We start from the raw sequence: 57,671 nt of genomic DNA, 5'->3' as shown, positions 1-57,671 counted from the left end.
GCCGAATCCGTGGCTATGCCAGACCACAGGCTCGCCGTGCTCATGGCCGCGCAGATGGTCGTGAGAATGGTGGTGATTGTGATCCCGCGCGCGGCTAGTGCCATCGCCCGGCTCGCCGGCTTCGCCCATGGCGAGCGCCACAAGATCGCGCTGCGCCCACAGCATCCATAGGCCGAGCACGATCACCAAGATACCGACCGCAACCGCCAAGTAGGCTTCGATGCGCTGCGGCCGCAGCCAGGTCGAGCCGAGCGAAGCGAGCACGCCGACCAGCACGATCCCGCTGGTGTGGGACAGAGTGACGAAAATTCCAAGGATCACCGCGTCGATCGGTTTGCCGCGCGCGCCAACGATGTAAGCGGCCGCGATGGTTTTGCCGTGCCCCGGCGTCGCCGCATGCGCAGCGCCCGCCCAGAAGCTCGATGCGACGAAGAACGGGAATTCCCGCATTCAGGCAACCTTCACGGGCGGCCAAGGCGTTGCTAGGCGTGGATAAGTAGCATATCGGCTCTGGTTTTGCCGCTCATTGTCTCCGAACCGGGTCTCCGAACCGGCCCGAGATGCGCGTGATCCCATTGCCGTGAATATCGATGTCGCGACCTCCTCGTCACGGCCAAGCTCGGTTGCGAGGGTGGAAATGGTCAGAAGCGTGTCTCGATTTTCCGCACACCCATGGCAAGCGCCGCATCTATCCGCATCGGTGGAGCTTTCGTGTGAGGATCAGGCAGCTCTGGACACGGCGAGCTGATGTCCGCTGTTCGGCAGAATGCAAAGTGCCGACCGACTCTGAAATGGTCTGCTTATTGGGTAGTCCGGAAACGATCGGTGCACAGTCAGAATGACGCACAAGCGCGAACTACCACGGCATCTAGCCGTCGTTTCGACTTCTAGAGCGACCTTCGCGTAGACCAGAGGATAGCATTCGTGAGGATTTGCTGGTAGCGGGCGTCCTGCCAGACTGATGCCTCGTGGCCTAGCGCCGTATAGAATACTCGCCCCTCGCCGTAAGATCTTTTCCAGGCGAGAGGCCAACCATAGAATCGATGATGCACACCGGTCTTGCTAAGGTCGACCGAGCTTTGGTCGAGGCGCAGGAGCACGCGTGATCCACGATAGTCGAAGTCGCTGATTTGATAGATTTCGTCGTCGACTTGCAACGAATTCCCGAGAAACGCCACCAGTGGATCGCCAGGACCAACCACCTCGATCGTCACGCCCTGATGCCAGGGATGACCATTGAAGTAGCCGCCGACCAGATCAAGATAGTCCGGCCAAGTGTAGAATGTGTCCGTGGCCGAATGAACGCCGAGGAACCCACGGCCCGATCGCACAAAGTTGAGAAGAGCTGCCTTCTGATCGCCGCTCATCGGAAGTTCTCCGGATGTGTAGAACATCACCGCGGCGTAGCGCTGGAGGTTTTCGGTCGAGAATTCAGACGTGTCTTCGGTTGCAGTGACCTCAAAGACACCGGAATTGCTTCCAAGCTGCGTCAGGATTGCCCTGGAAAGCGGTATGACGTCATGCCGGTAGCCGGCCGAGTAAGTGAAGTAGAGGATGCGCTCTCGCGGGCGCTCCGCGCGCGCGCCGAGTGGTGGGATTGCCGCCGCGCTGCCGAGGAGCGCGATGAACTCGCGTCGCCTCACAATCCTCTCCCTGAAACCTGACCAACCATTTTGACGAAGCTTACCACATATCGGCCCAGCGCTGGCCCCGCGGCCTCGCCCTCTGCAACGCCCCGGTTCAATTCATTGGCTCGCTGGCTTAAAGACGCTGCATTCTGCTCAGCGGGCAGCCGGCGGCTGGAGGATCACTTGTCCTGGAAAGGCGGTCCAATTCTGTGAGTTCAACGGAGCCAGGTTCTTGCGTATATCTGCGGCAATTGCTGGCCGGTGGAACGATGCTGTTGTCGGCCCGCTGGTTCATTCGGACATCACAGCCTACGATGAGCGAAGGCATTTTGTCAGTGCTACTCGATACACGCGGGGCCAGAAGGAAAGGTCTGGCCGCAATCGCGCAGCGGCAGCGCGACCGTCTTAGCGAGATGGTGGCTTTCGCCCGCGCCAACTCGTCCTTCTATCACAGGCTCTACGAGCGCCTTCCGCAGCGGGTCCAAGATCCGGCAATGCTGCCAATCGTCGGCAAGCAGACGCTAATGTTGCATTTCGACGACTGGGTCACAGACCGTGAAGTGACCATCGAGACGGTGCGAGCGTTCGTCAATAGTCCGGACCTGGTCGGGGAACGCTTTCTCAGAAAGTACTCTGTGGCCACCACATCGGGAACCACGGGTACCCCCGGCATATTTCTGTTGGATCAACGCAATTGGGCCGTGACCCTCGCCATCTCTCTCCGGATGATGATGGGGTGGCTGAACGTTGCCGACATCCTCGGCATCCTCGCCAGTGGCGGGCGCATGGCCTTGGTGCAGGCGACTGGCGGTCACTTTGTCGGCGCGACCGGCATTGCCGCGATCCGCAAGAGACGCTTGGCGCGGTCAATTCGGGCGTTTCCCGTACAGATGCCCTTGCCGGATATGATTGCCGAACTTAACCAATTCCGCCCGGTTCTCCTCGCTGGCTACGCAAGCATGATGGTCCTCCTTGCCGAGGAACAGGAAGCCGGCCGCCTGCAGATTCACCCCCTGCTGGTCCTCCCCACTTCCGAAGGACTTTCTGAAGACGGATACGACCGGATCGCGCGAGCATTCCATGCCAAGGTCCGAACCGCTTACGTGGCCACAGAGTGTCTTTTCATGGCGATCGGCTGCGAGCACGGCTGGCATCACGTCAACAGTGACTGGGTTGTGCTCGAGCCAGTTGATGCCGACTACCGCCCGGTTCGGCCGGGTGAAGAATCACATTCGGTCCTTGTCAGCAACCTCGCCAATCGGATACAGCCGATTCTCCGTTATGAGCTGGGCGACCGCATCTTACTGCGCTCCAGTCCCTGTCTCTGCGGCAACCCGCTGCCGGCGATCCGCGTGCGGGGCCGCAGCGCCGACGTGCTCACTTTCTCAACGGAGCGCGGCAAGCGAGTTTCTATTCCGCCGCTGGCATTCGAGGTGGATCACATTCCGGGCGTAGGGTTGTCGCAAGTGGTGCGAATTACTCCGACGAGTCTGCTCGTGCGATTGCGTCCCGCAGCAGGCGCCGATCCTGAGCGCGTATGGCAAGCCGTGCATGGTGAGCTGGCCCGTTTGCTCGCCGGGCATGGGCTCGGCCATGTCTCAATCGAGCGCGCCGCGGAACCCCCGCAGCCGTCTTTTGGCGGCAAGTACCGCACGGTTATCCCGCTGACCTGACGCGGTTTCGCACAGAATTAGGTTAACGGTGACTGCCGGATCAGCGCAGGGTTGCTGCCTGATCGGCGCCGATCCGTGGCAGGACGTCTGTGGGTTGGCTGCCGGTCACGGCAGAGTTCGCCGAAACGCACGCATGCCTTGCGCAGCGCTAGGCCATTGTCACCAAGATCGATCGCATCGGGAACAACGCCGCGATCTTCGACTTTGAGCTTTCATCGGAAGAGATGGCAACAATCGGCGCGCTCACGCGACCGGGAATCCGAATTATCAGCCCTTCCGGTCTGGTACCGAACTGGAGCATGTAGGGAGCAACAGGCATGAACATCTTCCTGACCGGCGCCAGCGGCTTTATCGGCGGCACCGTCGCCCTCCGGTTGAAGGCATCGGGTCATCGGATCCGCGGCTTGGTGCGGTCGCCAGAGAAGGCGGCGCGGCTGCAGGCGCTCGGCATCGAGCCGGTGCTGGGCGATCTCTTGGACACTGCGCTGCTGGCGCAGGAGGCGAAGGCGGCGGACGCGGTGGTCAATGCCGCCAGCTCCGACGATCGATCCGCGGTCGACGCCTTCCTTGACGCCCTAGCCGGCAGCGGCAAGCCGTTCCTGCACACGAGCGGCACCAGCGTGGTGGCCGACGATGCCCGCGGCGACCTGGCCTCGGACCGGATCTATGACGAGGACACGCCGATTGAGCCGGTGCCGGCCAAGGCAGCGCGCGTCGCCATCGACCGGCTGATCATCGACGCCGCCGGCGGCGGTTTACGGTCCGTCGTGCTGTGCAACAGCCTGATCTACGGCACCGGTCGCGGGCTGTACGCCGACAGCGTGCAGATCCCGGCCCTGGTCGCACAAGCGCGGCAGACCGGCATCGTCCACCATATCGGGCGCGGCCGGAACATCTGGTCGAACGTGCATGTCGAGGACATGGCCGAGCTCTACGCCCTGGCGCTGGACCGCGCCCCGGCCGGCGCCTTCTACTATGTCGAGAACGGCGAGGCCTCCTTCGCCGAGGCCGCAGCGGCGATCGCCCGGCGCCTCGGTCTCGGAGCGCCGCAGCCCTGGCCGATCGACGACGCCATCGCCGCGGTGGGCTTCGGCCACGCCGTCTATTCGCTGGGCTCGAACAGCCGGGTGCGCGGCAGGCGCGCGCGGGCGGAGTTGGATTGGTCGCCCAAGCACGCTTCGTTGACCGGCTGGATCGAGAACGAGATGCCGGTGCGCTGATGCGCCCCTGCGTCGCGTCGCCGTCTTCGCCGACAAGATTTTCAGGGTGCGAGGCCTGCCGACCTGCCGGTCGAGCGGCCGACCAAGTTCGAGTTGACATCAACTCGAAGACCGCAAAGGTGCTTGGTCTCTCCGTGCCACGACGCTGGCCTCCCGCGCCGACGAGCTGATCGAATAGAGCTGCTTGCTGCGGTGTATGGGTCCGGAAATGGCACTTTTGCGAAGTGCCAACCGGCTCTGACCTTGCGTGCTAAGCGCAGTACAAAAATGGCCGATTATTTGACCGCGCCCCCCGTGATGCCGCTGATGAAGCGGTCCAAAAAAAGATTATAGGCGATCGCTATCGGGACGCTGGAAATAAGCGCCGCCCCCATCAATTCGCCCCAATAAAAAATGTCTCCGCGGATCAAATCTGTCGCGACTCCCAAAGTAACGGGCTTCTCGCTGGAAGAGGAGATGAAGGTCAGCGCGTACACGAACTCCTGCACAGTTAGCGTGAACGCAAAGATCACCACGGTCAGAATGGCAGGCATCGAAAGAGGAAGGACCGTTTTCACGAAGGCCCCCACAACAGTGCAGCCGTCGACGATTGCGGCCTCCTCGATCTCCCGCGGCAGCGACTTGAAGAAGCCCATAAGCAGCCAGGTGCAGAACGGAATGGTGAAAGTGGGATAGACAACGACAAGAGCCCACATGCTGTCCTGCAGTCCGAGCAGCGTCACCACTCGCGCGAGAGGCAGGAACAGAAGCGTCGGCGGCACCAGATAGGTCAGGAAGATGCCGATGCTCAGATTTTCGCCGGTACGGCCCGGCATGCGCGCTAACCCATAGCCGGCCGGCAGGGCCACGAGAAGAGTGATAGCCACGACACAAACCCCGATAAGGGCGGAATTGGACAGCCACTGCACGAACAGCGTGTCTTCAAACAAATACTTGAGATGCTCGAGCGTAGGCCGCGCGTTGAACCAATAAGGGATGGACTTGAGATTGTAGAGGTCGCCGTCCGTCTTGAAGGTCGTGATCAGCATCCAGTAGAAGGGAAACGCGGCGAATACAACCAGGGTAACCACCGCGCCATAAAACGAACTCTGGCCAACTACTTTTCCGGCAAGGCGCGGCATGTCAAATCTCCCGCCGCCGCAGCGACCGCAAGAGCAGGATCACTGCGACCAAGAGGAAGGGGAACAGGAACAGACAAATGGCCGCTCCGTGAGCGACATCGCCCGAGAGGATGCCCACCTGAAACGCCAGCGTGCCGAGCACCTGCGTGCTGTTGATCGGTCCGCCTTTCGTCAGCAAATAGACGACGCTGAGATCCGTAAAGGTGAACACCGTGCCAAAGATCACAGCGATCATGATGATCGGGGCGATGATTGGCAGGATGATTTGATAGTTGCGCCGCCAGAAGCCCGCACCGTCGATCGTGGCGGCATCGAGCACATCCTGCGGCACCGACGTGAATCCGGCAAGGAAGATCACGACGCCGAAAGGAAACAATCGCCAGGCATGCACGGTCGCCACGGCAATCATCGCCAAATCCTCTTGCCCCAGCCATTGCGGCCGGTGTGCCGGATCGATCAATCCTGCCGCGAGCAGCGTCCAGTTGATGACGCTATAGAGCGAGTCGAACATCCACACCCAGGCCAGCGTCGCCAGTGACACCGGTACTGCCCATGGCAGAACGATAAGCGCGCGGGCCAGCCGGCGCCCCGGGAACTCCTGCATGAGGAGCATGGCGCCGATCTTGCCGAGCAGCAGGCCGATGATTTGGGCACTGATCGTGAAGATGAGGGTGTTGGCGAGCGTCCGCCGGAAGATCTCGCTGTCGATGACCTCGCGGAAGTTCTTCAACCCGACAAACGTCCAGCTCGGATTGAAGATGCTGTAGGCGCTGACGCTGTAATACAGGGCAAGCAGGAATGGCAACCCGACGAGCACGACGACATAGAGGATTGCAGGGATGATGAACAGCGGCCCGAGCACCTCGAGCCGATCGAAAGTAGTAAACCGCGATCGTGGCGGTCGACGGGGCGCGGCTGCCTCGGCGATCGCGCTCATCGAGCTTGCTCCTTGGGGCCGACGATACGCCGACCGTCCCGGTCGAAATAGCGCAGCTCCGCTTCGCGAACCGCAAATTTGTGCCATTCACCGGCGCGGATGCCAGACAGCGGAACGTGGGCCGGCAGCTTCGCCGTGACTTCGCGCTTCGCCTGCAAGCCATCCAACGCGCCGTACAAGATACGCTCCGATCCGAGATATTCCATGCGATCGACGCGGAAGGGCAGCTCGGAGAGCGCGGCTCCGTCGAGCATCTCCCGCGGCAGGAAATGCTCCGGCCGAAAACCCAAAAGTCCAACGCCATGCTCGATCAGGTTCATGGGCGGGGTTCCGAGGAAACTCGCTACAAAATCGTCGGCGGGGTGGTCGTAAATCTCGCTTGGAGTTCCAACTTGCCGGAGCCTGCCATGGTCGACAACCGCGATGCGATCGCCCATGCCCATGGCCTCGACCTGGTCGTGCGTGACGTAAATGGTGGTCGTTGCCACCTTCTGCTGGAACTGCTTCAGCTCACTGCGTGCGCTTGCCCGCAGCTTCGCGTCCAGATTGGACAGCGGCTCATCCAGCAGGAACACCGTCGGATTGCGTACGAGCGCGCGGGCCAGCGCCACACGCTGGCGCTCGCCTCCCGAAAGCTGGCGGGGACGCCGGTGAAGCAGGTGGTCGATCCCGAGCAGGCCGGCGGCCCAATCGACCTTGCGCCCGATCTCGGGCCGTGGCGTGCCCTGCGTCCTCAGCGGAAATGCAATGTTGTTGGCGACAGTCAGGTGCGGATAGAGGCCATAGCTCTGAAACACCATGGCCACGCCACGCGCACGTGGCGTGATGTCATTGACGATTTCGTCGTTGATCAGGACGTCGCCGGACGTTTGCCGCTCGAGACCGGCGATGATCCTCAGGAAGGTCGTCTTGCCGCAGCCCGAGGGACCGAGCAGCACCAGAAACTCGCCGTCGCGGACCGATAGACTGACACCATCGAGGGCAGCGACGTCACCGAAAACCTTTCTGAGGTCTTTGACAACAACCGCGGCCATCTGCACTTCCTCCATGCCTTGAACAGGGAACGCCTAAAGCTGCCCTCCACGGCTTGCCAGTTCGCTATGAACGTTCCGCGAGGCGAGCGGCTCTATCCGCTCGTCTCGGTGTTCGCATCGGTTCATGCCGCCGACCACTTCTTGTAGATCAGCTCGATCTCTTTCTGCGCCCAGGCGACCGCTTCCTCCGGCGTCGCTTTGTCGTTCGCGGCCTTGGCCATCATGTCGACGACGACGAAATTGTCCGCGACCTCGTCCGAGGCAGGTCCGGCCGGTCCCGGATAGCCATAAGTGGCGTGCCACTCGTCGGCGGTCTCCAGCACCTGCAGCTTGTCGGCCGGGTGCGAGGTAGGGTCGTTCGACAAGATCGGCATGGGCTTGGGCACGAGGTTCTCGAACAGCGGATGATTGTAGCCCGTGCTCGCCTCGAAGGCTGCGACCCAATTGTCTGTCCAGTAGCGCAGGAACTCGATTGCCGTGTCCTTGTTGCGCGCGAAACGCCAGACGACGTAGGAGTTGGGCGATCCACACGCGAGCCTACTCACAGGGCCGGCCGGCGTCTTCCAGACGTAGATCTTGTCGGCCAATTCAGGGGTGGCCTTCTGTATCGACCGGTATGCAGAGATCGGGTTGTGAATCCACGATCCTCGACCGGAAGCCAGATACCGGTTGTTGCTGGCATCGTCCCAGGACAGGACCTCCGGTTCCATGGTATCTTTATAAATGGCGCGAACGAGCTTCACGACCTCGAGCGTCTCCTTGGAGTTGATGGTGACGCGTTTGCCCGTCTGGTCGCATTCAGACGCGCCATAGCTCCACAGCATGCTGCGGTACGAGAGGTTCGGGTCGACGGAGTGCCCAAGCGAGATCCCAATCGGGGTGCCCTTCGCTTTCAGCTTGGCGCCACCGACACGGAGATCTTCCCAGCTATCTGGTTTCATCCCGATCTCGTCCCACAGGTCCTTCCGGTAGAGGCCGGGGAACGAGATGTAGTAGGCCGGAAGGGCGCTCCAGACATTCGTATCCTCGTTGTATCCGATCTGGCGACCGATCTGGTGGACCTTGCCGTGCTTCTTCTCCACCTCGCTGACGAGACTGCCGAGATCAGCGACATGTTTTTCGTACAGGTGCGGGCCGCCCGATCCATTGAAGGCAAAAATGTCATGTCCCGCTCCCGCAGAAATCTCGGCCGCGGCGCGGGCCGGTAGCTCCAGATGCGGGATGTGATCAACGGTTACGGTGACGCCGTTCTTCTTGCCCCACTCCGTTGCAAAACCATCGAACCATTTGTCGTACTGCGGGACAAAATGGCTCCACTGCAGGATCTTTAGCGTCTTGGTCTGTGCAAGAGCGGTAGACACAAACGGCAACGAAACCGCCGGCGCCAGGCCCGCGGCTCCAGCCGCGGCGCCCACCTGTTTCAAGAACCCGCGTCGTGTGACGGCGGATGTGGAACTTTCTCGTTCTGACCGCATGTTTGTCTCCTCCTGACAAGTCGTCCTGGCAGCCACATTGCAACGTGGTGGCCGCCTTTGCAGGCTGGCGCCAACAATGCCTTAGCCTGCTTGCTCGACTGCGGTGGGCGCCAATGCATGTAAAAGCCTCACCTCCCAGGTCGGCAGGCGCGCTCCAAAACTGGCATCCTGGTTGGTCAGGTCCCCAGCTTGTCCAAAGACGGTTATTCGAGCTGCGATAGAATACGTCGGTACCCGGGGCACACCCGTCATGGCAGCCAGTTCTGACCATATCCCAACCGCGCCTGTGTCAGTCGGCGCGCTCCACCAACCTTGGGCGCGAGCCAAGCCGAGGCTAGGGATAGGTAACTAGCGATGGGAGCTACAGCACCTGCGTAACCCATCGTTTGCCCCTAACAGCGGCAGGACGATGTCACCCGGCAGTGCAAGTTGAAGTTATGGTACTCCTTCTTCCGCACGGCCACAAATATTCCTCGCTCAGCACGGCCATGGAAGAGAACGGCGGACCTGGAGGGACACCCGCCGGACGAGATTGCTGCATCGCAGACAATCCGTACGTGGTATTGAAGCGACCGAGGCAGGAACGCCGAGGCCCGTGATCTCCTCGCTCCGATCTGCAGCTGGTTCACCGAGGGCTTCGGCATGCCCGACTTGAGGGGGACCAAAATCTTGCTCGACGCGCTGGCGCCACAAGGACACTTGTGGTCGCGAGGCGTGGTAAGGAACGTCGGCTCCTGGCACTTCGGACATGTCGGAGTGCTCGGAAAATGTCCGTTGGAGGAGACGGGAAATTATCGACCCCGTCCTAGTCGGTGTCATTTGACCTTACCAAATATCTGGCCCGATTAGCACTTGAGGCAGGATGTGAGCCATTTCTCACGCGTCTGGCAGTCGAAAAGTGCTAGTCTTGGAAGACAGCGCAAGGCCGGTTCTTACGGGACACATGCGACGACTGAAATTCGTCAGGCTGTTGGAAGGAGCGGTGACTGTTTGGCCGCTCGCTGCATGCAGTCGGAGGAATAACAATGCAATTGCGGGCCTTTGGCCGTACGGGAATGCAGCTCTCGGTGCTGGGCTTCGGCTGCGGCGCGGTGGGTGGACTTATGGTACGCGGCGATCCTGCCGAGCAGGAGCGTACCATCGCGCGGGCGATCGCCGCTGGCGTGAACTACTTCGACACCGCGGTGCTGTACGGCAATGGAGAATCAGAAAAGAACCTTGGCCGCGTCTTGCAAAAGCTGAAACCAGCTAACGTGGCCGTCGGCACCAAGGTCCGGTTGCCGCCCAGCGAATTCGGTCGCATTCCCGACGCCGTAACGATGTCGCTCGAAGGCAGTCTAAGGCGACTAGGTCTCGACCAGGTCGACATCTTTCACCTGCACAATCCGATTACCGAGACAGGAGGTGGATCGGCGCTGAGCGTCCGACAGGTGCTCGGCGAAGTGGTACCAGCGTTCGAGCGCCTGCGTCAGCAAGGGAAGACTTGTTTCCTCGGAATTACGGCAGTGGGCGAGACGGAGGCACTGCATCAAGTGGTCGATGCGCGCGCCTTCGATAGCGCTCAGATTGTCTACAACATGCTCAATCCATCTGCCGCCGAGGAATTGCCGACGAACTATCCGGCCCAAGATTATGGACGATTATTCGATCACACCAAGGCGGCCGGCGTTGGAGTAGTGGGCATCCGCGTGCTGGCAGGTGGCGCACTGTCGGGCTCAGCCGAGCGTCACCCGATTGCGAGTCCGGCACCCGAGCCGATTGGTTCGGCTATGACTTATGACGCCGATGTCGATCGCGCACGGCGTCTCGTCCCGCTGGTCAAGGAAGGGTTTGCCACCAGCCTGACCGAAGCCGCCACGCGGTTTGCGCTGTCGCACCCGGCGATGGGTACTATCTTGGTCGGTATAGCGACACCGCAGCAGTTCGAGGAAGCGCTCGCCGCGGTTCAAAACGGCCCACTGCCGCGAGCCGCATTCGACCGGCTGTCAGCACTGTGGCAGGAATTCTCTGGCGAAGCACGATGATCGCCCAGGTTGCCCATACACTGATTGCAGTTAGAAAATGCCTGCAGGAAGTGATGACTTCCGGCCCTTGGGCGACGTCCTCAATGGGATGAACGACCGCTTTGCGTGGCCGGTTCAACCGATCGCCGCTACACATTCTGCGAACTTCTCAGCTGGGGTCTGATAGAGCAAGGTCTTTCGCGGCCTTTCATTGGGCTGCCTTGCGATCGCGCGGAGCTTGGCCTGGCTATACAGGGACAGATCGGTGCCACACGGAAGATACTGGCGCAGCAATCTGTTGGTGTTTTCGTTTGACCCGCGCCGCCAGGAACAGCGAGGATCACCTGCCAATCCCGCACGTCCGACGCGAATCTCATTCGCGAGAGACAGTCAGCTCTCTGAGGCTTCACCGCGGGGGAATGTTTCCCTCCTCTTTGCCTCTTTGTGCAGCGCACCCCTTTCGTCGAGCATTGCCTTCTCCAACGGATGCAGATTCCTCGGTCATCACGCCGCCTCATCAATCCGTGTGGGACGGCACGGCTTCACACATTCTGATCCAGAAGTCGTCGCCGTTGCGAGGCCATTCGGCTGCCACGTTGACCTCTTCCATCATTTCCTGCCAAATCAGATCGGCTCGCGCGCTGAGCACGTCATCGTCCACAACGCGAAGCGCGCGACCAATTTCGAGATATGTCGCCTGGTACTCATGGAGCACAGGCGCGAGCGCGACCGCCACCTCGCGGCGCTTGTTCGGCGACTTCTCTTTGCTAATCAGCCCCACTTGCCTCTCGAACACGCAGCGCATGCCATCGAGCGCCTTCGAACGGCCACAGCAGATGTGCGCTGCTGCTTGAGCGATTGTTGCCATTTTCCTTCTGACTCCTATTTTATACCTATCAGTACAAAAATATTGCGGGCCACGGCAACCCCGCACCGGGCCACGGTCAGGAAGGACCCAATGCTTTGGATCTCCCCATCGGCTACAGGAAGCTCATCTCGTTCTGCTCTTGTAAGAATCGCTCTGAAACAATCAGATCCCGCACCGCCGCGCGGCCTTTGGCAACGAACTCGCGCCCCGATGCCAACTGCCGCCCATTGAACTTGCGACGCTTTGCCGCCGGCCAACGCGCGAACCCGCGAGGAAGATACAGCCACTCGGGCGGACCCAGCACTTCGCTAACATTCGCCTCGCTGACGACTCCCAGGAGATGACGGCGAAAAATCACTGTCCGGTCAGGCGCAAGCGCCTGCCAGTCAAGTGAAGGTGTTGATCGCGTACCACTCGGTAACTGGGAACACCGAAAAGTGGCCCAAGGTGTTTCAGAGGGTGCCAAGTCGGTTGCGGGGACGACCGTCGACCTGAAACGAGTGAACGATGTGGCAACAGAGGACTTGCTGTCGGCGGACGCCGTAATCGTTGGCTCGCCGGTCTGCTTTGGAAACGTGTCAGGCGAGGTCAAGGCGTTTCTTGACAATTGGTTCCTGAAGTTCGGTGTATTCCGAGATGCCAAGATGCGCAACAAGGTGGCTGGTGCATTCGTAACGGGTGCAGCCGTCTCTAACGGCAAAGAAACGGCCATGCAGGCCATCCATGCTGCGCTGCTTATGAATCAAATGGTGATAGTTAGCGCCGGAGGCGCATTCGGCGCATACGGCGCGAGCGCAACAACCGGACCTGATTCTCCTGGAATCGATGACAAGAAACTAGAGAGCGCCCGAGCTCTCGGCAAACGAGTCGCAAGCACCGGTGCAGCCACAGGCTCGCCGTCGGTCATAGGGCAAATTAGTAGAAACCAGAACCTAGACCAGCATGCTAGTGAGACGGTGGTGGACCAATCCGGCCGGCCCGCACGATAGACCTTCCCCTCCATGGCCAATAAGCGAATTTCCGGGACATATTGACAAAGTCCATTTTGCGGCCCAGTTAGCGTGACGTCTTCGATCGCCATTCAACTGGTACGAGATGGCGCACTTTCTCGACTGGCGAAGACCAGCGCAATTCCCCCGAGTATTGCAAGCGATGATATGGAAAAGCGAAGGGAGATTGCTTCTCCGAGCACTAAGGCGCCTGCCAATGCCGTGATGACCGGAACGCTCAGTTGCAGCGAGGCGCCTTGCGCAGGCGTCAGACAGACCCGGGAGCGCCGCGTACCAGATTGTATAGCCAAGCCCGGACGCAACAGCGCCGGAAAGGATCGCACAAGCGAATCCGATGGCAGTGAGGTTCGTGCCGAACAATAGGACGCACAAAGAAAGTCCAATTGCGATTGGCAGGGAACGCAGGAAATTCCCGGCCGTCGCGCTGAGGGGATCCGTAATGCCACGGCCAAGCAGCGAGTAGGCGCCCCATGCAACGCCGGCAGCCAACATGAGACACGCGCCCGCCACTGAAGGCGCCATCGCACCGGGAGCAACGAGCGCCGCCAGTCCTGCGACGGCGATTGTTAATCCGAACCACTGCAAAGCGGATAAGTTTTCACCGCGGACGAGCCCATAGCCGACCATTGTCGTCTGAACCGCACCAAACAAAAGTAGCGATCCCGTTCCGGCCGGCAGAGAGGCATATGCAAAGGAGAATGTGGCCGCATAAGCGAATAGCGCTACAGATGCGGGCCACGATCCCCCGGACGGTTCAGGCTTTCGGCGAAGCGACAGGATGAGGCACAGTACGCACGCGCCTGACGCAAGGCGTACAAGGGTAAATGTGGCCGGATCGATCGCAGCATGGGACAGGGCTAACCTGCAAGCACTGAATTTGCCGCGAACGCAGCCATCGCCAAATCGGTCAGAGCAATTGTCCCGATCCTGATGTTGTCGCGGTTCCGACCACGCAATCTTCTCCGCTTGCGTTGCGGACCACGGTCTCCAACTTGCAGATCGGCTTGTCGTCGCGGACGTGCTCGACCTTGACGCTTGCCGTAATCGTCTCTCCGACCCGGACGGCCTTGACGAAACGCCAGTTGTTGATGCGCCAAGAGGAGACACCTAAACGAGACCACTTGCAGTGATGAACACCGGAAACGCTGCCGGATTGCATCGGCGGCATTTTTTTAGCTGCCTTTACGATCCTCAGCTCGGCAAATTGAGCGCGAAAGCCTGCCCCTCTGTGCGAAAATAGGCTGCAAAATTCTTCGCCTGCCCTGCTTTTTCTTATGCGGACACGGCGCGCGATAGGCAAAGAGCGCGGAGAGGAACCAAGATGAACAAACACTTCAAGGAGGATCTCTCATGGCTTGGTTCTTCCTGATCGTTGCTGGCCTGTGCGAAACCGCTTGGGCGATCGGCCTCAAATACTCGGAAGGATTCTCGCGGCTGTTACCCACAATCGGCACAGTTGCGGCTATGGCGGCCAGTATTGGATTGCTCGGCCTGGCCCTCAAGTCGCTGCCGGTCGGGACAGCCTACGCAGTGTGGACGGGCATTGGCACCGTCGGCGCTACGGCGCTCGGTATCTATCTCTTCAATGAGCCAGCGACGTTGCTTAGACTTGGCTGTATCGGCCTCATTCTCTCGGGCATCATCGGACTGAAAATCACCTCCTAGCCCCTGGTGCGATGTGGGTCTTAAGGAAGGTCGGGGCTCAAAAATAGCTCTCCAACGTGCCGCGCCGCCGGATGTCGAGCGTGGCGCAGTGGAAGGCGCCGCCAAATGCGGCGTAATGCAAGAATTCGCAGGGAATCGGTTCGAATCCCCATTTCTCCATCGCATGCATTGTCGCCTTATGATGCGGATCAACGATGACGCGATTCTCGTCCACTGTCAGCACGTTCATGTTGAGCCATTTCCCGCACAGCGAGGTGATCTTGAGCATAGGATCGGTTATCGGGTCCGGCTCCGGGGCCACGAGGATGTCCCATTTTTTCAGGATGGCCGGAAGGCGGTCGACGTCTATGTATTCGGGGTTGATCAGAATCTTGCCGGGTCCGAGCGGCAATATGGTGGTATCGATGTGCATCGGATTGGGACAGCGGCTCTCGATCTCATGAATGCGATAACCATCGCCAAGGTGGCGACGCAGCCATTCAATACCAGATGCATTGGTGACGTTGCTGCGGGTGACGAACAGGTCGCGCCCGCAGCGAAAGAAATCGGCGGCGTCGAAGACCGGTTCAAATTCGGTCAGAATGTACGAGACTGGCTCGCCTTTTTCGGGGACGCGAAACTCCGGATCGAACAACTCGTCCGTCAGTTGCGGCCTGGGCGCAGCGGTCCAGCGCGCGCCGCGTCGGAAATAGTCCTTAAGTATCGGGCGATATGAGTGCGTCTCGAAGTAACGACACGGCCAAACCATCGGCGTTTCGATGATCTCATTACCGATCACAAGCATGCTGTCGCGCGGGCAGGAATTGCAGAAGCCGTGTGAGGACCATTCCGGCGTGCGGAAGCGTTTCCGGTGATCGATGGCTTCCGGCCTCCTCACCACAATGCCCAGCGACTGTAACAGCGCAACAAAGCCTTCAAGCTCGCGCCGCGCTGGTTCGATCATGACCTTTGGATAGCGGAAGCCGGCGAACAGCGACTGGGCCCACGCAGCCATGCCCGGGATGTTACAGGTGACAACCGGATGATCGGACGGGATGACCGCACCCTCGAGCCTTCCGACGATCACTTCCTCCACCGGATCCCACTCGTTGTGTGAGTTCACTGGAGAAACTAACCCCGCCGGGGCGGCGTCCGGGCCGACAGTGCGCGTGACCATGTCCATCGCATGAGGCCTCTGCACGCTACAACGGTTGCGCGCCTCGGGGGTTCCAACGGAAGGCGAGATGCGGTCGGCGGTCGGCGGGCAATGCGTCGGCGTAATCTACTACCGGGACGGTTCGTATGCGTTCAATCAAAAGACCAGCCGCTTGCCGATTCAACTGAGGCGGTTCGGCCCGGCATTAGCGTCAAGGTGTCCAAGTCCGCTCAAAAGCAGCCGGCGGCGAGAAGTTTTTCTAATTCCGCAGTTCTCCCGCAGACATCAAGAACTTGATCCATGCCCGATTACGCGACCTGCAACTGGCTATTTACAGTCAGTTCGCCAGCTCGCTCCCCCTTAGCTCCCCGGCTAACCCACAAAAGGCTGAAAGTCCTTTGGAGCAAGTGCAAGGCTTGTCCAAGCTCTAACCTTGAGAGGAGTAGGCTCTTTGGTCGGTCAGCGTTGCAGGTCGAAGCGGACAAAAAGTGCTCAATATAAGCTCTTCCGAGTCTGACCCGGAACGGAGAGGCTGCCACTGTCGTCTCCCTCGTTAAGTATGCCTTCGGGTGGCGCTTCATCTAGCCGAGGTTAGATCATTGCCGCGCGCCCTAAGCGGACGCCACGCTCGGCGAAAATACGATCAGCGAAATGTGCCTCGGCTTGGCCCCCCTGCTGATGGGGCACCTCCATCCACTGTTGTCGTCGAGTTGGACCGGTAGCTAATGTGGAAAGGCCCGGCATCGCTGGGCCTTTTTCTCTTGTGCGCGCAACGGTTGGTCTCAGAAGTCCATGCCACCCATCCCGCCGCCCGGAGGCATCGCGGAGCCGGCAGCGGCCTTCTTCGGCAGCTCGGCGACCATGGCCTCGGTGGTGATCAGCAGCGCTGCGACTGAGGCTGCGTTCTGGATCGCGACGCGAACCACCTTGGTCGGGTCGATGATGCCCTTGGTGACGAGGTTGCCGTATTCGCCGGTCTGGCTGTCGAAGCCGAACGAATACTGATCCTTCTCCAAGATCTTGCCGACGATGACGGAGCCGTCCTCACCCGCATTGATCGCGATCTGGCGGGCGGGTGCCGACAGCGCCTTGCGCACGATCTCGACGCCGGTCTTCTGGTCGTCGTTCTTGGTTCGGATGCCCTTGAGATGCACGGAGGCACGGAGCAGGGCGACGCCGCCGCCTGGAACGATGCCTTCCTCGACCGCCGCGCGGGTCGCATGCATCGCGTCATCAACGCGATCCTTGCGCTCCTTCACCTCGACCTCGGTCGCGCCGCCGACGCGGATCACCGCGACGCCACCCGCGAGCTTGGCGAGACGCTCCTGGAGCTTCTCACGGTCGTAGTCCGAGGTGGTCTCCTCGATCTGCGCCTTGATCTGGGCCACGCGCGCCTCGATGTCGGCCTTCTTGCCGGCGCCGTTGACGATCGTGGTGTTCTCCTTGTCGATCATCACCTTCTTGGCGCGACCGAGCATGTTGAGCGTGACGTTCTCGAGCTTGATGCCGAGATCTTCCGAGATTGCCTGGCCGCCGGTCAGGATCGCGATGTCCTGGAGCATGGCCTTGCGGCGATCGCCGAAGCCCGGAGCCTTCACGGCCGCGACCTTCAGGCCGCCGCGCAGACGGTTCACCACGAGCGTGGCGAGCGCCTCGCCCTCGACGTCCTCAGCGACGATGACCAGCGGCTTGCCGGACTGCACCACAGCCTCGAGCAGCGGCAGCAATTCGTTCAGCGAGGAGAGCTTCTTCTCGTTGATGAGGATGTAGGCGTCTTCCATTTCAGCGCGCATCTTGTCAGCGTTGGTGACGAAGTAGGGCGAGATGTAGCCGCGGTCGAACTGCATACCCTCGACCACATCGAGCTCGGTCTCGAGCGACTTGGCTTCCTCGACGGTGATGACCCCCTCGTTGCCGACCTTCTTCATGGCATCCGAGAGGAACTTGCCGACTTCCGCATCGCCATTGGCGGAGATGGTGCCGACCTGGGCGATCTCGTCGTTGGAGGTGACCTTCTTGGAGTTCTTCTCGAGGTCCGCAACGACGGCGTCGACGGCGAGGTCGATACCGCGCTTGAGGTCCATCGGGTTCATGCCGGCGGCAACCGATTTGGCGCCTTCACGGACGATCGCGGCGGCCAGCACGGTCGCGGTGGTGGTGCCGTCGCCGGCAGCATCCGCCGCCTTCGACGCCACTTCCCGCACCATCTGGGCGCCCATGTTCTCGAACTTGTCCTCGAGTTCGATCTCCTTGGCGACGGCAACGCCGTCCTTGGTGATGCGGGGCGCGCCGAACGACTTGTCGAGGACGACGTTGCGGCCCTTCGGACCGAGCGTGACCTTCACGGCGTTGGCGAGGATCTCGACACCGCGCAGCATGCGGTCGCGGGCATCGACGCCTAATTTTACTTCTTTAGCTGACATATTTGTCCTCCCTGAATTGAAATGGTCTCTCACCTGCGAGGCAGCACCGGCAGGCGCTCCTCCTGGGTGAGCGTTTGCGGCGGTCAGCGTTAGGCCGCCTTCTTGGAGCCGGCGACATCGGTGAGAACGCCCATGATGTCGCTCTCCTTCATGATCAACAACTCCTGGCCGTCGATCTTGACCTCGGTGCCCGACCACTTGCCGAACAGCACGCGGTCGCCGACCTGGACGTCGATCGGGATCAGCTTGCCGCTCTCGTCGCGGCCGCCGGGGCCAACGGCGATGACTTCGCCCTGGGAGGGCTTTTCCTTGGCCGTATCGGGAATGATGATGCCGCCTGCGGTCTGCTGTTCGGCCTCGATGCGCTTGACCACGACGCGGTCGTGAAGCGGACGGAATTTCATGCGATCCTCCTTAGCTTTTGTGATTATTGCTGGATTGGCAGTCGCAATGAGCGAGTGCTCGCCGCTCCTCACATAAGCCTGTGAGACTTGGGTGCAAGGGCTTCGACCCATGTCGCCCATTGGCCCAATCAGCGGTTGGGGTGTCCGCTATTCGCCGCTGTCAGGGGAAAAGCGGACGTCGCATCTTTGTAGATGCGGAGGTCATACGAAGCGGTTCGCTGCTAGAGGTGGAGGGGGGCACGGCAGAGAAATTTAGCGAGCCGCGCGGTTACGATCAGCGTCACTTCTTCGCTGCACCCAATCCGGGGGTGGTGTTACTGCGTCAGAAATCTATATGCGACAATCAGTGCCACCATGCTCACACGAAAATCAGCAGTGCCGTGAGTGACTTTCGGATTATGGGCCTCGTCGAATGGCGCGCAGCAGATAGCCCGAGCTGAGGTGTAGGCCGTCTCTGGGAACGCGCGACTTTGCCACCTGTCGTTGGCGTGCGAGCCTTTGGTTCCGGCGCCGCGCCCACGCCTCCCATCTCACTGTAATAAGCGCTATAGACCCCGCGAACAGCCAGGGCCGTGGACTCGGCCTCGGTCATCGTCTCGAGTCGGGTTCGATAGTTGGTCAGAAAGCTCTGTGCGTTTGGTGGAAGGTCATCAAAACCACCGAGCTTGGCCATCATAAGCCAAGTGGCAAAATCCGCCTCGGCCTTCGTGCGAGCTTTCTTGGTGATACTGGCGTTAGAGCTAGAGGCCATGGTGTCCGATTGGTTGGCCCGCCCAAGCTTGCCGGCGTTCATGGCTATCGTTGGACAGTATTTCGGTTGACGGCAGCTATCCCGCTTGGCGCCTGTCTTGCGCGCGAGGAGTTGGCCTTGCCGCCAAAGCCGCTAAGCCGGCGCTGGACCAAATTTAAAAGATGCTTACTGGACGGCCAATCTGCTCTTTTGTCGAAGTCGTGTATCTTGAGTGAGCCAAGAAGCTCGCTCACACAAAACCATCATCGAAAGGTTCGTGGCCGTGGTCCGTAGCAAAGCGGATAGCGGCGCGGGCCTCGCGCATGACTATTCGATCAGGATCAGACCGGGAGGGAGTGCCTCGTCGTACAGACTGGCGCGGTCGGATCGTCCGATCGGAACGAACCCTTTGATTTTTGCGGTCTGCAGCGCAGGGACGCCGGATTTCTCCAGCTTGCTGGCAATCATGCCGCGCAAAGGCATGGGTAGGTCCAGGCTCCGATCGTCGACGACGCGCGCGGCCCGGAGGAACAGAATCTGCAGGTCGAGCAACTCGGGCGTAGTCCAATCGAAGCTCTGGAAAGCCTGATACGCGTGCTCGACGAGATCGGGCGAGACAACAGTCTCCGGCCCTGCGTAGAGCGGAGTTCGGTTGAGCAGGAGCCCGAGCGCCGCAAGATAAGGAGCGCAGTGTCGCTTGGCCCGTGCAAGCGTCACCGCGGTGTCGCAGAAGCAACGCACCAGTTCCGCCTTGGTGTCGTGGTGGATCAGTTCTAAGGATCCAGCCAAACGCACGAGTTCGTCGGGCGCCTTGCCGCTGCGGATTCTGTCGATCTCTCCGGCTATAAGCCTAATCTGGCGTTCGCGCGTGAGCCCGCCCGCCACCCGGCGCCAGAGGATGTATTCCTGGCTCTTGATGCGCCGACCGGGGAAACACGGGCCATCATCGTGCACCCGCCACAGGGCATCGATACGAAGATCGTCCCGGACAACGCCGAAGCCCGGGCGCAGTAAGAAACCAGCCACGATGAGCCATGCCTCTTCGTGGTCGGCTGAACGTCGTCTGTCGTCCCGCCGCTCCTCGAGAGCTGGCCAAAGGGCGCGCAGCAGGGCCCCATTCCATTCACTTCTGGCAGACGCGAGGATGCGCTCCATACCCTTGAGGATCGTGGCAGCAGTAATCTTGTTCTTCTTGCTGTTATTGATAGGCTGGGTGAAAACGATCCCGATTTGCCTGCGTGCCGTTTCCAGCGCGTCCGCTGAAGCGTTCGGTTCAATCGGAGCGTTTTCCTCCCGTGTCCGCCCCTCGCCGGGCGCGCCCGCGACGCCGTGGACGTGCTCGCGCATGTTGAATTCCAGCGGCCAGGACTGCTGGAAGGCAGGGTCGGCGCTGACGCACAATATTTGGAGCAGCCCCAGTGCGTTCATCTGCGCCGTCAGACGGACGGGCAACATCCCGCCCGCTTCCGGTCCGGATAGCTCAGCCGTCCTGACGATGGTCTGGAGCGGGGGCAACGGGTGAAATTCGCTTTCCGACCAGGAAACGATGTCTCCGGCCCGGCTGACGCTCTTCCGGGTTGAGGAATAAGCCTGGAAGCGCACCAGCTGATCGGTGCGCAGCTTAAGCCCAAGATCAGTGATCTCAAAAAGCTGCGACGGCGCTGCACCCTGAGGAAGAACGCATACGAGGGGCGGACGCACAACCTGGCGATCTGTTGTCTGTATTCCCTCCACTTCGAGAAAGATCGCAGCGGCGGCCCCAGCGGCGATGCGAGCCGAACGGTGGTGGAGAAGGGCACCAAATCGCGCAGCTCCGCGCGCCACCGCCAGATCCGGCTCCTCGTTCTCCAGAACCTGCGGTACGAAGCCGTCCTGCCAGCCTCCGATTTGCTCGCGGAGTCTTTGGCGCAGGAGCGGTGGTCGAACGGATCCGCCGTTGAACAGGACGGCATCAATGCGCGGGCGATCGTTGAGGAATTCGGCAAGATGTCGGGTTATCGCGCTGTCGGAAGGATAAGGAAGTCCCCATTCCCTCAGTGCCGCGCTCGTCCGGTACGGCCGCGCCGCCGCGTCGCAGAAGGGAAAAAATCCGTCCAGCAACAGGCTCTCGATTTCCGCGCGCATCACCGTCGCCACCTGCGAGCCGCCGACCATCTCCGACCCGCGACCGGCCAGTGCTACAACGAACCGCTCATCCGGCGGCCCCGTAGCGGCAAGCGCGCGCTCTTTCAGATGACGGCAGGCGGCGACGAGCTGATCCCATTGCGGCCCGGAAAGCCGGTCGCCCGCCCCGGCAAGCCGCGGCTCCAGGAAGTGGGCGACGGCAAGGTCGATATTGTCGCCGCCGAGCAGCGTATGCTCGCTCACCGCGACACGCCTGATATCGGGGTCCGGCGTTTGCTCGTTCAGGCGAACTTCAAAAATGCTGAAATCCGAGGTGCCGCCGCCGATATCGATGACCAACACGTGTCGCAGCCCGACATCGCCGGTGTCTGGCCGCTGCCATAATTCGTGCGCTGGGTCGTGGCTTTCCAGCCAGCAATAGAACGCAGCCTGTGGCTCTTCGAGCAGTCGCACATCGCCAGGGAAGCCTGCTTCCTCGGCGGCGGTAATCGTCAGCCGCTGCGCCGCCGCATCGAAGGAAGCCGGGACGGTGACCGTGATGTCTTGATCATCGAACGCAAACCCGGCCTGGGCAAACCGGCTGTTCCAGATCCCCCGCAGATAGTTCAGAATCAGTGCCGAGGCGCGTACCGGTGAGATTTTCTGCTCACGTGCCAGAACGGTTGATCCCCATGGTAGAAACGGTGCCGACCGGTCGGCGGCGTGATGGCAAAGCCACGACTTCGCGGAATGGACGACCCGTCCGGGCGCTTCGCTTGCCTTCATGCGTGCAAAAAGGCCAACGATCCATTGCCCATCTCCGACCACCTCACCGCGCAGGTGTGCTGCGACCCCTTCCTCTGGCAGGTACATGAAAGAAGGTAGCGTTGGCTTCTCGGTCAGACTCGCCAGGCCCTCCCATTGCTGGACGAGAAGGACCTCTGGCGTCCCCTCGCCGACCAGTGGCGCGAATGCGAGTGCGGAGTTGGTGGTGCCGAGATCAATACCAATGGCGAAGCGGGCGCGGTCTTTCGTCAAGAACTACCTCCAGAGGCGGTCCGTCCCCTATTCCGTGCGGACCTGGAACTCAACCTTCCATCGGCGATCGGAGTTCGTGTGCCTCATCCAAAGCTCAAGGATCCCAAGTTCGGTGACGACGGGGCTGACGAGGACCGGCACCGCCTGCCCTACCGGGACGTCCTGTGCTGGGACCGCGACTTCGAGCAGGCCAGCGTCATCAAGCTCACGCTCCGCGTCGGGGAGTATCTGTCCCGGCGTATCGCCGCTTCGTACCGAGGAGGAGAAAAACCGAAACTCCGCCGTGCGACCGGTGACAAGGCCGAACTCGCGTCCTTCGATCATCAGTTCCGTGCCTTCCTGCATCCCCTGCGGGACAACACACAATGCCTTCAACGGCGGCTTGTAGCCCGGAATGGCGGGCATCGACGTTTCCAGGCCGATGTAATAGGAGCGCGCCGCGCCAGCCTTGATACGCATGCCCTTGCCAGTGGCGCGGAGACGTCCGTAGATCGCGCCGCCGCGTGCGACGGCGAGGTCTGGTTCGAAACCCTGTAATTCGCGGACTGGCTGGCCGCCATTCCATGACGCCAGCAGATCAAGCACCCGGTTACGGATTGGCGCTGCCTTGAAAACGCCCCCATTGAACAAGACCGCGGTCGGCATCAGCACCTGCGTGCCAGCCGATGCTCCCACTAGAGCGGCAAGCTTTTCGCTTGCCTTCACGTTCTGCAGACTCTGAGCGAGAAACCGGGCGATATGCTTGCTGACGACCGGATCGGAAGCATACGGCAGACCGAATTCCTGCAGCCCTGCCCCACGGCTCTCGCGCGGCAGGTCGTCAAGGCTGGTTCTGGCGAAAAAACCGTCGACAACAACTTGCTCTAGCGTCTCCCGATCGAGAGCCGTTGAGACAGTCTTGGCAAGCAGGCTGGAGCCGCGCGAGGGGACCGCGATTGGCGCCTGCGCCAGCCCGCCATCATCAAATAGGACGATCTTGGCTTTGGAGGCGGCGTGCACGAGCGCCAGGAATTGCCAGGAGTCCAGCCGTTTGCCCTCGGCCTCAAGCTTGGCGTTCAGCGCATATGCGAGCGCCAAATCCATATTGTCGCCACCTAGCAGAATGTGCTCGCCGACGCTGACACGCTCAAGTTCGAGCCGGCCTTCAACATCTGTGACCGCGATCAAGCTGAAATCGGCTGTCCCGCCACCGACATCGCAGACCAGCACGATATCGCCATCAGCAATCAGGCTTCGCCATTCTCTGCGCATCTGCGCCATCCAGGCGTAAAATGCAGCCTGCGGCTCCTCCAGCAATATGACGTCCTCAAGCCCCGCGGCCTTGGCGGCCTCGGCGGTGAGGCTTCTTGCGACCTCATCGAACGAGGCAGGAACGGTTACAACGATCTCGCCTTCCGAGAGGTCCCAATCCCGCCCCTGCGCTCGTTCGGTATGCAGGAACGCGTCCCTGAGATGTTGGAGGTAAAGGCGTGAGCATTCGAATGACGAGAGCTTCTCTTCGGCGATGTCGGATCGCCAGGGCAGGATCCGCTGCTTCGGGTCGATATGCGGGTTGGATAGCCAGGATTTGGCGGAGGTCGCGAGGCGATCAGGCACGAGCGCCCCCCGCTCGCGCGCGAACTGGCCAATGATCGCGCGCTCCCCGGCATCGCTCCAGGGCAGAGGGAACGAACTCTCCGGGAACTCCTCGGAGTGCGGAATATAAATGGCGGACGGCAGTGTCGGCATCTCGCCGATCTGATTTGGTCCTAGGGTCTGCGCGATTTCGATAATCCTGGTCTCACCACTCTCGAGATCGGCGATCGCGATCGCGCTGTTGCTGGTGCCGAGGTCGATGGCAAGACTGAAACGAGCGCTCATGAGAGGGTAGTCCTGGTTGTCGTGCTGTCAATTCGCATCAATAGCAGCGCGTGATGGAAAGCACCGTTGTACGTGATCCGACTCGGGCGTCCGGCAGCCGGCCGATGCGAGCCGTTTATCTCAGTTCCACCTCCGCCGGAGCGATTGCTGGAAGTCGATGGGTCGAGTTCCGCAAAACGCGCGGTAGATTCACAGCATCCGTTTTCCAGCCGTGGTGGATAAGCACTCCCGAGAACGGCGCCGGACCGCTGATCTTGCCGAGCAGTCGATACTCGTCCGGCGAATAGCCAGCGGCGACCTGCACCGTCGATCCTTCGCTCTCTGCGCGCACGGGGGAGATTCGAAAGTGGTCCAGCAGGGCCGTCTTACACCCGGCATGGACCACGCGCGCGGCTGCCCCAACCTGTGCGTCATCATGCGCGTTGATGTCGTCCATCAGGAAATCGACCAGCCGGCCCCTTGCCTGCAGCATCGCCAAAAAGTTGACGATCTCGGCGTCCGCTTGGTTTGCGCGAGTCGTAACAGGCGTCGGTCGGGCCGCCTCAATGCCAGCACTTCGGTTATCCCGCGACGGGCCGCGCCCGACCAGAATCGCTATCAGCGCGACAAGGCTCAGCGCCACCGCCCCACCCGATAGATACATTTGGAACGCGCTCGCTGCCGGCAGCAATTCCAGTGCATTCACCACGACCAGGAGCAGGAGCACTATGATGGCGACCGCTTTCATCGCATGCATGTTTAGCCGCAGCTCCCTTTTGAGACGCATCAGCGTGACGCACGAAGGATATAGAATATCGGCGGTTGTGGAAACCTAACCTGCTCGGATACCAGCTCTCTACGTCTATCGGGAACACGTCAATGCGGCGAGGCGCGTACTAATCGACAAAATCATCAAGGCGCAGCGCCGTGCCGGTAGAGTTCCCCACCAAAGTCGAATTGGTGATCAATATCGAGACCGCCAGGGCGCTGAGCCTCACCGTCTTACCGCCACTGCTCGCCCGCGCTGACGAGGTCATCGGACAGGAGCATTGTTTGTTGCAGCGCATCTGGCCGATTTTGTTGAAAAAGTGTTCGGTTGCGTGGGTTGATGTTCGCTGATTCAGTCGTTGCGAGAGGACTGAATCTTGATGGGACATCAGCGAGTTGAGCAGGCCGCGCTGTTCTATGAGTTTTCGCTCGAGCGGCACGTTCCGGCCGATCATCTGTTAAGATCGATCGACAGGTTCGTGGACCTGGGCTAAGGCGAGAGCTGTCTCCTTTCTACAGCGCGTTGGGCGTCCCTCGATTGCCCCGAGCTGATGATCCGGATGCTGCTGGTCGGTCCCTCCTTCGTCATCCGCTCAGAGGCGCTTGTGCGAAGAGGTTCACCTCAACCTGGCATACCTCTGAGTCGCTTTGGGCTCGATAGTGACGTGCCCAATCACTCGACCTTCTCAAAGAACCGACATGGCCGCTTCCGCGACAGTGATCTGTTGCGACAGCCGTTCGAGGCCACCTTGCGCCGCTGCATCGACGAGGGGCTGGTTGGATCTGCACGAACCGTTTCTCGACACCCAGAGAACCGGACAGAGCAAAGCGCGCCGCGCGTTCATTCTAGCACTTGGGGCAGCGGACTTTCAGACCGTCGCCCCAAAAGAAGCGCAACGAGACGAGATCGACCAAAGCCCTGTGTGCCGCATTACTGCCCGTCATCGTCCCGCTTACGACTGGACGCGTCCCCGCTGGGTCGGCGGTCTAAGTTTGCGTAGATCAGCATCATCTTTCGGAACGCTTATTTTTCCAGGTCGAAAAGCCGCTAGCATAGATTTCGGCTTGCCCGTGTAAATTGCAAAAGCGGACTGGGTCCCGCGCAGCCGCTGAACGATTGCATCACGGCTAGTCGGCGGGCAAGCGGCCAAGCTACGCAAGTCTTCGACCAGATCATCGACGCTCATGGAGAGCTGATGAACATCGTGCCAGATTGGCATCCATTTTCTTGGGTAATATGCTTGCGCATGTAGATAGGCCAGCGGCTCGTTAACACGATTGTTAAGAAGGAAATTTTCGACAATCGCGTGAGGCGTAATAGCATCTCTGACGACGCGGACCGTCTCCCTATCCGCAGCCGAAATCGGTTGCACGTCACCGACCAGCCGTAGGGTCGGCGCGCCCTTCGTCTGCGAGAAGTCGCCCTCACGAACGAATTGGATTGAAGGAAGCAACTTCTTGTCTATGACGAAGCTGCCGGTTCTCCCTAGCACTTCTCCAGTATCGAGGTCGATTGTCGCGCCAGCGCCCGAAGCAACGCGGATCATCCTCTTGCCGAATTCGGCGACCGCGCGAGCTTCACGTGCTTCGATAATGGCCCTGAGCTCTCCTGGCTTGATCTGACGCGTCTCGCCGACGTGGCGAAAATAGATGGCACCTTCCCGAAGATCGCTTCCTACGTTCTTCAGCGCGATCACTGGTGCCCGTTCGTGCTTCTCGACATGAATGACGCCAATTTTCTTTCTGCCGATTGTGTGCGAGACGCGGGCAACTCTGGGGACGGGATCAAGACAACTGACCAGATGAGAGCTCAGCAACGCCGGATCAAGTATTTCGAATTTGTCATCGGACATCCCTTCCACGACAGTTCCTCCATCCCTGATACCGAACAGGAGGTGGCCACACTTGTTGTTTGCTAAACCGGCGATGGCCTTCAGGATCTTGCCGCTGACCGCGTAATTGAGTTTGCACTCAATGATGTCAGTTTCTCCGCTTCGAACGTGCCAGATGCTCTTGCGCTTTTCAAATAGCGCACGATGTAATCGATGTCCGTCGGCGCTTGCGGGCCTTTGTCATAGATTGCGGCGTGTTCAGCGTCCCACCTTGCAACGAACCTAGTAAGTTCGTCGTCGCTGGCGGGACCAACATCTTTTGGCGTAGGTACCATCTTTGATTTGCGCGATGCGGCCTGAGCTAATCAGTCGGTCGGCGCGATTGATTCGCGAGCATGGCGCGTGCGAGACCGACCTCGGCGTCGGTCATGTTCCTCTTTTTGGGCATTTTTCCCCCCAGCCGACCACGATATCGAGGTGATGTGGCTGATCGGCCGCCTGGCTCCCGACCATAAGACGATCGCCGATTTCCGGAAGGACAATGGCGCGGCGATCCGGAAGGTTTGTGCGAAGTTCGTTGCGCTATGCCGGCAAATTGGCCTGTTGCGGACCCCGAGCGTTGCGATTGACGGCAGCAAGTTCAAGGCAGTGAACAACCGCGACCGCAACTTCACGCATGCCACGATGGCGAGGCGGATGGCGCAGATCGAGGAAAGCGTCGGTCGATATCTGCGTCAACTCGATAGCGCCGATCGGCAGGAGCCATCGGAAGCGATCAGCATCAAGACGACGAGGATCAAGGAAAAGATCGCTCGGCTGAAGCAGGAGACGAGCCGATCCGACGCGAGAACACCGGCCGCCTGCAGTGATTGGCGACCACGGTCGCGTGCCGACCTATCTGTTTGCACACAACCAAGACCCTAAGCGGACATTTGCAAGCTGGTGTTTTGGACGCTCAGCTTAGTCAGTACTAGGTCCGCTGAAGCTATATCCTCAATTGCGATACCCACGGACTTGAACACGGTGGTGCAATTAGTGGGGCGTGACTTAATTCCTGCGAAAATCTCGCCTGCCTCGGCGTAGATTGCTGCATTTGAGAGGATTACGTCGTCGGATTTCTTGAGCGCAGCCTCTCGCGAATCGACAATGATCGTGTTTGCAATGGCACAATCGTCGAGCTCCCGCCACGTTGGCCGTGGTGAGCCGACGGCATTCACGTGCGCGCCAGGCTTAAGCCAATCTCCCCTTAGAATGGGTTCCAAGGGCATTCGTCGCGGTCACGATCACATCTGCTCCTTTGACAGCAGACTCCGCATCCATTGCGACGGCGCCATGCTCCTCAGCGAACCGCCGCGCGTGTTCGGGTGTTCTGCTCCATACCCTAATCTCTTAACGCCACTGCCAAGGATCGCAAGACTGCGGCTGACAGGGGAGGCCACTCTATTGGTCACCGCGGCGGAGACGGCAGCTGTCCGCATCTCCGTAATGAGGCGGCCGTCCATGACCGCCAGCGGTTCGCCCGTGTCAGGACGGAGCAGGAGGATCATGGCCATGTGCGTTGGAATGCCTTTGTTGGCATTGGCCGGATAAAAGCTGACGAGTTTGAGCCCCATCGCCTCGTCGATAACGGCGGGCATGATGCCCAGATATCTTCTGCCTTCTTCGATGGAAAGCATGTTTCGAACTGGCTGCAGCGCTCGTCCGGTCGAGAAGGCCAACAGCGCGCTTTCCATTGCAGGGATCAGGTCCTCCCAATGCAAGAGCCTTTGGACGTCGCGTTCATCGAGATGCAGAATTGGCATTGGACGTTTCCCCTCGTCAGGTGCACCTGCTTGTGCTCCCGACAGGATGCATCACTGCTCGCCGGATGTTGCTAAGCCGTTCCGAAAAAATTCCGAAAACGCACCGAAAGCGAGCTCGGGTGCTATTCCGGCAGGCCCGCGAGTCGGAGCCCTTCCTCAAGCTGAGCGCAGTCCTCTGGACGGCGGAGAGGTATGCGTTTCCTCAGATTGGAGATTCGAAGTAAGGGATCAGCGCGACGCAAGCGCGTCATGACAGCACCCGCTTCTTCTGTTCGCCCCGTCAAGGCATTGCTGGCCGCGGCCACACGAAACCCTGCAAGGAAGCTCGGTTGCTCGCGAATCGTCGAACGCCGAGTTCGAGGCCGATCCTTCTGGCGTCCACCGTTTTGCCCTTGTAGACGAAGCTGGAATTGCGCGCGATTACGAACAGCCAGCGGACTCGGGACAGTGCTATAATGATGTCTTCGACGATGCCCTCGCGACGTATTCCTGTTGGGGATCATCACTCAGATTGTCGAACGGAAGAACGGCGATCGACGGCTTCTTCGGCATGATCAATGGCGGAGTGTGCACGGGCTCACTGCCCAACTTACTCGCCTCCGGTCCGATATATCGATAGCCGCGTCGCGCCAGCGTTTCTATCCAGCAATCGGCCCCTTTTTCAACACTCAAGGATCGCCGCAGGGCTGCAATTTGAACGGAGAGATTGCTCTCTTCGACGACGAGGCCCGACCATGCGGTCTCGATTAGCACGTCCTTGCTGACGACTTGGCCGGCGTTCTGTATCAGTAGATGCAGCAGGCCTACGGCGCGCCCTCCAAGGGGAAGCAGTTCGCTGTGCCGAAACAACAACTGCCCGTCCACGTCCAATCGAAAGGGGCCAAATGCGTAAGTGGTAGGCATGTCTGAAATCGAAGCCCGCCAGAGCTGGAGAGAGCCGGTCCGAAACGAGTTCCTCGATTATTGTATGGCCGGGTACCGGCTTCACAAGATGAATCTGAAGCCAAATTTCCATTGCAACGCTCTAAGAGCTTGCCGCAAACAAGACTTTCGGGTCGGAGCCTTTGTAGTAGGCGAAAACTTCCGGTTCTGCGGTCTATCACAGAGGCCGACGCTCTTGACCCTGAGCGGTCATTGTCGAGCGTCACACTACTGGACTCGGTTAGCTCCAAGGAGTTCTAATATGTGTGTCTTGCTCCACATTAGGGGATGTCCCGATCGCTGTTGAACTACGTCGGGCCGACGTTGCCGGAATGAATGTTACGCGGCCCTCGTGACGTGGGCAACGTTGATCGTCATGCGATTGTGGCGAGCTTGAAGGGCCGCACGCAAAACCGACAATTGCTTATGCGCCTTCAATCGTCGGAAGCCCTTGTTGGCCTCGATCATGCCGGCCGCGACCCATCGCAAGGCCATGCCGGCATCCCGCCAGCGTTTGACGTTGCGCGTGACGCGGCGAATGGTGCCCATCATGTTCTCGGCGATGTTGGTACAAGCGAGCGATCGACGAAGCTCCTTCGGCAGCTTCAACCGGACGACAGTCAGGATTTCGTCGAGGCCTTCGAGGATGCTGGCCGCTACGCCGGGCCATTGCTGGTCGAGTCGACGCGCGAGATTGCGGATCAATTTTTCAGCCTTGTCGGCGTCATCGAGCTCCCAGGCCTGGCGCAGCACCCGACGGGTGGCCGCATGATGCTCTTTCGGCAGGCGTTCCATGATGTTGCGCGCCTTGTGGATCTGGCAGCGCTGGATCGCAGCGGCCGAACCGAAGGTGCGGCGGATCGCCTTCGACAACGCCTTCGCGCCGTCGGCGATGAACAGTCTTGGCACCGTCGGGTCGAGCCCGCGCGAGACCAGGTTGTCCAGCAGGGCCTGAACCGTTGCGGCGTTCTCGGTCGCCCCTTCCACCAGCGCCAGCGGATGCTTGTTGCCTTCGCCGTCAACCCCGATCGCGGCCACCAGCACGAGATCGTCGCCGAGATGCAGCCCGTCGATTTGGACCACCAGAAGGTCGAGCGCGGACAGATCGGCAGCCATGAAGTCGGCCAGCCGCGCCGCCGACAGCGCTACGAACCTCCGCGAGGCCGCCGACTTCGAAACCCCCGATCCGGGCGGTGCCGGCACGTCACCCTCGGGCAGCCGGACAGCGCGGCCGAACCGGCGCGTCGACACATTGATCAGCATCAGGTTCATCGCCCAGCGACCGAGCCAGTCCTCCTCCGCCGCCGTTTCCCAGCTCGGGATCGTGACCTCGCGGCCGTCCACGCCCCGGACCCGCGGGCGCTCGACCTCGATCTTGCCGCCGTGGAAGCCGATCCGTCCCCGCGTTCGGCCCCAACGGTGCGCCCGCCGCGCCGCGTCGCGACCGTGGCGCGGCCCGCAGGCCGCCGTGACATCCGCCTCCATCATCGTGCCGAGCGCCTCGATCCCTGCCGCAAGGCAGAACCGATCGAAGCTCGCCCGCACTTCTGCAAACGCTTCGTCCACAGCCCCGGTCGCCGGCCAACCAGCCGGTGTGATATCTCTCGTCATGGCGTTGCTCTCCTTTGTGGAATCAGCACCCCGAGCCTACCGGCTCAAGGTGGGCAACGCCGACCTCTTCAGAAATTCAACAGAACCCGGGACATCCCCCCACATTACGGTGGGAGGAACTCACATGAAGAAGCTCTTGGTGATAGCGGGCTTAGTAGTGTTCTCTTTCCCGGCGGCAGCACAAAACACACCGACGCGGGTCACCCCTGATGCACTTGCGTGGAAGGAGAACCCAGCCTTCCCCAAAGGTGTCCAGCTAGCAACGCTGGTGGGAGACCCAACAAAACCGGGGGATGTGGTTGTCTTGCGTATCAAATTCCCCCCGAATTTTCAGATGCCGCCGCACACTCATCCCTATTCCGAGGTCGTGACCGTCATAAGTGGCGATATCGGGACTGGTCACGGCGAAACGTTTGAGAAGAAAGGCGAGTTGTTAAAGCCGGGCCCATTGTGGGTATATCCGGCAAAGCACTCTCACTACGCCTGGACCGGAAATGAGGAGGCCGTTCTCCAAGTCCAGTTTGTCGGTCCTGGAGGCATTGATTACATCAATTCGGCCGACGATCCGCGCAAGAAGTAATAGTAGCCACTCAGAGCTTGCTGGCCCGAATGCATGGTCCGGCCGTGCGTTGCACCCGGAGGGCAGCCGGACCGTCCAGGGGGCATGCGCCTCGCCCCGCGTTTGCACCGCGACGACGATGCCCTCGTGCCACGATTAATCGAGATCCTCAATGGCACCAAACCTTCCGATCTACCGGTAGAGCAGCCGACCAGATTCGAGCCGGTAATCAACATGAAGACGGCCAAAGCGCTCGGCCTCACCTTGCCGCCCTCGTTACTCGTTCGTGCGGACGGTGATCCAATGATGTGAGCGAATGTCTGTTCAAGGCCCTTCGCAGCGGGCCATAGCGGAAATCGGCAGGCCGCCATCTATCGAATAGGGCGACGCGATTGACCCACAGCGGTCTTGCGCCATGCGCCGCAATGAGTGCTGGCCCAATCGAAACGTGGTAATCTCCGCCCAACGTCCTCAAGGCGCGTGAGGATCGAATGAAGCGGCGGGATTTCATAGCGGCTGCTGCGGCGCTGTTCGTTTCGCCACCGCGTTTGCGGGCACAAGGGCCGCCGCGCCGGATCGGTTTCTTGATCCCTTACTTCAGGCAGCCAGGTCGCGACGCGTGGCGCAGCGGCTTGCGTGAAAGAGGCTGGATCGAGGGCAAGAACCTGCTCGTCGAATATCGTTACTATGCCGAAACCCCGGATCGCGTACCGGCTCTAGCGGCCGAACTCGTCGCGCTCAACCACGATCTGTTAATTGCCGTGGGACCACAGGCAGCCCTGGCTCTGAAATCGGCAACTGCGACCATTCCGATTGTCTTCGTGGTTGTGGCCGATCCCGTGGCGCTCGGCCTCGTCCAAAGCCTCTCGCATCCGGGCGGCAACATCACCGGCCTTACGACCTTCGTGCCGGGAGATTTCGTCGCAAAACGTATGGAAATCCTCCGGGAATTGGTGCCTGGCGCCTCGAAAATTGCCATCCTGGTCAATCCGAAAAACCCACTCCACAGACTGGGGCTAGCCGAGGAGTTGCCTCGCGCGGCGCGGAACCTTGGCGTCGCTCTGCTGATAGTTGAGGCGACCACGCCCGAGGAAATTGATGCCGCCTTTGCCTCGGCCGCCGCCCAGCACGCCGATGCCATACTTGATCTTAATGATCCTCTGACCAATTCCCAGGCTCCGCGAGTTGTCGCACTCGCAGCGATGCATCATCTGCCTGCGAGCTATCTTTTTCGACAAGACGCTGTTGGCGGATTGATCGTCTATGGCCCCGATGTACCCGATCTATTTCGCCGTGCAGGCGGCTACGTCGATAAGGTCCTCAAAGGCACCAAGCCATCCGATCTGCCGGTAGAGCAGCCGACCAAGTTCGAGTTGGTGATCAACATGAAGACTGCCAAGGCGCTTGGCCTGACCGTGCCACCGTCGTTGCTCGCTCGCGCCGACGAGGTCATCGAATAGGACGCTGTTTGTTGCCGTGCATGGGTCCGGTTATGGCCCCCAAGGCGAAGTCGGCCGGTGGCTCGCTGAGGTCCGCTGTCACGGGTCGAGCGGACTCATTTGCCACGATCCTCGACCGGCGCTTTTGACCCGTTGTGGACCTTGCCGACCCGCCCAGTTCAAAACCAGTGGTTCGTGTCTGGCGAGAGGCACAGACCTTCGCTGCTGCGCAGCGTCGGTTGGCGAGCCAACGTGGCGCAATCTTACGACACGGCGCTTGGTTGGAAAGAACAGGCTTAACCCTTCACCGCGCCCGCGGTCAGCCCATGTAGCAAGTGTCGCTGCAGGAAGCTGAACAGCACGGCCACGGGAACGGTGCTCAGAATGACCCCGGCCGATAGCTGTCCCCATTGCACCTCGTACTGGCCGACCATGTAGAGCAGCCCAGCTGAGAGCGTGCGCATGCTGGTCTCGGTCGTGAACGAGATCGCGAACAAGAGCTCGCTCCAGGATACGACGAAAGCGAAAATGGCGGTCGCAGCGATGCCCGGAGCCGCGAGCGGCAGCACGATGCGGCAAAGCGCGCCGAAATGGTTGCAGCCGTCGATCATCGCGCTCTCTTCGAGGTCGCGTGGTATGGAGCTGAAATAGCCGACCATCATCCAGACTGTGAACGGCACGGTGAACGAGAAATTCGAATAAATCAGCGCCTGATAGGTATCGATCAGGCCGAGCGCGCGCCATTGCGTGAGCAGCGGCGCGATCAGGAGAACGCTCGGAAACATCTGAGTGGCAAGAAACATCAGCAGCAGCGCATCTCGTCCTGCAAAGCGGAAGCGGGCAATCGCATAGCCGGCGAGCACCGATACCACGGTGGTCGCGACCATCGTGACCGAACATACCCACAAGCTGTTGAGAAAGAAGCGGCTGAACGGCGTGACCGGCGACGTCCAGGCATCAACGTAATTCTCGAAGGTGGGATGGACCGGCAGATATTGCAGCGGCGTTGCGTAAAGCTCCTGCCGGTCCTTCAGCGATGTGAGGAACATCCAGACGAAGGGCCCAAGGGCAAAGGCGGTGAGCAGCACAAGACCGATCCAGACCACGGGACCAGCCAACACCCGCTCGGCAAGGTCTTTCGGAGCAGCCCGACGCGTCATTCGGTGTCCTCGAGGCCTTTGGTTGTGCGCAGGTAGAGCCACGTGAACGCCAGCATCACGAGGAGCAGGACGACCGAGAGCGCGCCGGCGTAACCGAAGTCGAGGCTCGAATAGGCCTGCAGCAGCGTGTAGGTCGAGGTGATCTGCGTGGCGTTGGCCGGGCCGCCGCCGGTCATGACAAAGATCAGGTCGGCATAATTGAATGTCCAGATGATGCGCGTGGCCGTCGCGACGACGATGATGGGCCGCAGCAGCGGCAAAGTGATGTGCCAGAAACGGGCGAACACGCCTGCGCCGTCGACCTGGGCCGCCTCGTACAGCTCGTCCGGAACGGCTTGCAGCCCCGCCAGCAGCATGATGGCGAAGAAGGGAATCCCGCGCCAGACATTAGTGAAGACAACCGCCGCCATCGCGAGATCCGGTGACGAGAGCCAGGCGACGCGCTCCTGCATCAGGCCGACCCGGATCAGGAGGTCATTGATGACGCCGTAATTCGGTTGATAGAGCCACTCCCAGATCAGCCCCACCACGACTCCCGGGATGATCCAGGGCAGCAGGGTCAGAGTGCGCACCAGGGCGCGTCCCGTGAAGGCCTGCTGGAGCAGAAGGGCTGCGGCAAATCCGAGCAAGAATTGCAGGAGGACCGAACCGAACACCCAGACAACAGAATTCCTCAGCGTCAGCCAGAACACGGGGTCCTCGACAAGGCGGAGGTAGTTGCCAAGCCCGATGAAGCGGTAGTCCTGCGGCTTGTACAGGATGTCGGCGTAAAGGCTCATCTTGATCGCGAGCAGGATCGGCACGACGACCGTCGCAATCATGCAAAGCGCGGCCGGCAGTAGGTACGAATACCCGATCAACAGCTTGCGCACTCGCCAGCTGATCAGCGGACGGGTGCGGGGCTTTGCAACGGTGAGCGTGGTCATGATCGTTCCCGACGCTTACGTCATCTCCTTCTTCAAGATGTCGGCGAAGCGGTCGAGGCACTCCTTTGCGGAGATCTTTCCAAGCATTGCCTGTTGAATGAGCGGTACGCCGTCCGAGTCGATCTTGCCGCCCCAGCCGGGATAGGCGAGGTAAGGGCTGACGATGCCGATCGGGAAGGACTGCACGAAGCCGGCGAGCGCGGGGTCTTTGGAAAATTCCGGCCTGTCGAGGATCGACTTGCGCGCCGGCAACAGGCCGAGGGTCGTGTTGTATTTGAGGCTCGGCTCATCATCGAGCATGAAGCTCATGAACTGCCAGGCGCCTTCCTTGTTCTTCGCGCCTTTGAACATGGTAAGCGTCTCGGAGAACCAGAATGAGGCGCGCTTCTTCGCCGGACCGATCGGCAAAGGCAGCGTGGCGAATTTGTCGTCGCCAACGTTTTTCTTCTGCTGGCCGCTCGAGCCCGAATTGTGCTGGTACATGCTAGTGACGCCACGCCCGAAGGTTTCGACGATTTCGACAAAGCCGTCGGTCGCCGCGCTCGGCGGCGTGACCTTGTGCTTGAGCGCGAGGTCGAGATACCAGGCAACCGCGTCGACGGCTTCCTTGGAATTGATCACCACCTTGCCGTCCTTGAGCACTTCTGCCCCGTTGGCGTAGGCGAACTCGGTCGGATAGAGCAGCGCCCAGGTGCCGCTGCCGCGCATCCCGTAGCCGTACTGGTTCTTGTCCGCCTTGGTGAAGGCATTCGCGATGGCGAGGAACTCGTCCCAGGTCCAGTCCGGTGTCGGCTCCTTGAGGCCGAGCTCTTTCAGACGGTCGGTGCGGTAGTAAATTCCGTCGAGCGTCACGGCGAGCGGCAGCGAGATGATCTTGCTGTTGATGGTGACGGTCTGCCAGGCGGTCGGCACGACATCCGCGTAGTGCTTCCAGGTCTTCGCGCGCGCGGTGATGTCTTCGACGGCGCCCATGCCGTTGAACTGGCCGACCCAGTTGTCCCAGACCTGGCAGAGATCGGGCGGGCTTCCGCCAGTGATCGCGCTGATGAGCTTCTGACGTGCTTGTGCCTGCGGCACATATTCGATCTGCACCGCGAAATCCTGTTGTGACTGATTGAAGCGCTCGACCAGCGAGTTCATCAGCGCGATGCGCGTCGGCTCGGGAACGCTCCATTGAAAGCGGACCGGCTCGGCGCCCCAAGCCTTGCGGGGGGCAATGAACGGAGCATCCCACCAGGCCAGATCGGCCGCAGCGATGACGCCGGCACCCGCCAGCGTGTGCAGTAGCTTCCGCCGAGACAGCGAGGTACGCTCATCCATCATTGGATCCTCCCTCTGGCCAGGCCTCTTCCGGCTCTTGTTTGTGGCATCATGCCACACCATGCCGGGCGGGAAAAGTTCCAAACAGGCTAGCGCTTGGCACACTCAGCACTCTCAGTATAGAGGCCTGGGCCCGAAACTGACCAAGCGAGACTGCGATCCCCTCATCGAGTAGGCGATCCCCTGCCCGCGCAACCCAGTTAATCGTCCTGCCCAACTTATTGTGATCCCAGCGGAGAGCCGCGCGTGATGTCAGCCTTTGTGCCCGTCAGCGAAGTGGCGGCACGCCTCATTGAGGTCTGTTCAAGGGCGCATAGCGGATTGGATTTACTCACGTTGAGTTTTTCGCATTTTTGCCCTTTGCGACAGATCTAGCGGGTATCGCTGAGGTCTCCTGTCAGAGGCAGAGCCGACTTGATTGCTCGCAGCAGGTATTACGGCTCGTGACCCAAGGCAGACTTCTTGCCGTAGCGGGAAACGCAGGATTTGCATAAGATTGAGCCTTGTCGTGACCCGCCCGAGGGGAGCGAAATGCAACAACGTGGTGGAAGCGAGAAACCGATGAAGGGTCGGCGCGCGAATAGGCCCCAGGCTCGCGCGATTGTGGCCCCTTCCGTTGCCGATTTGCAAAAGCAGGTCGGCATTCTCTCCCGCGAGTTGAAAGAGACGCGGGAGCAGCAGAGCGCCACCGCCGAAGTGCTCAAGGTCATCAGCCGTTCCACGGTCGAACTTGGGTCCGTGCTCCACACCCTGGTGCAAACAGTGGCGCGCCTCTGCCGGGCAGACCAGGTGTATATGTTCCATCTGCGCCATGATCTCTGGCATCTGGTCGCAGATTGCGGTCTTTCGGCAGAGGCAAGAGATTTCTTCCGCAACAATCCCTTCATTCCCGGTCGCGGCTCGACGTCCGGTCGGGCCGCGTTGGAGCGTCGAGCCGTCCTCATTCCCGACGTCTTGCAAGATCCGGAATACACTCTCAGTGAAGGGCAGGAAATCGCAGGCTACCGCACGACTCTCGGCATTCCGTTGCTTCGAGAGGATACGCTGATAGGCGTGTATAGCATTGCGCGGACGCGCGTCGAGTCCTTCACGGATAAAGAGATCGAACTCGCCACGACCTTTGCTGACCAAGCCGTAATAGCGATTGAGAATGCGCGCCTGTTTGAGGAGCTGCGCGAGCGCCAGGCAGAGCTGCGCGTCACCTTCGACAATATGGGCGACGGCGTGGTCATGTTCGACGCTGCGGCGCGACTTACGGCGTGGAACCGCAATTTCCAGAAGATGCTCGATCTGCCCGACGCCTTTCTTGCGGAACGGCCGAGCTTTGCCAAGTTCTTCCGCTATCTTGCCGATCGCGGCGAGTACGTTTCTGCTGATCTCGAAGTTCAACTGAGCCGCACCGTCGAAGCCCCGCGGCGGGAGCTGCGCTTTGAGCGCACGCGGCCTGATGGCCGCGTGATCGAGGTGCGCCGCAATCCGGTGCCTGGCGGTGGCTTCGTGCTCATTTACAGCGATATCACAGAGCGCAAGCGGGCCGAGGAGGCGATTCGTACGGCGCGAGACGCCGCCGAAACGGCGTTGCACCAGTTGCAGATGGCGCAAGCGAGCCTGGTCCATGCACAGAAGATGGCGGCACTCGGGCAGCTGACCGCCGGCATTGCGCACGAAATCAAGAACCCGCTCAATTTCGTGAACAATTTTGCCGCAGTCTCATCCGAGTTGACGGACGAGTTGAACGAGGTACTCAAGCCAGTCGTACTGCCTGGCAAGGTCCGCGAGGAAGTCAAAGAGCTGACCGGCACGTTGAAGGACAACCTCGGAAGGGTCGTGCAGCACGGTCAACGCGCCGACTCCATCGTCAAGAACATGCTGCTGCATTCTCGCGAGGGCTCGGGTGAGCATCGGCCAGTCGAGATCAACGCGATCGTCGACGAGAGCCTCAACCTCGCCTACCATGGAGCCCGCGCAGAGAAACGGGGTTTCAACATCACGCTGGAGCGCGATTTCGATCCGGCGGTCGGGGTTGCCGACGTCTACGCGCAGGAGGTCACCCGGGCGCTTTTGAACCTGATCTCGAACGGGTTTTATGCCGCAACCCAGCGCACAGGGGCGGCCGACAACGGCTTTGAACCGAGGTTGAAGGCGGTAACACGAAATCTGGGCGACAGGGTCGAAGTGCGTATCCGCGACAATGGTATGGGCATCCCGCTCGACATCCAGGAGAAGATTTTCGACCCGTTCTTCACGACAAAACCGGCCGGTGAAGGTACCGGGCTCGGGCTGTCCATGAGCCACGACATCGTGGTGAAACAGCACGGAGGTACGATTGAAGTTGTGACTGAACCCGGTTCATTTACAGAATTCATCATTACGTTGCCGCGTGTCATGCCTTAGCGACCAGAAGCAGGGGCAGAGAGATTGAGCACCTATATCCTTGTGGTCGATGACGAACCCGACGTGGAACACCTGTTTCGCCAGCAATTCCGTCGCGACATTCGCTCCGGACGTTTTGTCATGGAGTTTGCGGCGTCAGCGCCCGAGGCGCTGGAGCACGCGAAGACGATCGCCGATCCCTTACTGATCCTGTCGGACATCAACATGCCCGGCATGAGCGGGCTTGAAATGCTGCCGAAGGTGAAGGCGGCGCGGCCGAACGCGCCCGTGATCATGATCACGGCCTACGGCGATGAAGCGACAAAGAAGAAAGCTGCCGAACTCGGGGCTGCTGGGCTGCTGACCAAGCCGATCGACTTCGGGCTGTTGCGCGAGGAAATCGATGAGTTGCACCGGGCGGCTTAGTCCGCTTGTGTGCAGATGCTATGGGGCGAGCGGCGAGGACGTGGCACCATGGGCGCTGTTCAACGGCTACCGATGGAGCTCACCCATGTCGCAACATTTTCGTTTTGACGCGAGCAGGTCCCTCACCGCTCTCGAGCAGGATAGCACAATCATCGCCGTGATCGAGATGAGCCAAACGAAGTGGCTGGTTGCGGCACTCGTTCCCGGCATCGAACGCCAGCCACTTAAGAAATTCGACGCCAACGAGGAAACGTTGCTGAAGCTCTTGCATCGTTGGCGCCGCGAAGCCGGCAAGGCTGGGCGCAACATCAAGCGTATCGTCGTCGCCTTTGAGGCTGGCCGCGACGGTTTCTGGCTCGCGCGCTGGCTGCGGGCGCGCGATGTTGAGGCCTACGTCATCCATCCCACCAGCATCGCGGTGTCGCGCGAACACCGGCGCGCGAAGACCGATCGTCTCGATACGGAACTTCTGATGCGCGTCTTTCTCGGCTGGCTGCGCGGCGAGAGGCGCCATTGCAGCATGGTGGCGATCCCGACGATCGAGGAGGACGCGAGGCGACCAAACCGTGAGCACCAGAATCCGGCGGCATGATCCAGCTGGCTTGGCGTTTTATCAGGTTCCAAAAGAACAGCGCCCTGGCCCAATGGTTCGCGGCGCGAACCGCCGACGGACGCGCCAGCACACGCAAGACGATGATTGTGGCGCTGGCGCGTAAGCTGCTCATCGCCCTCTGGCGTCTCGTGACAAGGGGCGAGGTTCCGCAGGGCGTCGTGTTACGTCCGGCATCATGAACGACAGCATGGGCAAGAGAGCAACGATATAGCACAAACGGTTTGGCAGCCCCGTGTGCTCGGGTCTGCCGATAAATCCGAGGTGGCGGTGCCCCGACCTAAAACCATGGCTTCAAATGCCGCTGTGCAGAATGGGCCCGCCGCCCCGGAGCTTCGCCGATGATGCGTATGACTGCATCGTGGTTGCGATCCCCACACGGATCGACCGAATACAAGGCTGTGGCGTGACTTCTGCGCCCCGATGGCAAGCTCCCCTCGGATCAGTCGTGCCGATCTTCAGGCTGCAAAACTACTTGAGTTGCACCGCCCGGAGGCGGTGACGGACCCAGCCGTCGATGTCCGCAAACGCCCGTGGTGTGTCCGCAAGTTGGAAGTAGGCCTTCCAGCCCTTCAGATACACTCCGAGCGCTTTGCCGAGTTGCGCAAGGCTTCTGTCCGGCGCTGCGCCGGGTCAGCTCTCGCACGCGCTCCTTCATACGCTTGATGGCCTGTGGTGCGACGCGCCGCCGGATCGTCCGCCCCGCGGCCACCCAGAACGAGAAGCCGAGGAACTTCGATGCCGTGGCACGTCTCACCTTGCTCTTGGCCTCGTTGACGCGGAGCTTCAGCTTTCCGAACTGCTTGCGCAGCGAGGCCATCACCCGCTCGCCCGCGCGCTGCGTCCGAACATAGACGTTCAGATCGTCAGCGTAACGGACGAAGGCGTGGCCCCGTCGCTCCAGCTCCTTGTCGACCTCGTCCAACAGCACGTTGGCCAATAGCGGCGAGAGCGGGCCGCCCTGCGGCGTGCCTTCCTCCCGCTCGATCACCACCCCGTCCGCGAGCACGCCCGCATTGAGGTAGCGGCGGATCAGCCGCAGCACCCGAGGGTCCGCAATCCGCTTGGCCAACCTTCCCATCAGCATGTCGTGGTTGACCCGGTCGAAGAACTTCTCCAGGTCGACATCCACGACGAAGCTGCGGCCCTCCTGCACGTAGGCCTGCGCGCGACGTACCGCGTCGTGCGCACTCCGTCCGGGCCGGAAGCCGTAGCTCGCATCCGAGAAGGTCGGGTCAAACAGCGGTTGCAGGACACCCAGCAGGGCCTGCTGGATGAAGCGGTCGAGCACCGTCGGGATGCCAAGCTCGCGCTCGCCCCCGCCGGGCTTCGGAATGACCACCCGTCTCACCGGCTGCGGCTGGTAGCGTCCGGCGAGCAATTCCTCGCGCAGCCGCACCCAGTGCTTCCGCAGATGGTCGGGCAGCTCTTCGACCGTCATCCCATCAATGCCGCAACTTCCCGCATTCTGTCGAACACGCTTCAATGCAGCCTGAAGGTTGGGGCGTTCACACACCCGCTCCATCAGGTCGCTGCTTCCCAGGCGCTCGTTTCCACCACCAGTCAAGGGCGCTTCCACACGCGCGACTGGTCCCTGCGGCTTCACCGCCTTGGCCGCTCGAGCGCTCGGACCTTCATCCGACTTCCGTGGCATAATTCCCCCGAGGTGCATGGGCGGCTCGCAACCGATGGCAATGCGCGCACCGGCCGCCTGACCACGCCGCACGGCGTGGTGCGCACGCCCGAGGCATTGCAAACCCGTAGCCACACCATCAGCGTCCCTCCGGACATGCTCGGCTCGGGCGAGCACTACGCGCTCGAAGTGCGCGGCGATTCGATGGTCGATGCTGGCATCCTGGATGGCGACATGGCGTTGATCCAGCGCAACGAGCCATGCGACAGATGATTTTCAGCGTGATCTCGGCAGCGCCTGCCCGCATCGAGATCGGCCTGGACGATGTCACGAATGAAATCGCGCCCCATCGATCCCAGCTCCAAGCTGCAATGTGTCTCCTATGCGCCGTTCTCGCCCTTCCTATCGTTCGGCCCTTCGCAGCTTGCGCCGCTACTATGGCCTCTGCTGACTTCTCGCTCCAAAGGCCTCACGGCCGTCGTCGCCCCTTCAGGGGCAAGGCGAGATCTCCCCCGGGTAAGAACATCGACCTTCACTGCACGACCGCCGGATCTACGTCGCCTTGCCTTGGTCACGAGAGCTTTGCGGTTGCGTGCCCGCTCGCCCTGCTTGGTTCCGCCTTCTATCCGGTTCCTGTTCGTCGGCCCGCAGCTTCGCTCCACGCTTCCTTCACGCCAGCCTCACGGTCCGACGCTCTGCGCTTCACTTCGCTCGCTGTGACCAGCTCACGGGAGGACTTCCACCTCCAAGTCAATGCCCATGCCGGGCGCACACGCTGGAAATCATCGCCCCGTTGGGCGATGATCCGGCCGTCAGCCTTCGGGCTATCGCCAGCTGACCTGCCCGGCTCCAGCCGGCGAACGCGGTGACCCGCCGCCAGCTACACCAACGCGGGGACATAATCGATGACGTGATTGAAGCTAGAGCTCCCCAGGGGCTTATCCATGGCCCATTGCAATCGAACGTCTAAAAAGGACAGGCTTGCTGGCTGGATAGCTCCTGCCAATGGTTTCCGTTCGTTATGGGCTTCCTTGACGGAGGTCTTCTAAACTCTCCCATAGAAGGGAGTGGAACGTGGAGAGGGAGGTACTTGCTCCCTCGGGGCCTTGAGCCCGCAGATGACATCTCCCATGCTCAAGGCCCTAGCGGGTCTTTTGCATTTCGAGCGCAGATCGCGAAGGTTGATTCATCGGGATGGGATCCTGTTCCTCCAGGGGCTTTTGTCTCGCGCTGCAACGCGATGTGGCTGTCGAGTGGTGACAAGACCTGCTTCATCTTGGGGCCGCAGCGCCTTGCCTGTGGCGCGCCTCAATAGGAAACCGCAGATCCTCTGACCTATAAGCCGCCGCAGCAACACCAATATACCGCCGCAATCTCAGCCCGCGGGCCTGACAGGTTGGAGCGATGCGCACGGCTCGACGAACGCTCGAAAGATCTGGTTAATGTGCGCCTACGTCTCCTGGCTGGTCTGTATCGACCCTACTATTTGGCGCTCAATGATGACGAGCCGCTCCTGAATACTGCGCCCGCCGCGAATGGCGGCCTAGTAAGACTGCGGCGTGGTCTGCTCCATCCGCCGCACGCAATAGGCGCATACTTGGTTGCCTTTTCGCACGCGATGTCCCTGCGCACCGAGACCGGACACAAACGTCACTTCGTCATTGACTCGCGTGACGCATCTGCAGCTCCGCAATGCGATTGTCGGCGCGGCGAAGCCGCCGACAAAGCTCGCGGTTGATATTCTGCATCACCATCACATACGCGTAGATGTCCGCCTTGTAGTACGCGTAGAGTTGTCGAGCCGTGATCTCGTACAGCAGGGTTGGGCTCTGCGCGACGATGGTCGCTGATCGGTTCTGCATCTCGATAAGCGTCATTTCGCCAAAAAAGTCACCCGGCCCAAGACTCGCCATGCGAATTATGCGCCCCGAGCTACCGAGTTTGCTCACCACAAGCTCGCCGGAATGAACAACGAACATTGAGCGGCCCGGTTCTCCTTCCGCCACGACAGTGTCACCGACGTCGAAGCGGCGCTCGACCAGCATTGAGACCAAGAGATCGCAACTCGCGTCTGAGAGTCCACCGAAGAACGGTGTCGCAAGTAAAAACGCTTTCAGATCGGGCGAGCTGACAGCCATCGACAAAATATACCCCCGCTCCCAGCGGTGGCAAGCGGGCCAACCCCGACGGGAATCTCCGATAAGTTATCGCGCGGGAGCGTGGGGCCGCCGATCGAGCAGGCAGACCGGCCTGATCATTGTGTGAGTGGCATACTAATTCTCCCCACTTGTGGCGTTTGAAATTCCAATTTTCGTAACGACCGACCGTCCACGGCATGCCCAGGATGGTCGGCCGGCGCCGAGACGTTGACGCTGCTGCCGCAGGCAGCAGGGAGGGCGCGGCGATCAAACTCGGGGAACTTGTCATGATCCTGGATTTGCATCGCCAAGTCTGTCGGTTAGCACCTGCGCCCAGCAACTTGGTGTCGATCGAAAGACAGTCAGGTCCTACATCGCCGGAGGGTTGGAGCCGCCGGTTTACAAAAAGCGCCATCAAGGTGTTCTCGATGGTGCTCTGCTACTCACTGGGCTGATCTGGGCGCGCTTTTGTCCCAAGCGGATCTGCAAATAGTCCTTCGCTGTCATCTCCGGACGTGGAGATCGCTTACTGCGCGGGCGCTCTTTCTCGCCCCGGGTCAAAGGCGAGCTCGAATAGAAGCCAATATGCCTGTCGTCGTGTCGATGATGGTTACGGCCTGCTCAATCTTGCCTTGCCCCAACGGATATTTGGTACACCGCTCGGATATCTGAACTAACCGTCTTCTTTCGCTGATCAGGATCGTGCTGCTTTTGTCGACGGCAAACTTGACGATATCCCGCATTGGATTTTTGTCGCCAAAGTCGGTCAGATCTTTCTCCATCGTGATCAGATACTCATAACTAACCAGTTCGTCGGAGATCTGAAGAAGTTCCCGGATAGTCGAGTTAACACAGTCGGCGTCGCCGCTGGAAACATCGGGGCGCTTTGCGGTTGCGACAAGGTCGTTCATGAGGTTGGCAAAGAGCGGCCTAAGGCTCTCGGCCTGCCTGAAATCGCTCTCGGACAGGACGCCAGCGCAGCACACACTGGTTAGGAACAGCCCAAGCCCCAAGCTTGCCGCCAGCATCTTTCGGTGCGCTCGCGCTGGGAACGAAAATCTCGTGGTGCCGATCAGCCCGTGCATCCCAATTGGTCCCTCCCCTGCCACCCTTATTGTTAGATAGTTGTTTCTGTGCAAAGATCGGGCATCGTCGACTTCAGTTCACACTTGCTTTGCGTGCAGATATGTCGGCGTCTGAACCGCTCCCAAAGCCGGAGCATAGGAGCATGACCGAGGGGCCGCAACGGGCGTTTCGCGCCGCGGCCCTTGACCGGGCTGCGTCTCCCGAGCAGCTCGATCATCTCGTTGTTATCACCAAGCCCGCTGACTGGATTCTCACCCTTGTGCTGTGCATTGCGCTTGTGGCGGCCGTGCTGTGGGGCATCTTCGGGCGCGTGCCCACTCGCGTATCGGGCGAGGGAATCCTGATCGGCAGTGGCGGTAAGGTCGTCGACGCCGTATCCGCCGCTGCCGGACGGCTGCAGTCGGTCGCAGTCACGGTGGGCGATCACGTCAACAAGGACCAACCCATCGCCCAGATCGTTCAAACCGAAATCCAGCAAAAGCACAACGCTGCCACCGAAGTCTTTCATGAACGCCAGCGGGAGCATGCCGATCGGGTATCGAAAGCTGCAAGCGAGCTCGCCGCCAAGAGCCAGAACTTTGCAAAACTTGAAATCGCCCTGCAACAGGTGATCAAGGCAACGAGCCAACGTCTCGATTATCTCACCGTCGACGTCAAAAACCTCGAGGATTTGCTGGCCAAGGGATACACGACGCGGCGCAATCTCGAAGAGCGACGCCAGGAGCTGACCGATGCGCAACAGCGCCGTACTGACGCCCAAAACGAGATTTTAAAGTTGCGGTCGCAGAAGACGGACCTGGAAACGGAGCGCGGGCGCGAAATTCAGCAGTCCGAGTTTGCCCTCAATGAGGCCCGGCGGCAAATGAATGCCGCTGCCGAACAGCTGAGCCAGAACACCCAAGTGATCAGCCCGATGGACGGGCGCGTTTTGGAAGTAAAGATTTCGCCCGGTTCGGTGCTAGCCATCGGCACACCGGTGATTGCAATCGAAAGCGAAGGCGCCAAGCTTCAAGCCGTCGTCTATGTTCCAGCCGAACGGGGTAAACAGATCAAGCCTGGCATGCAGGTGCAACTCGAACCGAGCACGGTGAAGCGCGAGGAATTTGGCATGATGCTGGGCAACGTGGTCAGCATCTCTGATTTCCCAATGACGCCGCAAGGCATGGCTGCGCTGCTGCATAACGAAAGCCTGGTTTCACGCTTCTCGCACGACGGTGCACCCTACGCCGCGATGGTTGCGCTCGATGAAGACGCCTCCACTGTAACCGGATATCGATGGGCCGTTGGCGAGGGGCCGAAAATTCATCTCACGAGCGGAACGTTGGCGCGGGCCGAGATCACAACTCGCCGGCAGCGTCCCCTCGATCTGGTGATCCCCCTGCTCAAGCACCTCACGGGAATTGATGGATAAGCCTTCTCCAAACGAGCTAACCAGCAAGCGCGGCCGGCCCAAATCTTACGTCAGCCGCATGGCGAGCTGGTTGCCGCACCGACGCACCCAGCGGACACCCATCATACTGCAGATGGAAGCCGTCGAATGCGGTGCGGCAGCGCTTGGCATCATACTCGGCTATTACGGTGCGTGGATTCCGTTGGAGGAGCTTCGTATCGCATGCGGCGTATCACGCGACGGCAGCAAGGCGAGCAACATCATTAGAGCGGCGCGCCGATACGGGCTGACGGCGAAGGGCTATAGCGTCGAACCTCCGGCACTTGCCGAGATTCCAACGCCTTGCATCATCCACTGGAACTTCAACCACTTCGTCGTCCTGGAACGAATTGATAGAAAGCGCGCCTACATAAACGACCCCGCCAGCGGGCGTCGCCGGATCGATCTGGTCGAGCTTGATCTCGCCTTCACCGGCGTTGTCCTGGTGTTTGAGCGGGGCGAAAGGTTCGAAAAGGTCGGCAGCAAACCGAAGGGCATCGGCCTGCTCATGCGTGAGTTGCGCCAATCAAAGGAGGCGGTGGCCCTGCTAGTTATTGTCAGCATCGCCACGGTCTTGCCCAATATCGTTGCCGCGGGATTCTCAAAAATCTTTGTTGATGACATTTTGATCCAGCACATGCGCAGCTGGCTTGTGCCGCTCCTGATCGGCATGGCGCTGACGGCGGCCTTCCGGGCCGTTCTGACCATCATACGCCAATCGCTGCTATTGCGGCTGCAGACCAAGCTCGCCGTCGTGATGACCAGCCGCTTTCTGTGGCGCCTCATGACGCTGCCGCTGGAATTCTTCACCCAACGTCACGCCGGGGACATTGCAGGCCGTATTGCAGCCAACGAACAGATCGCCCGGCTGCTTTCAAGCGGCATTGCCGCCAATGCGCTCAGCCTGATGTCGGTGGTGTTGTTCGCCGCGGCCATGGCCGTCTACGACGTTAGCCTGACCGCGCTTTGCGTCGCAATCTCTTTGATAAATGTTCTTCTCCTGCGGCTTGTCGCTTCACGCCGCCAGGAACTGAGTTATCGGCTAGCGCTCGATCAGGGAAAGCTGCTCGGAGCGACCGTGAGCATGGTGCGGACTATCGAAACCATCAAAGCAAGTGGATTGGAAGACGACGCCTTCGGCCGGTGGGCCGGTCTTCAAGCCAAAACACTCAACGCCGAACAGAGGATCGGCGCCTCCGCAATCATATTGGATATGGTCCCGACCCTGCTCTCAGGCCTCATGGTCGCAGCGATTCTTGGTGTCGGAGGCTTGCGGGTCATTCAGGGCTCGCTGACACTGGGAAGCCTCGTGGCCTTCCAATCCTTAGCATTGAGTTTCTCCGAGCCTTTCGTCAACCTCGTGAACTATTTCGGCGGCCTGCAAACCATCAAGGGAGCGCTCGAACGGCTCGAGGATGTCTACCGGTACCCGCTAGCGCCGCAACCGCCGACACATGCGGGTGACTTGCCGCCCAAGCTTACCGGCCGAGTCGAACTTCACAACATCAGCTTCGGCTATTCGGTGCTCGAACCGCCCCTTTTGGCGGATCTTTCGCTGGTGATCCCTGCCGGTTCGCGTGTGGCACTCGTTGGCGTGTCGGGCAGCGGAAAATCAACCCTCGGCAAACTGATCTGCGGACTGTACAAACCTTGGTCCGGCGAAATTCGTTTTGATGGATGGAGGCTGACGGACGTCCCTGCGGACATTTTTGCGAACTCCGTCGCCTATGTCGACCAGGACGTCTTTCTGTTTGAGGGAACCGCGCGAGACAATTTGACGCTCTGGGATTCGACAACCGATGAGCGCCACCTGCTGACAGCGGCCAAGGACGCGCTGATTCATCAAGACCTCGCGATCAGACCGGGCAACTATGACTGCCACGTCAATGAGGGGGGTACGAACTTCAGCGGTGGTCAGCGTCAGCGCATCGAAATCGCCCGAGCTCTGGTTTGCAATCCCTCGATCCTTGTGTTGGATGAGGCGACGGCTGCACTTGATCCGATCACGGAAAAATCCATCGACGACAACTTGCGGCGCCGAGGCTGCAGCTGCATCATCATCGCCCACCGCTTGAGCACGATACGCGATTGCGACGAGATCATCGTGCTCGAACGTGGTCGCATCGTTGAGCGCGGCACGCATGAGCAGCTTCATGCGCTTCAGGGCTCCTATGCCAAACTGGTGGCGCGCGAATGACGGATCGATTTGTCAGCGAGAATTTCGTTGGGCACCAACGCGAGGTGCCGATCGGTCTGTTACACCGGACGGCGCTCGATGCGCGTCGCCCGATGCTTCTCAGCGACCACGAACACGTTCTTCAAGTGGCTACCGGTCACGTCGATTTGTTTGCAGTACAGCCGACAGGCACGCGCCAGCATTTATTTCGCGTCGATACCGGCGAAAGCATTCTGGACCTGCACAATGCCTGCGAAACCTCGGGCAGCCGGCTGCAAATCATCGCCGTCGGGCCTCCTGGGACTGCGCTTTTCGAGGTGCCGCGCAGTGCAGCATCCTTTGGTCCTGTGTCCGGCTGGATTGCCCAACTGGCGACGCTCATGGTCCGCTCGGCGGCAAACGAAGCCATTTCTGAGCTGGTGAGCGTTGAGGCAATTGAACTGCACCCGGGCGAGCGCCGTCGCAGTCCGATCCGGAACCTGCTGTGGGCACACCTCGAAACCGGGACAGTAAAGCTCATGAACCTCGGCTCGAGCTTCGCTCCCGGGCAGCCCCCCTTTCCTTTGACCGGTGGGGTGTGGGTGGAAGCCGGCGAGCACGGGTGCAAATTGCGTCTCGACCCGAATCCGCCAGATGCCCTGGTTCTCTGGTCCGCGATTGATCGATTCCAAATAGCAGTTGTTGCCCATCTTGAGCGCAGCCTGGCAGAGGGAACCGTTCGAGAGCGCGAACGACTAGTCCGGCGCGGCGAACTCATTGTGTCGCAAACGCTCGACTCGTTTGAGCGGCTGTCTGATGTCGTGGTCAGAAAGGCCGATCGTGCGCAATCCGAATTCGACCCGGCAGACCCGCTGCTTTGCAGTTGCCGCGTTGTCGGACAAGAACTGGGCGTACCGATTACGCTTTCGCAGCGCGCTCAACCCGCAAGACAGGCCTTCAGTGAAATTCTGGAGATCGCTCGCACAGCCCAATTGCGGATCCGCCGGGTGCTCCTGCGCGATGTCTGGTGGAAGACCGATGCTGGACCGCTCCTCGGTTGGCATGGAGACGAACGCAGTCCAGTGGCTCTGGTGCGCAATCGGGCGAACACCTACACGATGTTCGACCCAAAAGATGGAAGACATCGTTCGGTCGATCGCTCCGTTGCCGGCGAGCTCAAACCGGAGGCCATCACTTTCTATCCAGTGTTGCCGTCCCGCCCGCTCCAATATCGCGATCTGCTTGCCTTTGCGATGCGAGGCGTTTCCGGCAGCGTCGCGCGCATCGGGTTGGCGGTTATTGCAATCGGGCTACTGTCGCTGATTCCGCCATTGCTCACCAATGTCCTGGTCAATTCGGTTATCCCGCGCACCGAGATCGATCAGCTCGTTGTTTGTGCGCTTGCGCTGACGGTCACCGCTGTGGCGATCACCAGTCTGCAGATGATGCAAGGACGAGTTACGTTAAGGCTCGAAGGTCTGCTCGACTATAAGCTGCAGGCCGCGCTGATCGACCGACTGCTCCGCCTACCCACCTCTCTGTTTCGCGAATATACGAGCGGCGATTTGGTCGATCGCGCCATGGGCATCGACGCCACTCGCCGGATCTTCACCGGACGTGTGCTGGGCGGCTTTACGGCCTCGTTCTTTTGTCTCTTCAGCATTGGGCTGATGCTCTACTATGACCTCCGACTGGGCAGCATTGCACTGCTGCTCACGATGATTAGAGCGGCTGCAATTCTTGCCACGAGCGCCGTGCGACTCTACTACGAAACCAGACATTTCAACCTGCAAGGCAAGGCCAGCGGCTTTGTGCTGCAATTGATTGCAGGAGTCGGCAAGCTGCGCGTAGCAGGCGCAACGGCGCGCGCGTTAGCGCGATGGTCGCAACAATTTGCTGTGCAAAGGCACTATTTCATCGCCTCGCAGCGAGCGGCCAACGCGCTGAGCACCTTTGATACCGTCTTTCCGATGCTGGCGACATTGACCATTTTTGCGCTTGCCTCCTACACAAACAGTCAAATCCTGCTCGATCTCGGCGCTTTTCTTGGCTTTCTTGCAGCGTTCGGACAGGCCACGGCCGCGATTGGCAGTTGGGCCTCGAGCGTTAGCGAATCACTGGTGGCAATTCCTCACCTCAGCCGCCTGAAACCCGTGATTTCCACTCCTGCCGAGATCTCTGAGGAACGGCGATCGCCCGGAGAACTATCTGGAGAGATCGAACTTTCCGGCATCGTCTTCCGCTATGCGAAAGGCGGGCCGAAGGTCCTGGATGACGTCAGCCTAAGCATTGCGACCGGTGACTACGTCGCGATCGTCGGCCCCTCAGGTAGCGGAAAATCGTCGCTCTTTCGTTTGCTGCTCGGTTTTGAACGGGCGGAAGCCGGCACGGTGTTTTATGACGGCAAGGCGCTCAACACGCTCGACATCAGCGCCGTGCGCCGGCAGCTTGGCGTAGTGCTGCAGGATACCAAGCTCGCAACCGGAAGCCTTTACGAAAACATTTGCGGCGGCGTTGATTTGCCGCTGGAGAAGGCGTGGGAGGCCGCCCGACTGGCGGCACTGGATGCCGACATCGCGCAGATGCCGATGGGCATGCATACGCTGGTTGCGGAAGGCGTGAGTACGCTGTCAGGCGGTCAGCGGCAGCGAGTATTGATCGCCCGCGCTCTTGCGCGCTCACCACGGATTCTTCTGTTTGATGAGGCAACCAGCGCGCTCGACAACCAAACCCAAAGCATCGTCGGCACCTCGCTGGAACGATTGAGCATCACACGGATTGTGATCGCGCATCGCCTCAGCACCGTGCGCAATGCCGATCGTATAGTCATGCTCCTGCGCGGCAAAGTCGTGCAAGCGGGAAGCTACGCAGAACTCATGAGCGAGCCGGGGCCGTTTGCGGATTTTGCCGAGCGGCAGTTGCTTGAACCGGCTCATCGTTAGCCTAACGACGGTGCGGACGGTGATCCTGAAGCATTATGTGCAGCTTCACAATGCTCCGACTGTGATTGTCGCGAACGAAAGCGTTCTTGCGAGAGCACTCAATTGCAAAGTAGCTTCCAGAGCTCGGACGCCAAGATAAATTGTGTGACCCCGATGGGGTCGAGCAAGGCGCAAACGATCTCAAATCGCTTTTTTTCTACCATGCCCTCATAGGTCTCAGCAATGTACCCGACCGTGAGCATACGTAGTCGAGAAACAAATGGTCAGCTAGGGGGGATGGTAAGGAAGGTACCACAAAGCTCCCGAGGCTAGCGATCGTGACGGCGTTAACGCCCGCCTCAGGTTTACAGCTGAGGTCGCGAATGCGCGGCGCGTCGGCGATCGCGTCCAGCGCCGGCTGATAGAAAGCCAGAGCGTGAGAGCCCTGGGTTCTCGTTTCAGCTCACGGAGAGAACGCTCACACCGGCGGTCATCGGCCATCATCCAACTATTTCGCGGGAACATCGCGGAGGCGCAAAGCGACGAGAAAAGCATCTTCCTGCTGAATCGAACCGCTTATTCAGGCGGACGATCACATCGTAGCTTCAGACAGCCATATCAGCGTATGCAAGACCCGGGTACGATCGCGGGTGCGTTTGCGACTCGGAACCGCTCGCCAGCCGATGTCCATAGGCCTGGCTCATCACTCTATGCCTCTGAGAGTTCGTCGCGCTCCACCCCGCTTGCCATGACGGCGAGTAGTGTTTCCTCGCACGGCGCCGGACACGGAATGCTCTTCCCGCTGCCGTTGCGGCGCAACCCCGCCGGCTTTTTTACCCGCCTATAGGCCAATGTCGTAATCAGACTCGGATTCCCAAGCGCCCTACCGGCCAAGTATTCACCCAAGTGGTCTTGAGTTGGGAAAACCATCGCGACTTAAAGTCCCAACATTTCTTCCGCAGGGTGGCTGTGAATCTGCCCATTAGGTCATGTACGCCACTCGCGTTCAGCACCGGCGGCCGCTCGCGCAATTGCTTTGGCCGCATCAGCATGCGAAGCTTTCTTGGCTCGCCGCTCGTAGTCGGCGAGAGCCTTAAGCTGGCGCGCAATCGCTCGGTCGGTCATGGTTTGGACAGCGCGGAGTAAGCTCTGTGCTATTATTGAGTATTCCTTGCCTCGTTGTGAAATCTGGGAAGTCATCAAGCCCTCGCTCGGTTCTCTGGCGCCTGGCCTAAAGCGATTCGAAGCCAGGTTAGCCAATTACGATCACTTGCCCGGCGAGCTCTGAAGCGATCGACGCACTTCTTGGAACAGAGAGGGGTTCGCCACGAGTAGTGCCGGACGAGTCCAAACTTGCCGTCACAAACTGCGCATCGTGCGGCCCTGCCAGATCCAACGCTCGCGGTACCAGGGGTGCCTGTGTCCATGAGACTCCTCGATTGAGATGAGTTAACCCGCACACCCCACGGGAGCAGCCGTGGAGAGTGCGGGCATTCCCGATGCCCGTGGAGAGTGCGGGCATTCTCGATTTAGAACGTGTTCGCAATAACCTGAGGCCCACCAGCGTTAACAGCGGTAGCCGGACCAAACACGCTGTTCGCGGTAGCAGTCTGCGGCTGGTAGTTGAGGAGGCCGGAGGCAGAGTTGCCCGAATGCGAAACGATCGTGCTGATAAGGGTGTTGACGTCACCGAACCCGCCAGCCACCACCTCGAGTTCCGTATCGATAAGTTCGCGAATCATGATGATTTACTTTCCTAAGAGGTTTTGCATGTGAACAACATCTGGCTCAAAGCAAACCAGTGCCTCACTGCTCGTGTAGATGCCTGAGGACGGATTTTTTATCTGTGAGAGAAATCACGTGGGCCCAGGCCCGCAGGAGCCGCAGAGACGCCTGCCCATGCGTTTCTTTGAGACAGAGCTGCGGGCGGGTGATTGAAAGCCGCCGACGCCTCTCCTGAATGGTGTATGCTCAGGCGCGCTGCGACTGCCACAACGCGCACATCAACATCCAGTTGGGATCGCAGCCATGGCCGATGAAGGCTGATGCCGAAGCGATCTAGATCCGCCTTAGAGCGGTTGCCGCCTTCATTGGCCAGAGAGAGGTGCGGGGATATCGCGGGTTGTAGACCTGCTGACGGGCAGGTCGCATTGTGGGAGCCGGTCGAGGCCCCGAAAGACAAACCCGCACCCCCCACGGGACTAGCCGTGGAGAGTGCGGGCATTCCCGATTTAGAACGTGTTCGAAATAACCTGAGGCCCACCAGCGTTAACAGCGGTAGCCGGACCAAACACGCTGTTCGCAGTAGCAGTCTGCGGCTGGTAGTTGAGGAGGCCGGAGGCAGAGTTGCCCGAATGCGAAACGATCGTGCTGATAAGGGTGTTGACGTCACCGAACCCGCCAGCCACCACCTCGAGTTCCGTATCGATAAGTTCGCGAATCATGATGATTTCCTACAAAGAGGTTTGCTTGTGAACAACATCTGGCTCAAAGCAAGCCAGTGCCTCACTGCTCGTGTAGATGCCTGAGGACGGATTTTTTATCTGTGAGAGAAATCACGTGGGCCCAGGCCCGCAGGAGCCGTGTCAAGCCGAAGGACGGCTCCGGCGAGCCGCCGGCGCCCGGCGGCGGGCGCAATGCCGAAGCGGACTTCCATGGCCAGAAACGCTCGAACGACACCCATGCTTCGACCACCGATCCGGACGCCAGGCACTACCGCAAGGGCAAAGGCAAGGAGACGAAGCTGTGCTTCATCGGGCACGGGCTGATGGAGAACCGCCACGGCCTGCTGGTCGACGCCTGCCTGACGCAGGCCGACGGGCATGCCGAACGGGTAGCCGCGCTGCACATGATCGAGCCGCGCGCCGACCGACCGACAGCGATCACGCTTGGCGCCGACAAAGCCTACGATGCAGAAGACTTCGTCAACGAACTGCGCTCGATGAACGTGACGCCGCATGTTGCACAGAACAACAGCGGCCGTAGTTCCGCGATTGACGGACGAACGACCCGGCACGGCGGCTATGCCGTCAGTCAGCGCATCCGTAAGCGCATCGAGGAGGCATTCGGCTGGATCAAGACGGTCGCCGGGCAAGAGAAGACCAGCTTCCGTGGCCGTGAGCGCGTCGCATGGGCCTTTACCTTAGCTGCCGCCGCCTACAATCTGGTGCGGCTACCGAAGCTGATCGCGGAGACCGGCTGATGGCCAAGGTGCCCGGCTTCGCCAAGGCCTTTGTCGGCCGCTGGCGCATCGTCGAGATGGACGTCTGGGACAGCGACTTCCTTGATCTTGTCGAAGAGGCGCATCTCACCTTCCAGGGCAAGTCCGATGGCGAAATCGCCTTTGGGGCTCTCAAGGGCTTCCTGGACGTGCGCTACGGCACCCGCGACGGATCGGCCTGCGCCGAGTTCTCGTGGGAAGGGCACGACGAGAATGATCCGTCGTGCGGTCGCGGATGGGCTATGATCGGCACTGCGGGAAGGCTCGTCGGCCACTTCTACATCCACAATGGCGACGATTCAGCATTCGTTTGCGAACGCGGCTGAGTTCTTCAACAGCCAGCTAGAGCATGATGGCGATTCCGACACATCATGCTCTAAAGGAAACCGGTATCCACTTTTTCAATTATTGCCCCCGCTGCCTTTTTGGGGCGGCGGGGGCCTTTGCATTTTACAAGCCTGTCTTAATACCCTGAAGACCACCGAAGTTCTGAGCGAGAGCGTTGCCACCGGCGAAACCGACCACAGCAATCTGCGGGTTAAGGTTCAGCGATACGGCGGTGTTGGCGACGTTGCTAAGGTTCACCAACGGCACGCTCAAGTCCAACCCGCCAGCCACCACCTCGAGTTCCGTATCGATAAGTTCGCGAATCATGATGATTTCCTACAAAGAGGTTGCATGTGAACAACATTCTGGCCCAGAGCGAGCCAGTGCTTCACTGACTGATGTTGATGCCTGAGGACGGATTTTTTATCTGTGAGAGAAATCACGGGCGCCCTACAGTGGCTCTCGGACGTCAAGCTGATCCCGGCTCATTCCGAAAAAGCGCTCGATTGAATTTGTATCCGAATCCCTCGGCAGCAGCCGAGGAGTGTGCGGGCATGCGCAATTTAATGCGACGTTTCTTCTCACGCAACGTGCGGCGGTGCACCTAATAGCGCAGGCGGCGGTGCCGCTAACAGCGTTTGCGGACCCGGTAGATGGTCGAGGGGGTCGGAGGCGATGGGGCTGAAGTTCGTCGTCTGAAGACCACCGAAGTTCGCAACGGTGGCGTTACTGCCGACAGCCACACCAACCTGCACGCAATGTTCTGCTCTATGACGATCCGCCCAAATTGACGAGATTGCCGAAACTGATATCGCCGCCGGCAGGGCGAGAAGGCGTGCCGGCAAAGACAAACCCGCACACCCCACGGGAGCAGCCGTGGAGAGTGCGGGCATTCCCGATGCCCGTGGAGAGTGCGGGCATTCCCGATTTAGAACGTGTTCGCAATAACCTGAGGCCCACCAGCGTTAACAGCGGTAGCCGGACCAAACACGCTGTTCGCGGTAGCAGTCTGCGGCTGGTAGTTGAGGAGGCCGGAGGCAGAGTTGCCCGAATGCGAAACGATCGTGCTGATAAGGGTGTTGACGTCACCGAACCCGCCAGCCACCACCTCGAGTTCCGTATCGATAAGTTCGCGAATCATGATGATTTACTTTCCTAAGAGGTTTTGCATGTGAACAACATCTGGCTCAAAGCAAACCAGTGCCTCACTGCTCGTGTAGATGCCTGAGGACGGATTTTTTATCTGTGAGAGAAATCACGTGGGCCCAGGCCCGCAGGAGCCGCAGAGACGCCTGCCCATGCGTTTCTTTGAGACAGAGCTGCGGGCGGGTGATTGAAAGCCGCCGACGCCTCTCCTGAATGGTGTATGCTCAGGCGCGCTGCGACTGCCACAACGCGCACATCAACATCCAGTTGGGATCGCAGCCATGGCCGATGAAGGCTGATGCCGAAGCGATCTAGATCCGCCTTAGAGCGGTTGCCGCCTTCATTGGCCAGAGAGAGGTGCGGGGATATCGCGGGTTGTAGACCTGCTGACGGGCAGGTCGCATTGTGGGAGCCGGTCGAGGCCCCGAAAGACAAACCCGCACCCCCCACGGGACTAGCCGTGGAGAGTGCGGGCATTCCCGATTTAGAACGTGTTCGAAATAACCTGAGGCCCACCAGCGTTAACAGCGGTAGCCGGACCAAACACGCTGTTCGCAGTAGCAGTCTGCGGCTGGTAGTTGAGGAGGCCGGAGGCAGAGTTGCCCGAATGCGAAACGATCGTGCTGATAAGGGTGTTGACGTCACCGAACCCGCCAGCCACCACCTCGAGTTCCGTATCGATAAGTTCGCGAATCATGATGATTTCCTACAAAGAGGTTTGCTTGTGAACAACATCTGGCTCAAAGCAAGCCAGTGCCTCACTGCTCGTGTAGATGCCTGAGGACGGATTTTTTATCTGTGAGAGAAATCACGTGGGCCCAGGCCCGCAGGAGCCGCAGAGAAGCCTGCCCATGCGTTTCTTTGAGACAGAGCTGCGGGCGGGTGGTTGAAAGCCGCCGACGCCTCTCCTAAATGTTGTATGCTCAGGCGCGCTGCGACTCGCGGTGTTGAGCCTCGTTGTACAGCGCGGATGCACAGCCACTTCATAGCGCGCATGACTGACATCGCATTCCAGGCATCACCGCCACGCGGCGTCGGAATGTTGCGGCTGGTCAGCCGCTCAGCAATTTCGCGATTGGGCATCGCCTCGAGGACAGGCCTTTAGCTTGGCGTCGCGAGCCGCAGCGGCTTCGGTGTTCATCTTGCCGACATTTGGGTTGCCAAGAACGATGCCGCGTTGCTTGGCCTTGGCAAGCGCATTCCTCGTGCGTTTCCGAGATCATCGCGCGCTCTTTCTCGGCCAGCGCCGCATAGATGTCGTTGCGGCCGAGTTGCGCGACGATGAACGGGACGAGCTTGGTCATCGGGCCCGAAATGAAGTGAACATCGCGGTTCAGGCGGTCGAGCTTCGACACGGCGATATGGGCGCCGAAGTTGCTTGGCTTTACGAAGCGCAGCGGCGAGCTGCGTGCGCTTGTCCAGGGCGTCGGCGCCTTTGCCGGTCTCGACCTCAATAAACTCACCAGCCGGTCGAGGGCATTTCTCAGGGGGGCTAGCAATGGCTCGCAGCGCTGGCAGTGCGGCGGCGAGGCCAGGTCGCAGAAGGCGGTTGATGTTCGCGTA

At 60.2% G+C, this 57,671-nt stretch carries 44 protein-coding genes and 13 pseudogenes (2 of these 57 cut by a window edge); 23 read left to right on the top strand and 34 right to left on the bottom strand.

Annotated elements, in window-relative coordinates; genetic code table 11:
* On the top strand, positions 1-171 hold the 3' portion of the coding sequence (locus tag QA640_RS44910) for a hypothetical protein (protein ID WP_283043699.1). Its footprint begins 147 nt before the window's first position; only the last 171 of its 318 coding nucleotides appear in the window; the start codon falls outside the window, past its left edge; the stop codon is at positions 169-171.
* A 716-nt stretch (positions 172-887) separates the two neighbouring features.
* On the opposite strand, the gene QA640_RS44905 is transcribed toward QA640_RS44910, so the two are convergent.
* Complete coding sequence (locus QA640_RS44905) at positions 888-1,643, bottom strand: ThuA domain-containing protein (RefSeq protein WP_283043698.1); 756 nt, start codon at positions 1,641-1,643, stop codon at positions 888-890.
* 254 nt (positions 1,644-1,897) lie between these two features.
* Between QA640_RS44905 and QA640_RS44900 the strand changes: the two genes are divergently transcribed.
* From QA640_RS44900 to QA640_RS44890, 3 genes and pseudogenes are all read left to right on the top strand, one after another.
* Positions 1,898-3,301: a phenylacetate--CoA ligase family protein gene (locus tag QA640_RS44900; RefSeq protein WP_349253781.1), complete on the top strand. Its 1,404-nt coding sequence runs from the start codon at positions 1,898-1,900 to the stop codon at positions 3,299-3,301.
* Positions 3,302-3,486: 185 nt separating this feature from the next.
* Positions 3,487-3,606, top strand: a pseudogene (locus tag QA640_RS44895) (aldo/keto reductase); the annotation flags it as partial.
* A 12-nt stretch (positions 3,607-3,618) separates the two neighbouring features.
* Complete coding sequence (locus tag QA640_RS44890; protein WP_283043697.1) at positions 3,619-4,521, top strand: NAD-dependent epimerase/dehydratase family protein; 903 nt, start codon at positions 3,619-3,621, stop codon at positions 4,519-4,521.
* Between the two features lie 275 nt (positions 4,522-4,796).
* On the opposite strand, the gene QA640_RS44885 is transcribed toward QA640_RS44890, so the two are convergent.
* The 4 genes from QA640_RS44885 to QA640_RS44870 all read right to left on the bottom strand — a co-directional run bounded on the left by QA640_RS44885 (position 4,797) and on the right by QA640_RS44870 (position 8,974).
* Entirely contained in the window at positions 4,797-5,642 is an 846-nt protein-coding gene (locus tag QA640_RS44885; protein ID WP_283043696.1) for a carbohydrate ABC transporter permease, read from the bottom strand.
* Position 5,643: 1 nt separating this feature from the next.
* On the bottom strand, positions 5,644-6,579 hold the full coding sequence (locus QA640_RS44880; protein WP_283043695.1) for a sugar ABC transporter permease: 936 nt from the start codon (positions 6,577-6,579) through the stop codon (positions 5,644-5,646).
* On the bottom strand, positions 6,576-7,613 hold the full coding sequence (locus QA640_RS44875) for an ABC transporter ATP-binding protein (RefSeq protein ID WP_283043694.1): 1,038 nt from the start codon (positions 7,611-7,613) through the stop codon (positions 6,576-6,578). Before QA640_RS44875 ends, QA640_RS44880 begins: the two co-directional genes overlap by 4 nt.
* Positions 7,614-7,735: 122 nt before the next feature.
* A complete protein-coding gene (locus tag QA640_RS44870; protein WP_283043867.1) occupies positions 7,736-8,974 on the bottom strand; it encodes an extracellular solute-binding protein in 1,239 nt (412 codons plus the stop codon).
* Between the two features lie 1,139 nt (positions 8,975-10,113).
* Here QA640_RS44870 and QA640_RS44865 point away from each other — a divergent pair.
* On the top strand, positions 10,114-11,112 hold the full coding sequence (locus QA640_RS44865) for an aldo/keto reductase (RefSeq protein ID WP_283043693.1): 999 nt from the start codon (positions 10,114-10,116) through the stop codon (positions 11,110-11,112).
* 114 nt (positions 11,113-11,226) lie between these two features.
* Here the strand turns inward: QA640_RS44865 and QA640_RS44860 are convergent.
* The 3 genes and pseudogenes from QA640_RS44860 to QA640_RS44850 form a co-directional block, all read right to left on the bottom strand.
* Positions 11,227-11,433: pseudogene (locus QA640_RS44860) on the bottom strand (IS30 family transposase); the annotation flags it as partial.
* Positions 11,434-11,608: 175 nt separating this feature from the next.
* Positions 11,609-11,959 carry a hypothetical protein gene (locus QA640_RS44855; RefSeq protein ID WP_283043692.1) on the bottom strand — a complete coding sequence of 117 codons (351 nt, stop codon included), beginning with the start codon at positions 11,957-11,959 and terminating at the stop codon, positions 11,609-11,611.
* A gap of 112 nt (positions 11,960-12,071) precedes the next feature.
* Positions 12,072-12,317, bottom strand: coding sequence for a hypothetical protein (locus tag QA640_RS44850; protein ID WP_283043691.1), 246 nt, complete (start codon positions 12,315-12,317; stop codon positions 12,072-12,074).
* A gap of 79 nt (positions 12,318-12,396) precedes the next feature.
* Between QA640_RS44850 and QA640_RS44845 the strand changes: the two genes are divergently transcribed.
* Positions 12,397-12,948 carry an NAD(P)H-dependent oxidoreductase gene (locus tag QA640_RS44845; protein ID WP_283043690.1) on the top strand — a complete coding sequence of 184 codons (552 nt, stop codon included), beginning with the start codon at positions 12,397-12,399 and terminating at the stop codon, positions 12,946-12,948.
* Positions 12,949-13,040: 92 nt separating this feature from the next.
* Here QA640_RS44845 and QA640_RS44840 read toward each other — a convergent pair.
* Both QA640_RS44840 and QA640_RS44835 read right to left on the bottom strand, forming a co-directional pair.
* Positions 13,041-13,865: pseudogene (locus tag QA640_RS44840) on the bottom strand (DMT family transporter).
* An 11-nt stretch (positions 13,866-13,876) separates the two neighbouring features.
* Complete coding sequence (locus tag QA640_RS44835; protein ID WP_283043689.1) at positions 13,877-14,302, bottom strand: hypothetical protein; 426 nt, start codon at positions 14,300-14,302, stop codon at positions 13,877-13,879.
* A 17-nt stretch (positions 14,303-14,319) separates the two neighbouring features.
* Between QA640_RS44835 and sugE the strand changes: the two genes are divergently transcribed.
* On the top strand, positions 14,320-14,634 hold the full coding sequence (gene sugE, locus QA640_RS44830; protein ID WP_283043688.1) for a quaternary ammonium compound efflux SMR transporter SugE: 315 nt from the start codon (positions 14,320-14,322) through the stop codon (positions 14,632-14,634).
* A 37-nt stretch (positions 14,635-14,671) separates the two neighbouring features.
* Here sugE and QA640_RS44825 read toward each other — a convergent pair whose 3' ends face one another.
* From QA640_RS44825 to QA640_RS44790, 8 genes and pseudogenes are all read right to left on the bottom strand, one after another.
* The gene (locus tag QA640_RS44825) at positions 14,672-15,796 is read right to left on the bottom strand and encodes an amidinotransferase (RefSeq protein WP_283043687.1); all 1,125 of its coding nucleotides are present in this window, start codon (positions 15,794-15,796) and stop codon (positions 14,672-14,674) included.
* Positions 15,797-16,551: 755 nt separating this feature from the next.
* Positions 16,552-18,192: a chaperonin GroEL gene (groL, locus tag QA640_RS44820; RefSeq protein ID WP_283043686.1), complete on the bottom strand. Its 1,641-nt coding sequence runs from the start codon at positions 18,190-18,192 to the stop codon at positions 16,552-16,554.
* A gap of 89 nt (positions 18,193-18,281) precedes the next feature.
* Positions 18,282-18,596 carry a co-chaperone GroES gene (groES, locus tag QA640_RS44815; RefSeq protein WP_283043685.1) on the bottom strand — a complete coding sequence of 105 codons (315 nt, stop codon included), beginning with the start codon at positions 18,594-18,596 and terminating at the stop codon, positions 18,282-18,284.
* A 314-nt stretch (positions 18,597-18,910) separates the two neighbouring features.
* Positions 18,911-19,347, bottom strand: a pseudogene (locus QA640_RS44810) (hypothetical protein).
* 306 nt (positions 19,348-19,653) lie between these two features.
* Positions 19,654-22,467, bottom strand: a complete 2,814-nt coding sequence (locus tag QA640_RS44805) for a hsp70 family protein (protein WP_283043684.1) — start codon at positions 22,465-22,467, stop codon at positions 19,654-19,656.
* 27 nt (positions 22,468-22,494) lie between these two features.
* Positions 22,495-24,327 (bottom strand): Hsp70 family protein, encoded by a 1,833-nt coding sequence (locus tag QA640_RS44800; RefSeq protein ID WP_283043683.1) that lies wholly within the window; start codon positions 24,325-24,327, stop codon positions 22,495-22,497.
* Positions 24,328-24,442: 115 nt separating this feature from the next.
* Positions 24,443-25,063 carry a DUF2760 domain-containing protein gene (locus tag QA640_RS44795; RefSeq protein ID WP_283043682.1) on the bottom strand — a complete coding sequence of 207 codons (621 nt, stop codon included), beginning with the start codon at positions 25,061-25,063 and terminating at the stop codon, positions 24,443-24,445.
* Positions 25,064-25,202: 139 nt separating this feature from the next.
* The gene (locus QA640_RS44790) at positions 25,203-25,529 is read right to left on the bottom strand and encodes a hypothetical protein (protein ID WP_283043903.1); all 327 of its coding nucleotides are present in this window, start codon (positions 25,527-25,529) and stop codon (positions 25,203-25,205) included.
* On the opposite strand from QA640_RS44790, the pseudogene QA640_RS44785 reads away from it, so the two are divergent.
* Positions 25,452-25,856 (top strand): annotated as a pseudogene (locus tag QA640_RS44785) (transposase); the annotation flags it as partial. The gene QA640_RS44790 and the pseudogene QA640_RS44785 sit on opposite strands and share 78 nt — an antisense overlap.
* Positions 25,857-26,027: 171 nt before the next feature.
* Here the strand turns inward: QA640_RS44785 and QA640_RS44780 are convergent.
* A complete protein-coding gene (locus QA640_RS44780; protein WP_283043866.1) occupies positions 26,028-27,002 on the bottom strand; it encodes an RNA-binding domain-containing protein in 975 nt (324 codons plus the stop codon).
* Positions 27,003-27,374: 372 nt separating this feature from the next.
* Here QA640_RS44780 and QA640_RS44775 point away from each other — a divergent pair.
* Positions 27,375-27,734, top strand: a pseudogene (locus QA640_RS44775) (IS5/IS1182 family transposase); the annotation flags it as partial.
* Positions 27,735-28,189: 455 nt separating this feature from the next.
* Here QA640_RS44775 and QA640_RS44770 read toward each other — a convergent pair.
* From QA640_RS44770 to QA640_RS44760, 3 genes are all read right to left on the bottom strand, one after another.
* Positions 28,190-28,708: a hypothetical protein gene (locus tag QA640_RS44770; RefSeq protein ID WP_283043681.1), complete on the bottom strand. Its 519-nt coding sequence runs from the start codon at positions 28,706-28,708 to the stop codon at positions 28,190-28,192.
* Between the two features lie 450 nt (positions 28,709-29,158).
* Positions 29,159-29,611: a winged helix-turn-helix domain-containing protein gene (locus QA640_RS44765; RefSeq protein WP_283043680.1), complete on the bottom strand. Its 453-nt coding sequence runs from the start codon at positions 29,609-29,611 to the stop codon at positions 29,159-29,161.
* A 357-nt stretch (positions 29,612-29,968) separates the two neighbouring features.
* Positions 29,969-31,240, bottom strand: coding sequence for an IS256 family transposase (locus QA640_RS44760; RefSeq protein WP_283036997.1), 1,272 nt, complete (start codon positions 31,238-31,240; stop codon positions 29,969-29,971).
* Between the two features lie 124 nt (positions 31,241-31,364).
* Here QA640_RS44760 and QA640_RS44755 point away from each other — a divergent pair, with 124 nt between their 5' ends.
* The 3 genes from QA640_RS44755 to QA640_RS44745 all read left to right on the top strand — a co-directional run bounded on the left by QA640_RS44755 (position 31,365) and on the right by QA640_RS44745 (position 33,259).
* A complete protein-coding gene (locus QA640_RS44755) occupies positions 31,365-31,820 on the top strand; it encodes a cupin domain-containing protein (RefSeq protein ID WP_283043679.1) in 456 nt (151 codons plus the stop codon).
* A gap of 84 nt (positions 31,821-31,904) precedes the next feature.
* Positions 31,905-32,111: an ABC transporter substrate binding protein gene (locus QA640_RS44750; protein WP_283043678.1), complete on the top strand. Its 207-nt coding sequence runs from the start codon at positions 31,905-31,907 to the stop codon at positions 32,109-32,111.
* 179 nt (positions 32,112-32,290) lie between these two features.
* Positions 32,291-33,259 (top strand): ABC transporter substrate-binding protein, encoded by a 969-nt coding sequence (locus QA640_RS44745; protein WP_283043677.1) that lies wholly within the window; start codon positions 32,291-32,293, stop codon positions 33,257-33,259.
* A gap of 275 nt (positions 33,260-33,534) precedes the next feature.
* Here QA640_RS44745 and QA640_RS44740 read toward each other — a convergent pair whose 3' ends face one another.
* Genes QA640_RS44740 through QA640_RS44730 form a run of 3 tightly spaced genes read right to left on the bottom strand, consistent with a single transcriptional unit; the run spans position 33,535 to position 36,647 of the window.
* Complete coding sequence (locus QA640_RS44740) at positions 33,535-34,398, bottom strand: carbohydrate ABC transporter permease (protein ID WP_283043676.1); 864 nt, start codon at positions 34,396-34,398, stop codon at positions 33,535-33,537.
* Complete coding sequence (locus QA640_RS44735) at positions 34,395-35,324, bottom strand: sugar ABC transporter permease (protein ID WP_283043675.1); 930 nt, start codon at positions 35,322-35,324, stop codon at positions 34,395-34,397. Before QA640_RS44735 ends, QA640_RS44740 begins: the two co-directional genes overlap by 4 nt.
* Positions 35,325-35,339: 15 nt before the next feature.
* Entirely contained in the window at positions 35,340-36,647 is a 1,308-nt protein-coding gene (locus QA640_RS44730; RefSeq protein WP_283043674.1) for a sugar ABC transporter substrate-binding protein, read from the bottom strand.
* Positions 36,648-37,175: 528 nt separating this feature from the next.
* On the opposite strand from QA640_RS44730, the pseudogene QA640_RS44725 reads away from it, so the two are divergent.
* The 4 genes and pseudogenes from QA640_RS44725 to QA640_RS44710 all read left to right on the top strand — a co-directional run.
* Positions 37,176-38,132: pseudogene (locus tag QA640_RS44725) on the top strand (PAS-domain containing protein); the annotation flags it as partial.
* Positions 38,133-38,219: 87 nt separating this feature from the next.
* Positions 38,220-39,038: pseudogene (locus QA640_RS44720) on the top strand (ATP-binding protein); the annotation flags it as partial.
* Positions 39,039-39,062: 24 nt separating this feature from the next.
* Positions 39,063-39,443: a response regulator gene (locus QA640_RS44715; RefSeq protein ID WP_283043673.1), complete on the top strand. Its 381-nt coding sequence runs from the start codon at positions 39,063-39,065 to the stop codon at positions 39,441-39,443.
* 307 nt (positions 39,444-39,750) lie between these two features.
* A pseudogene (locus QA640_RS44710) lies at positions 39,751-40,235 on the top strand (hypothetical protein).
* A 292-nt stretch (positions 40,236-40,527) separates the two neighbouring features.
* Here the strand turns inward: QA640_RS44710 and ltrA are convergent.
* Positions 40,528-41,707 (bottom strand): annotated as a pseudogene (gene ltrA / locus QA640_RS44705) (group II intron reverse transcriptase/maturase); the annotation flags it as partial.
* A gap of 84 nt (positions 41,708-41,791) precedes the next feature.
* On the opposite strand from ltrA, the pseudogene QA640_RS44700 reads away from it, so the two are divergent.
* A pseudogene (locus QA640_RS44700) lies at positions 41,792-41,944 on the top strand (S24 family peptidase); the annotation flags it as partial.
* A 1,400-nt stretch (positions 41,945-43,344) separates the two neighbouring features.
* Here the strand turns inward: QA640_RS44700 and QA640_RS44695 are convergent.
* Positions 43,345-43,824 carry a cyclic nucleotide-binding domain-containing protein gene (locus tag QA640_RS44695; protein ID WP_283043865.1) on the bottom strand — a complete coding sequence of 160 codons (480 nt, stop codon included), beginning with the start codon at positions 43,822-43,824 and terminating at the stop codon, positions 43,345-43,347.
* A gap of 206 nt (positions 43,825-44,030) precedes the next feature.
* On the opposite strand from QA640_RS44695, the pseudogene QA640_RS44690 reads away from it, so the two are divergent.
* Positions 44,031-44,227 (top strand): annotated as a pseudogene (locus QA640_RS44690) (hypothetical protein); the annotation flags it as partial.
* A gap of 154 nt (positions 44,228-44,381) precedes the next feature.
* On the opposite strand, the gene QA640_RS44685 reads toward QA640_RS44690, so the two are convergent.
* Positions 44,382-44,909 (bottom strand): hypothetical protein, encoded by a 528-nt coding sequence (locus QA640_RS44685; protein ID WP_283043672.1) that lies wholly within the window; start codon positions 44,907-44,909, stop codon positions 44,382-44,384.
* 143 nt (positions 44,910-45,052) lie between these two features.
* On the opposite strand from QA640_RS44685, the gene QA640_RS44680 reads away from it, so the two are divergent.
* The 3 genes from QA640_RS44680 to QA640_RS44670 all read left to right on the top strand — a co-directional run bounded on the left by QA640_RS44680 (position 45,053) and on the right by QA640_RS44670 (position 51,436).
* Positions 45,053-46,321 (top strand): NHLP bacteriocin system secretion protein, encoded by a 1,269-nt coding sequence (locus QA640_RS44680; protein ID WP_283043671.1) that lies wholly within the window; start codon positions 45,053-45,055, stop codon positions 46,319-46,321.
* Between the two features lie 112 nt (positions 46,322-46,433).
* Positions 46,434-48,536, top strand: coding sequence for an NHLP family bacteriocin export ABC transporter peptidase/permease/ATPase subunit (locus QA640_RS44675; protein ID WP_283043670.1), 2,103 nt, complete (start codon positions 46,434-46,436; stop codon positions 48,534-48,536).
* Complete coding sequence (locus QA640_RS44670; protein ID WP_283043669.1) at positions 48,533-51,436, top strand: NHLP bacteriocin export ABC transporter permease/ATPase subunit; 2,904 nt, start codon at positions 48,533-48,535, stop codon at positions 51,434-51,436. Before QA640_RS44675 ends, QA640_RS44670 begins: the two co-directional genes overlap by 4 nt.
* Positions 51,437-52,944: 1,508 nt before the next feature.
* Here the strand turns inward: QA640_RS44670 and QA640_RS44665 are convergent.
* Together QA640_RS44665 and QA640_RS44660 are read right to left on the bottom strand one after the other, a co-directional pair.
* Positions 52,945-53,157 (bottom strand): hypothetical protein, encoded by a 213-nt coding sequence (locus tag QA640_RS44665; RefSeq protein ID WP_283043666.1) that lies wholly within the window; start codon positions 53,155-53,157, stop codon positions 52,945-52,947.
* 489 nt (positions 53,158-53,646) lie between these two features.
* On the bottom strand, positions 53,647-53,859 hold the full coding sequence (locus QA640_RS44660; RefSeq protein ID WP_283043665.1) for a hypothetical protein: 213 nt from the start codon (positions 53,857-53,859) through the stop codon (positions 53,647-53,649).
* 143 nt (positions 53,860-54,002) lie between these two features.
* Here QA640_RS44660 and QA640_RS44655 point away from each other — a divergent pair.
* Both QA640_RS44655 and QA640_RS44650 read left to right on the top strand, forming a co-directional pair.
* Positions 54,003-54,617: pseudogene (locus QA640_RS44655) on the top strand (transposase); the annotation flags it as partial.
* Positions 54,617-54,961, top strand: a complete 345-nt coding sequence (locus QA640_RS44650) for a hypothetical protein (RefSeq protein WP_283043668.1) — start codon at positions 54,617-54,619, stop codon at positions 54,959-54,961. The pseudogene QA640_RS44655 and the gene QA640_RS44650, both read left to right, overlap by 1 nt.
* A 124-nt stretch (positions 54,962-55,085) precedes the next feature.
* On the opposite strand, the gene QA640_RS44645 is transcribed toward QA640_RS44650, so the two are convergent.
* The 4 genes from QA640_RS44645 to QA640_RS44630 form a co-directional block, all read right to left on the bottom strand.
* Positions 55,086-55,289 carry a hypothetical protein gene (locus tag QA640_RS44645; protein WP_283043667.1) on the bottom strand — a complete coding sequence of 68 codons (204 nt, stop codon included), beginning with the start codon at positions 55,287-55,289 and terminating at the stop codon, positions 55,086-55,088.
* A 601-nt stretch (positions 55,290-55,890) separates the two neighbouring features.
* The gene (locus QA640_RS44640; protein WP_283043666.1) at positions 55,891-56,103 is read right to left on the bottom strand and encodes a hypothetical protein; all 213 of its coding nucleotides are present in this window, start codon (positions 56,101-56,103) and stop codon (positions 55,891-55,893) included.
* 489 nt (positions 56,104-56,592) lie between these two features.
* Positions 56,593-56,805: a hypothetical protein gene (locus tag QA640_RS44635; RefSeq protein WP_283043665.1), complete on the bottom strand. Its 213-nt coding sequence runs from the start codon at positions 56,803-56,805 to the stop codon at positions 56,593-56,595.
* A gap of 355 nt (positions 56,806-57,160) precedes the next feature.
* On the bottom strand, positions 57,161-57,671 hold the 3' portion of the coding sequence (locus QA640_RS44630) for a hypothetical protein (RefSeq protein WP_283043664.1). Its footprint extends 143 nt past the window's final position; the window shows 511 of its 654 coding nt (coding positions 144-654); its start codon lies off the right edge, out of view; the stop codon is at positions 57,161-57,163.

The sequence above is a fragment of the Bradyrhizobium sp. CB82 genome (genome assembly GCF_029714405.1).
Classification (GTDB): Bacteria; Pseudomonadota; Alphaproteobacteria; order Rhizobiales; family Xanthobacteraceae; genus Bradyrhizobium.
Note: the sequence above shows the minus strand (reverse complement) of the source record. Positions and strands in the feature narration are given on the sequence as shown.

Excerpts from the sequence above, each read along its gene's own strand:
- QA640_RS44900 (WP_349253781.1), top strand. The coding sequence starts at position 1,898 with ATGCTGTTGTCGGCCCGCTGGTTCATTCGGACATCACAGCCTACGATG.
- QA640_RS44890 (WP_283043697.1), top strand. The coding sequence starts at position 3,619 with ATGAACATCTTCCTGACCGGCGCCAGCGGCTTTATCGGCGGCACCGTC.
- QA640_RS44885 (WP_283043696.1), bottom strand. The coding sequence starts at position 5,642 with ATGCCGCGCCTTGCCGGAAAAGTAGTTGGCCAGAGTTCGTTTTATGGC.
- QA640_RS44880 (WP_283043695.1), bottom strand. The coding sequence starts at position 6,579 with ATGAGCGCGATCGCCGAGGCAGCCGCGCCCCGTCGACCGCCACGATCG.
- QA640_RS44875 (WP_283043694.1), bottom strand. The coding sequence starts at position 7,613 with ATGGCCGCGGTTGTTGTCAAAGACCTCAGAAAGGTTTTCGGTGACGTC.
- QA640_RS44865 (WP_283043693.1), top strand. The coding sequence starts at position 10,114 with ATGCAATTGCGGGCCTTTGGCCGTACGGGAATGCAGCTCTCGGTGCTG.
- QA640_RS44855 (WP_283043692.1), bottom strand. The coding sequence starts at position 11,959 with ATGGCAACAATCGCTCAAGCAGCAGCGCACATCTGCTGTGGCCGTTCG.
- sugE (WP_283043688.1), top strand. The coding sequence starts at position 14,320 with ATGGCTTGGTTCTTCCTGATCGTTGCTGGCCTGTGCGAAACCGCTTGG.
- QA640_RS44825 (WP_283043687.1), bottom strand. The coding sequence starts at position 15,796 with ATGGACATGGTCACGCGCACTGTCGGCCCGGACGCCGCCCCGGCGGGG.
- groL (WP_283043686.1), bottom strand. The coding sequence starts at position 18,192 with ATGTCAGCTAAAGAAGTAAAATTAGGCGTCGATGCCCGCGACCGCATG.
- groES (WP_283043685.1), bottom strand. The coding sequence starts at position 18,596 with ATGAAATTCCGTCCGCTTCACGACCGCGTCGTGGTCAAGCGCATCGAG.
- QA640_RS44800 (WP_283043683.1), bottom strand. The coding sequence starts at position 24,327 with ATGAGCGCTCGTTTCAGTCTTGCCATCGACCTCGGCACCAGCAACAGC.
- QA640_RS44795 (WP_283043682.1), bottom strand. The coding sequence starts at position 25,063 with ATGCATGCGATGAAAGCGGTCGCCATCATAGTGCTCCTGCTCCTGGTC.
- QA640_RS44790 (WP_283043903.1), bottom strand. The coding sequence starts at position 25,529 with ATGATCGGCCGGAACGTGCCGCTCGAGCGAAAACTCATAGAACAGCGC.
- QA640_RS44770 (WP_283043681.1), bottom strand. The coding sequence starts at position 28,708 with ATGCCAATTCTGCATCTCGATGAACGCGACGTCCAAAGGCTCTTGCAT.
- QA640_RS44765 (WP_283043680.1), bottom strand. The coding sequence starts at position 29,611 with ATGCCTACCACTTACGCATTTGGCCCCTTTCGATTGGACGTGGACGGG.
- QA640_RS44760 (WP_283036997.1), bottom strand. The coding sequence starts at position 31,240 with ATGACGAGAGATATCACACCGGCTGGTTGGCCGGCGACCGGGGCTGTG.
- QA640_RS44755 (WP_283043679.1), top strand. The coding sequence starts at position 31,365 with ATGAAGAAGCTCTTGGTGATAGCGGGCTTAGTAGTGTTCTCTTTCCCG.
- QA640_RS44750 (WP_283043678.1), top strand. The coding sequence starts at position 31,905 with ATGCGCCTCGCCCCGCGTTTGCACCGCGACGACGATGCCCTCGTGCCA.
- QA640_RS44745 (WP_283043677.1), top strand. The coding sequence starts at position 32,291 with ATGAAGCGGCGGGATTTCATAGCGGCTGCTGCGGCGCTGTTCGTTTCG.
- QA640_RS44740 (WP_283043676.1), bottom strand. The coding sequence starts at position 34,398 with ATGACGCGTCGGGCTGCTCCGAAAGACCTTGCCGAGCGGGTGTTGGCT.
- QA640_RS44735 (WP_283043675.1), bottom strand. The coding sequence starts at position 35,324 with ATGACCACGCTCACCGTTGCAAAGCCCCGCACCCGTCCGCTGATCAGC.
- QA640_RS44730 (WP_283043674.1), bottom strand. The coding sequence starts at position 36,647 with ATGATGGATGAGCGTACCTCGCTGTCTCGGCGGAAGCTACTGCACACG.
- QA640_RS44695 (WP_283043865.1), bottom strand. The coding sequence starts at position 43,824 with ATGGCTGTCAGCTCGCCCGATCTGAAAGCGTTTTTACTTGCGACACCG.
- QA640_RS44685 (WP_283043672.1), bottom strand. The coding sequence starts at position 44,909 with ATGCACGGGCTGATCGGCACCACGAGATTTTCGTTCCCAGCGCGAGCG.
- QA640_RS44680 (WP_283043671.1), top strand. The coding sequence starts at position 45,053 with ATGACCGAGGGGCCGCAACGGGCGTTTCGCGCCGCGGCCCTTGACCGG.
- QA640_RS44675 (WP_283043670.1), top strand. The coding sequence starts at position 46,434 with ATGGAAGCCGTCGAATGCGGTGCGGCAGCGCTTGGCATCATACTCGGC.
- QA640_RS44670 (WP_283043669.1), top strand. The coding sequence starts at position 48,533 with ATGACGGATCGATTTGTCAGCGAGAATTTCGTTGGGCACCAACGCGAG.
- QA640_RS44665 (WP_283043666.1), bottom strand. The coding sequence starts at position 53,157 with ATGATTCGCGAACTTATCGATACGGAACTCGAGGTGGTGGCTGGCGGG.
- QA640_RS44660 (WP_283043665.1), bottom strand. The coding sequence starts at position 53,859 with ATGATTCGCGAACTTATCGATACGGAACTCGAGGTGGTGGCTGGCGGG.
- QA640_RS44650 (WP_283043668.1), top strand. The coding sequence starts at position 54,617 with ATGGCCAAGGTGCCCGGCTTCGCCAAGGCCTTTGTCGGCCGCTGGCGC.
- QA640_RS44645 (WP_283043667.1), bottom strand. The coding sequence starts at position 55,289 with ATGATTCGCGAACTTATCGATACGGAACTCGAGGTGGTGGCTGGCGGG.
- QA640_RS44640 (WP_283043666.1), bottom strand. The coding sequence starts at position 56,103 with ATGATTCGCGAACTTATCGATACGGAACTCGAGGTGGTGGCTGGCGGG.
- QA640_RS44635 (WP_283043665.1), bottom strand. The coding sequence starts at position 56,805 with ATGATTCGCGAACTTATCGATACGGAACTCGAGGTGGTGGCTGGCGGG.